We start from the raw sequence: 49037 nt of genomic DNA on the forward strand, positions 1-49037 counted from the left end.
GGCTTCAGGCGGGCGCCGGAGAGGCGTCAGGCGGGGCGGGCGCGGCCGGTCCAGCGGGCGTCAGGCGTGCATCAGGCCCGTAGCCGCCGGCCGGACGGACGGCCGCTCAGGCCGGTGCGCACGCGTCGAGCAGCCAGCGCCGGAACACGTGGGTCGCGTCCGGCTCGGGCCGCTGCGGCGGCCGCACGAGAAAGTAGCCGCGCGGCGTGACGACCGGCGCGTCGACGAGCTTCACGAGCTGCCCGGACGCGACGAGTTCGTCGACGAGCGGCGCCCAGCCGAGCGCAACGCCTTCGCCGAGCAGCGCCGCATGGATCACGAGCGCATAGCTGTTGAAGGTCACGCCGCGCGCGGCGGCTGCCGTGTCGAGGCCGTGCGCGTCGAACCAGCCGGACCACGACAGCCAGCGCTCGGGGCGCGTCGGCTGCACGTGCAGCAGCGGCAACGCGAGCAGGTGGTCGGCCCGGGCGACGTGCGGGTGCGCGTCGCGGAACGCGGGCGAGCACACGGGCGTGACCGATTCCGGAAAGAGCCGCGCGGCCGTGCACGACGGCCAGTGGCCGTCGCCGAACAGGATCGCGATGTCGCCGTGGTCGCGCTGCGCGTCGTAATCCTGCGACGTGACGACCCGCACGTCGACATCCGGCATCACGCGCTTCAGCCCGGCCAGGCGCGGCATCAACCAGTAGGTGGCGAAGCCGAAGTCGGTGACGATCGTGAGCGCGCCGTGCTCGCGGCGCGCCCGCAGGGTCGCGGTGGCGCCGCGCAGCGTGTCGAGGCTCAGCCGCACCGCTTCGTACAGGCACTCGCCGTCGGCCGTCAGCGTGACACCGCGCGGGCTGCGCTCGAACAGCGGCACGCCCAGTTCGGCCTCGAGCTGGAACACCTGCTGGCTCACGGCCGGCTGGGTGGAGCCGAGCTCGCGCGCAGCGGCCGTGAAGCTCGCGAGCCGGGCCGCCGATTCGAACGCGCGCAGCGCCTGCATCGACGGTAACGGTTCGGATTTCGACATAAGTCCCTCTAATGGCCCCATAAGGGCCGGACGCCTTCCCGCGCGAATTCGGGCAGGCGATAGTGCATCGGACGGTGCGGCACACGTGCTGCACGGGCTGCTTCACAGGCTGCTACACAGGCTGCTTCACGCCCCGCTTCGCATTCCGCGCCACGGGTGGCACGCAACGCATTCCGCGATTCTAGCCAGCGCGGCGTGCCCGCGCGGCACTTTCGTCGGGCCGCTTCCGTCATGCCGGACGTCTCGCTGCGCGAGCGGCGCGCCGTTCCATTCGAACACCGTTTTCCCCACGACTGCCGATGACGAACCCGACACCCAACATCCTGATCCTGATGGCCGACCAGCTTACGCCGTTCGCGCTGCCGGCCTACGGCAACCGCGTCGCGCGCACGCCGACGCTGGACCGTCTCGCCGCGCAAGGCGTGGTGTTCGACGCCGCCTACTGCGCGAGCCCGCTGTGCGCGCCGTCGCGTTTTTCGCTGCTGACCGGCAAGCTGCCGTCGGGGATCGGCGCCTACGATAACGCCGCCGAATTGCCGGCGCAAACGCTGACGTTCGCGCACTACCTGCGCGCGGGCGGCTACCGGACGATGCTGTCCGGCAAGATGCACTTCTGCGGGCCCGACCAGTTGCACGGCTTCGAGGAGCGGCTCACGACCGACATCTATCCGGCCGATTTCGGCTGGGTGCCCGACTGGGACAGCCCGGCGGAGCGGCCGAGCTGGTATCACAACATGAGTTCGGTACTCGACGCGGGCCCGTGCGTGCGCACCAACCAGCTCGATTTCGACGACGAGGTCACGTTTGCCGCGAAGCAGAAGCTGTACGACGTCGCGCGCGAGCGGGCGGCCGGGCACGATGCGCGGCCGTTCTGCATGGTCGTGTCGCTGACCCATCCGCACGACCCGTATGCGATCACGCGCGAATACTGGGATCTCTATCGCGACGACGAGATCGACCTGCCGGCCGTGCGCCTCGACGCGGCGGAAAGCGACCCGCATTCGCAGCGGCTGCGCTTCGTCTGCGAGAACGACCGGACGCCGCCCGCCGACGCACAGATCCGCGCCGCACGTCGCGCGTACTACGGTGCAACATCCTACGTCGACACGCAGTTCGGCAGCGTGCTGGCCGCGCTCGAACAGTGCGGATTCGCCGACGACACGATCGTGATCGTCACGTCCGACCACGGCGACATGCTCGGCGAACGCGGGCTCTGGTACAAGATGACGTTCTTCGAGGGCGGCTGCCGCGTGCCGCTGATCGTGCACGCGCCGGGCCGCTTCGGCGCCGCGCGCGTGCGCGGGCCGGTGTCGCACGTCGACCTGCTGCCGACGCTCGTCGACCTGGCCGGCGCCGCCCCCGCCGGCGGCTGGCCGGACCCCGTCGACGGGGCAAGCCTCGTGCCGCACCTGAACGGCACGCCGGCGCACGATGTTGCGCTCGGCGAATACCTCGCGGAAGGTGCGGTCGCGCCGGTCGTGATGATCCGCAGCGGCGACTGGAAGTACGTGCATTGCCCGGCCGATCCCGACCAGCTCTATCACCTCGGCGACGACCCGCGCGAGCTGACGAACCTCGCCGGCACGCCGGAAGCCGCGGACGTGCTGGCCGCGTTCCGTGCGCAAGCCGCGCAGCGCTGGAACCTGCCCGAACTGGACCGGCAGGTGCGCGCGAGCCAGCGGCGCCGGCGTTTCCATTACGCGGCGACGACGCAGGGCCGCATCCACGCCTGGGACTGGCAGCCGTTCACCGACGCGAGCCAGCGCTACATGCGCAATCACATCGAACTCGACACGCTCGAGGCGATGGCGCGCTTTCCGCGCATCGGGCGTTGAACGGACCGCATCGCGATCATTGAAGAACGACGGAGGAAGCGAACCATGAAACGGCAACGCAATGCAGCAATCCGAAGGATCGGCGCGGCGCTCGCCGCCGCCGCGTGCGTGGCGGCGACGCAGCCTGCGCGCGCGGCCGACCCGCAGACGTGCGGCGACGTGAAGATGGCGGCGCCCGGCTGGACCGACATCGATGCGACGAATGCGATGGCGGGCGTCGTGCTGAAGGCGCTCGGCTACCGGCAGGACGTGGCGAACCTGTCGGTGCCGATCACGTACCAGGGGCTCAAGAAAGGGCAGGTCGACGTGTTCCTCGGCAACTGGATGCCCGCGCAGGCGCCGCTCGTGAAGCCGTTCGTCGACGAGAAGTCGATCGACGTGCTGCACGCGAACCTGAGCGGCGCGAAGTTCACGCTCGCGGTGCCCGACTACGTGGCCGCCGCGGGCGTGCGTACGTTCGCCGATCTCGCGCGCTACGCCGACCGCTTCGGCGGCAAGATCTACGGGATCGAGCCCGGCGCGCCCGCGAACCAGAACATCAAGCGGATGCTCGCCGACCATGCGCTCGGCGCGGCAAACTGGTCGCTCGTCGAATCGAGCGAGACGGGCATGCTCACGCAGGTCGAGCGCGCGGTGCGCGACAAGCGGTGGATCGTGTTCCTCGGCTGGGAGCCGCATCTGATGAACACGAAGTTCCACCTGACCTACCTGTCGGGCGGCGATGCGTATTTCGGCCCGAACTACGGCGGCGCGACCGTCAACACGGTTACGCGCGCCGGGTTCGCCGGCCAGTGCGCGAACCTGGCGCGGCTGTTCCGGCAGATGACGTTCTCCGTCGACGTCGAGAACCGGATGATCGCCGACATGCTCGACCACAAGACGTCGCCCGCGCTCGCGGCGCAGCGTGCGCTGAAATCCGACCCGGCGCTGGTTGCCGGCTGGCTGGACGGCGTGACGACGGCGGCCGGCGCACCGGGCCTGCCGGCCGTGCGCGCGGCCCTCGACGGGCGCTGATTCCCTCCTTCCGGGCGGCCGGTTTTTACCGGGCCGCCCGTCTACGTGTTTTCCCGAGCGGGTCGCATCGTGACCATTTGGTGTCGCCTTCAGACGGGTGACGCGAAATATGGGTTTGTATTTTTCGCCAATGGCTGCGTTATTGCGGAAAACGAAATGCCGAAGCCAGCGGGCGTACCGAATTCGAATCCACCGGCGCATCGCGGCACGCGCCGGGACGAGATTCTTTCCATCGAACGGTTCAGGGAGGGTGGTCGACAATGAAGCACACCAAAGTTGCCGTAGCCGCCGCGCTTGCATGCGCGGCCTGCGTGCCCGCCATCGGGCATGCGCAGAGCAGTGTGACGCTGTACGGGATTCTCGACGCAGGCATCACGTACGTGAACAACACGGGCGGCTCGCACGTGGTCAAGTTCGACGACGGCGTCGCGTACGGGAACCGTTTCGGCCTGAAGGGCACGGAAGACCTGGGCGGCGGCCTGAAGGCCGTGTTCACGCTCGAGAGCGGCTTCCACCTCGGCAACGGGCAACTCGGCTTCGGCGGCGCGGAATTCGGCCGCCAGGCGTATGTCGGCCTGCAGAACGACTGGGGCACGCTGTCGTTCGGCAATCAGCTCGACATCACGAACGAACTCGTGTCGATCTACAACATCTCGGCGTGGGGCAGCGGCTATGCGATCCACCAGGGCGACTTCGACCGCTTCAACGGCGACCGCCTGCCGAACTCGGTGAAGTTCCTGTCGAACGACCTCAGCGGCTTCAAGTTCGGCGCGATGTACTCGTTCGGCAACGTCGCCGGCAACTTCCACCGCAACAGCGCGTGGAGCGCGGGCGCGAGCTTCACGAAGGGCGACTTCTCGATCGGCGCCGCGTACACGCGCCTGAACAACCCGAACGGCATCTATGCGTTCGACCCGTACGCGATGATCGGCACGCACACGTTCCTCGGCCAGCAGACGGTGACCGTCGACCCGGCGACCGGCGCACGCACCGACCTGTTCGCGAACACGCCGATGGACGTCGACAGCCAGGGCACGTTCGGCATCGGCTCGAGCTACACGATCGGCAAGCTGACGCTCGACGCCAACTTCTCGTACACGACGATCAAGGGTTTCGGCCAGTCGTCGCACATGCAGGTGTATGAAGGCGGCGGCCTGTACCAGTTCACGCCGGCGCTGAGCCTGATCGCGGGCTACCAGCACACGCGCTTCGAAGGCCATCACTGGAACCAGGGCACGGCGGGCCTGCATTACCTGCTGTCGAAGCGTACCGACGTGTATATCTCCGGCGATTACCTGCGCGCGTCGCAAGGCGTCGATGCGGTGGTCGGCTACAGCTTCACGCCGTCGACGACGCAGACGCAGGCCGACGTGCGGATCGGGATGCGGCATTCGTTCTGAGCGGGGTGGTGTGAGGTTGTGACGTCTTCAGCGAGGTCTCTCTTTGGCGCGAACCGAGGTTCGCGCTTTTTTTTTGCCTGACGGGAGTGAGCGGGCACGAGGGCCGTCCGGTCAAGGCCCGCTGCCGGGCCGCCGCACGGGGATCGTCGCCGGGCGACTGCCCGACGGTATTGACCGGTGCCGTCTATAGACGCTAGCATCGTCCCCATGCTTGATCGCGCCCATTTCCTCTCGTCGCTGCTCCGCGCATGTTGTCAGAACGTGCCAGGGGGAAGTTGCGTCCAGCGAACTCGCTGAACATTCAAGCAATCGCCTTCCGGCCGCCTGTGATGCAAGACAGGCGGTCTTTTTGTTTTTGGGCCGACACCTTCGGACGGAGAAACTCGATGCCGCTTGCGCTGTATGACACCTGGTCGCGTACCGTGCGCCCGTTCACGCCAATCCGGGCCGGGCAGGTCGGCATGTACTGCTGCGGCCCCACGGTCTACGACGACGCCCACATCGGCAACCTGAGAACCTACGTGTTCGAGGATCTCCTGCGCCGCGTACTGGTGCGCAACGGATACGAGGTGCGGCACGTCGTCAACATCACCGACGTCGGCCACCTGACTTCGGATGCGGACGAAGGCGAAGACAAGATGGAAAAGGGCAGCCGCCGCACCGGCGAATCGGCGTGGGCCATCGCCCGGCGCTACACCGACGCTTTCGTGCGGGACTGGCGCGCGCTCCACCTGCTCGAGCCGACGGTCTGGTGCCGCGCCACGGATCACATCGCCGAACAGATCGCGTTCATCGATACGCTCGACCGGGGCGGCTACGTCTATCGCACGGACGACGGCCTCTACTTCGACACCAGTCGGCAGGACGACTACGGTTATCTCGCGCGGCTCGACCGCGCGGGGTTGCAGGCGGGCAAGCGGGTCGCGCTGGGCGACAAGCGGAGCATCACGGATTTTGCGTTGTGGAAGTTCAGCCCGGCCGGCGTCAAGCGGCAGATGGAATGGGACAGCCCGTGGGGGCGCGGCTTTCCGGGCTGGCATATCGAATGCTCGGCGATGTCGGCGAAGTATCTCGGGACGTTGTTCGATATCCATTGCGGCGGCGAGGATCATATCGCCGTGCACCACAGCAACGAGATCGCGCAGACGCGGGCGGCCCACGGCACGAACCTCGCGAATTACTGGATGCACGGGCACTTCCTGACGCTCGATGCCGATGCGAAGATGTCGAAGTCGAGCGGCGATTTCGTTCGTCTGCAGACCTTGCAGAGCCGGAATATCGACCCGCTCGCGTACCGTTACCTGTGCCTGACGGCCCATTACCGGAGCAAGCTGCATTTCACGTGGGCGTCGCTCGACGCCGCGCACACCGCGCTGAACCGGCTTCGGCACCTGTATGCCGGCTGGCCGGACGGAGGGCGCGTCGATGCGGATTTCGCCGCGCGATTCGACGCCGAAGTGAACGAGGACCTGAATCTGCCCAGGGCGCTCGCGGTGCTCTGGGATCTGGTCAGGAGCAACCTGCCCCCCGCGACGCTGAAAGCGACCGTGGACAGCTTCGACACCGTGCTGGGCCTCGGCTTGCGCGCATGGCGGCCGGTTGCACCCGACATTCCGGAACACGTTCGCGGGCTGCTCGCCGAACGCGAGCGCGCGAGAGCGGACAAGGACTGGATGCAGGCCGACCGGATACGGGAAGCGTTGAGCGCGCAGGGTTGGCGAGTCGAGGACACCCCGGACGGTCAACGCCTGTTCGGCATCGCCGGCGGCGCGACCGATGAGGGCGTTCCGCCCCGGTGAAGCCCGCGGCCGCCTGCATCGGAAGACCCCGTGCCCGGGCCGCCATCCGGCGGCCGCGATCGACGCGGCTGCCGGATGCGTTGCCCCCCGCGTCCGCGCGATGTTGCCGCCACGCCCCCGGCCCGTTTTGCGCGCTTGGCATATCATCGCGATTTCGCCGCGTCCGTACCGTTGTCGCGCGCATGCGTCGGCGTGCGCAGTCGCTTTCCCGAACGGTGCCGGCGTGCCGCGCCGACCGCCGAGACCTCGATGACCGACTCCGTGCCCGATCCCAGTCCTTTATCCCCGTTGCCCGCCAACCTGTTCCGTCACGCACCGTTCCAGCGCTTCTGGGGCACGCGCGTGATGTCTTCCCTGGCTTTCCAGATCCTGTCGGTTGCAATCGGGTGGTACGTCTACGCGCTCACGCACAGCGCGTTCGCACTCGGTCTCGTCGGCCTCGCGCAGTTCGTGCCGATGTTCGCGCTGACGCTCGTCGTCGGGCAGGTGGCCGACCGCTACGACCGCCGGCGCATCGCGACGATCTGCCAGGCCGTCGAGGCGCTGGCCGCCGGCGTGTTCCTGCTCGGTGCCGCGCAAGGATGGCTGGCCGCGCCGGCCGTGTATGCGCTCGCGGCGATCGTCGGCACGGCTCGCGCGTTCGAGTCGCCGTCGGTGTCGTCGCTGCTGCCGGCCGTCGTGCCGCGCAGCGACCTGCCGCGCGCGACCGCGTTGTCGACCTCGGCGAACCAGGCCGCGCAGATTCTCGGGCCCGCGTTCGGCGGGCTGCTGTATGGCGTCGGCGCGCCCGTCGCGTTCGGCACGAGCGTCGTCGCGTTCGCGGTCGCGGCGGTGCTGAGCGGCACGATTCCGCTGCGCGGCGCGCCGCCCGCGCGCGAACCGGTGACGCTCCGTTCGGTGTTTTCAGGTATCGCATTCATCCGGCGCGAACCGGCGATCCTCGGCGCGCTGTCGCTCGACCTGTTCGCGGTGCTGTTCGGCGGCGCGACCGCGCTGCTGCCGATCTACGCGCGCGACATCCTGCAGGTCGGGCCGTGGGGGCTCGGCGCGTTGCGCGCGGCGCCGGCGGTCGGCGCGCTCGCGGGCACGCTGTGGCTCACGCGCTTTCCGCTCAAGGGCCGGCCTGGCCGCGCGATGTTCGGCGGCGTGATCGCATTCGGCATCGCGACGATCGTGTTCGGGCTGTCGAGGAATTTCGTGTTGTCGCTCGTCGCGCTGGCGGCGCTCGGCGCATCGGACGTGGTGAGCGTCGTCGTGCGCCTGTCGCTCGTGCAGCTGCGCACGCCCGACGACATGCTCGGCCGTGTGAGTGCCGTCAACTCGCTGTTCATCGGCACGTCGAATCAACTCGGCGAATTCGAATCGGGTGTGACGGCTGCATGGTGGGGCGCGCCGGCCGCGATCGTGGTCGGCGGCGCGGCGACGATCGCCGTTGCGCTCACGTGGATGCGGCTGTTCCCGCAGCTCACGACGATGAAGTCGCTCGAGCGCGACGCGTGACGGGCGTCACGCGTCCTGCGTCACGCGCACGGCCGTGCCGTAGCAGATGACTTCCGTGACACCCGCGCCGATCTCGGTCGAGTCGTAGCGCATCGCGACGATCGCGTTCGCGCCGAGCTTGCCCGCGTCGGCGAGCATCTTGTCGAAGGCCTGCTGGCGGGCTTTTTCGCACAGCGACGTGTACAGTGTGATGTTGCCGCCGAAGATCGTCTGCAGCGATGCGCCGAACGAACCGACGATCGAGCGCGAGCGCACGACGATGCCCTGGACGACGCCGAGCGAGCGAACGGTCGTGTGGCCGGGCAGGTCGAACGCGGTCGTGACACGGGCGGGCGACAGGTCGTCGATGGAGCGGGAGAAATCGGTCATGGCGGGAAGCGTGTAGCGAAGTGGTCGAACGGGGATTCTATCCGGACGACGCGGCGTACCGGGTTCGACGACGGGTCGGCGCCACGACCGCGGAGAACGCTTCGCGACGCAAGCGTATGCAAACCGCGAGCATACGCTTCCGTCATTTCCGGACGAACGGCCCGGCCGCACGCCGTCAGCGCTTCACGGTCGAACTGCCGTTGCCGCCGAGATCGACCGCATAAGCCAGCGCCAGCTTGCCGAACTTCAATGCATGGTTCGCCTGCCGATCCGAATTCTCCAGCGTGTCGTTCACGGTATGGATATACGGACTGTCGTTCTGATCGGCCTCGAACGGGAACGACGCCGGATACCCCTGCGCATTCCACGACGCATGATCCGAGCACGCATACCCGCACTGCGACGTGCCGATCGCGAGTTCCGGCAGGTAGGTCTTCGCCAGATTCGTCAGGTAGGTGTTCTGCGACGCGTTCGTGTAGTCGGTGATCAGGTAGATGTCCTTCGGGTCGCCCTTGTAGTTCGTCATGTCGAGCTGCAGCACACCGACCACGTTCACGTTTTGCGTACGAAACTGCTTCGCGATCGCCTTCGAGCCGAGCAGGCCGGCTTCCTCGGCCGCGTATCCGACGAACTTGATCGTCCGCTTCGGCCGATAGTTGTTCGCCAGCAGCACGCGCAGCGCTTCGGTGAGACTGGCGATGCCCGACGCATCGTCGTCCGCGCCGGGCGAGCGCGTGTTTTCCGTCGTGCGCCCGACCGTCGAATCGAGGTGGCCGCCCAGCACGACGGTGCCCGCGGCCGGATCGCTGCCGCGGATCGTCAGGATCACGGATTTCTGCGGAAAGCCCGTGTGCGTGAACTGCTCGACGGTGATGTCGGCGCGCGAACCGGCCAGCTGCTTCCACTGCAGCGCGAGCCAGTTCGACGCGGCGACGCCGTGCGACGTCGTGTAGTAGCGGTTCGTGAAGCCGGACAGCGACGTGATCGTGCCGACGATGTTGCTGGCCTGCAGCTGCTGGATCCACGTGCCGATCTGCGGTGCGTTCGAAACCTGGTACGTGGAAGCCGCGGCCTGCTTCGCGAGCGGCGTCGGCAACGGCTGCAGTGCCTGGCGCGCGTCGTCGAACGAGTCGTGCACGACGTAGCCGGGCCCGTGGCCGCGCGTATCGTGAACGGCGTGGGCCAGCTCGCCGAGCCGTGAATCGTCGATTTCGACGACGTGTACGGTCTCGCGGCGCGCCGCCCCGTCGGCCGCCTTGCCGGCGTCGAGCGTCGTGCTGTATTGCGCGGTGGCGCTCGCGTCGATGCGTTGCAACTGGCGGAACGCCGCGTCGCCGAGCGTGATCCACACCGGCGTCGCGTGCGCGGCGGCGGTCAGCAGCATGCCGCCCAGCGCGGCGCTCAGGCGGGTGAGTTTCAGAGTAGGCATGTTCGATCTCGTGAGGATGGCGATGTCGATGAAGGGGGCGCGCCGCAGGTCGTGCGACACGCTCCCGCCTGCTGCGGAATTACGACTTCTTCGGTACGGTCACGCCGTACGTGCAACTCTGGTTGTACGCATTGCCGATCGCGGTGAGCTGCGCGTTGCTGTAGCCGAGCGCGGACGCGGCCGTCAGCACCGCCTGCGCGGCGGCCTTCTGGTTGGTCGAGCTGTTGGTCATCGACAGCCCCTTCAGGAACGCCTTGTCCATCGCCTGCGCGCCGATCGCGTCGCGCGCGACGAGGTTGCACGAGGCCCAGTACTGGCCGGCCGTATGGATCTCCGCGCCGCGTGCCTGCGCATAGGTGCGCCCGACGTTCCAGTTGGTCACGCGGCCGCCCCAGAACTCGTTGTGGCCGTCCCAGTTGTAGACCCAGTGGTACTGCGCGTCCGACGGGCTCCACTGGTTGAAGTCGCGGCTGTACGCGGCGGCGAGATAGTCGCCGGTGCCTTCCGACAATCCTTCCTGCTGCGACAGGCCGCCGTTCGTCACCCAGTCGTGGATGCCGTGGCCGAGTTCGTGGATCACGACGTCCGCATCCTCCGCGTCGTCGACGCCGCCTTGCCCGAAGGTCAGCCGGCCGCTGCTCGACGAGTACGACGAGTTGTCGTCGCCCGATTCGCCGTGCGGGTCGTACTGCACGCCGCCCGTGTACTGGTACGGCAGCGCCTTGATGCCGAGCGTCTGGTTCACGTAACGCAGGAACGTGTCGATGTGGTAGTACGCGTTCACCGCCTCGAAATACAGGTTGCCGCGCGTGAATTCGAATGCGGGGGTCGACTGCACGGGACAAGCGTTGTCGCGCGGCGCGTCGAAATCGACGCATGCCGCATACGGGCCCGACAATGAATAACGCGCACCCGACTGCGCGAGATCCTTCAGCGTCACGCGCACGCGCGCGGCGGTGAGTTGCGACGAATCGGCGTCGTTGCTGTCCTTGTAGCCCGCGCTGCCGTAGCTGCTTTTGGTCGGCGACAGCGGGTCGGGCCGGAACACGAAACCCGTGCCGTCGGTCGCGTAGAACGCCTTGTCCTCGGCGCGCAGCACTTCTCCGCTGCCCGAGTCGATCAGCAGTTCCCAGTCGCCTTTCGGGCCGTCGTTCGGGCGGCCGCGCACTTTCCACGCGGTATGCGTGCCGGCCTTGTCGACGAAGGCGACGAGCTGCGCATCCTGGTTCGTGAAGCCGCTCACGCCGAGATACGCGCGTGCGCGGTCGAGCGCCTGCTGCTGGTCGACGGCCTGCGCCTTGCCCGACTTCGCGACCACGCCGTTGATCGTGTTGCTCGCGACGTACAGGATGCGGCCGTCCTTCGCGACCGTCACCGCGATATCGCTGCCGTACACGGGCAATCCGGCTGCCTGCTGCTGCAGGCGCACGACGGTGAACTCGGCGTCGCTGCGCTCCGACGTGACGACGAGGCTCGCGAGCGCGGTCGCGTCGAGCCCGAGTTGCGCGGCCTGCGACGCGACGAAGTCGCGCGCGGTGGCGGCGGGCGTCGCGGCGGCCTTCTTCGCGCGATAGGCGGGGTTGTACAACGTGACGGCGACGCCGTCCGCGCGGAACTGCCCGGCGGCCGTGTCCGCCTTGGCGGCCGGCGGCGCGACGCCGCGTGTCAGGCTTTCGCGCAGGCTCGTTGCTTGCGGATTCGAGACTTTCGTATCGGCCGCGGTGCCGCCGACGATGCCGAAACCGAGCGCGAGACCCAGGGCGAGCGGCAGTGCTTTGCGTGATGTCTGCATACGTGATCCTCATCTCAACGGTTGGACACGCCCGCGCGTTCGTGGCGCGCAGGCACGACACGGCCCGCGCGCCGGCTCGATGGAGCCGGTGCGGCGAAGCGGTGTGGGGAGCGTCGACTGACTAAGGAAACCTAAATGTCAGGTCGAAAAGAAACGGGCGGGATTGGACGGCGAGAAGCAGGAGGACGCGCGCGAGAAGCGGCGAACGAAGAATCGAACGGCAGGCAGGTGCGGCGACGGCGAATCGAGCATCGTCATGTCATACCCCTCGGATCGAATCGATATCGGTGGCAGCCTGCCGCGATGCGGCATGCAAGTCGTTAGGCTGCCTATCTAACTTTTTTTGGTATGTTACAGAATATTTTCAACGACATTCCAGTTTATTTTCGATGACCTCTTCAGTCCGTCGATCAATCGTCGGCATTGTTCAGCGAGCGGCGGGAAACGCTGCCGGAACGCGCAATTCCGCGCGGGATTGTGTTTGAAACCCGCGACGATCAGCGCGTCGCGCGACGGTCGCTGCGCGGGCTCAGGCCGAATCGCGCGCGATACGTGCGCGAGAAATGCGACGGCGATTCGAACCCGCACGCGACGCACACCGACGTGATGCTCATGTCGGTCTGCTGCAGCAGTTCACGCGCGCGATCGAGCCGCAGGTTCAGGTAGAAATGCGTCGGCGTGTCGTTCAGCGTCGCGCTGAACAGGCGTTCGAGCTGGCGCCGCGTGATCGACACCTCCTGCGCGAGCGCATCGGAGCCGAGCGGGTTTTCCATGTGCCGCTGCATCGTGCCGATCACCTGGATCAGCTTGCGGTTGTGCACGCCGTAGCGCGCGGCGATCTCGAGCCGCTGGCTGTCCGAGCGCTGCCGGATCCGGCTGACCACGAACTGCTCGGAGATCGCCGCCGCGAGATCGGCACCGTGCCGCCGCCCGATCAGGTCGAGCATCATGTCGATCGACGCGGTGCCGCCCGCGCACGTGATGCGCCGGTCGTCGATCTCGAACAGCTCCTGCGTCGCGTTCAGGCCGGGGTAGCGTTCCCGGAACGCGGCCAGTGCTTCCCAGTGCAGCGTGAGCGGCTGCGACGCGTCGAACAGCCCGGCTTCCGCGAGCACGAAGCTGCCCGTGTCGATGCCGCCGAGCGTTGCACCATGACGGTGCTGGCGGCGCAGCCAGTCGCCGATCGCGCGCGTGTAGCACACGAGCGGATCGAAGCCGGCGACGACGAACACCGTATCGACCGTTTCGACCTCCGCGCTCGCGGCTTCGGCGGCGACCGGAATGCCGTTGCTCGCGGCGACGGGCGCGCCGTCGGCGCTGATCACGTGCCAGCGATAGAGCTCCGTGCGAAAGCGGTTCGCGACGCGCAGCGGTTCGACCGCGGACATGAAGCCGAGCGCGGAAAAGCCGGGCAGCAGCAGGAAGTGGAAATCCTCGGGCATCGGGGCAGGCAATGGAATCCGGTGGTCGTCGCGTGTCGCTCGGGGCGGCGAACGGTCAGCCGGAGATTATCGCGGGTTTTGCGCGGCCTCAGCGCGTTTTTGCGCCGCGCGCGGAACGGCGCGCGGTGGTCGACGGCAACTCGCCGAACTGCGCCTTGTAGGCGTTCGCGAAATGCCCGAGATGGATGAAGCCCCAGCGTGCGGCCGCGTCGCTGATCGGCAGGTCGGCCTGCCGCGTGTCGAGCAGCATCCGCCGCACTTGCGACAGGCGCAGCGATCGCACGTAATGCAACGGGCTGGTCTGCACGACCGACTGGAAACTGTTCTGCATCGTGCGCCGGCTCACGCGCAATTGCGTGCACAGGCTCAGCACGTCGACCGGTGCTTCGGGATGGTCGATCACGTAGTCGTGCACGCGGCGCACGATGTCGGCGCGGCACGCATGCGTGAGACGGTTCGACGGCTCGGGAATCCGGTACGTGAGGAGATCGACGAGCACGTTGCCGATAGCGCCGCGCAGTTCGCGCTGCGCGCGTGCGTCGCGGAAGGTATCGGGTGCCGACAATACACGCTCGAGGTGCGTCGCGATCTGCACGCTCGCGCGCATCAGCACCGCGGTGGGCATGTCGACCACACCGCGCCGCAACGTGGCTTCGTCGAGGCGGACGTCGGCCGCATCCTCGATCTGCTGCATCAGTTCGCCATTGGCGACGACACCGATCAGCGACATGTCGTCGGGCGAGTGCAGCTCGAACGGGGTGCCGCCGCGCGCCAGCACCATCGTGCCGCGTTCGATGCGCGCACCGCCGAATGCGAACGCCCCCGAGCCGGTGAGCGGCATGCCGAACACCGTCTGGTCGTGCGGCAATCTTCCGCGCTGGATGATGCGAACGTTGGCGGCTTCCTGGAACAGCTGCACGCTGTCCAGCACCGCATGCTTGACCGCGCTGCGATACGCGCCGGAGCCGATCTGGTCGTAGCGCTGGTTCCAGCCGCGCAGCGCCTCGGCATGCCGGTCCGCGTTGTCGAACCTCTCGTGAAACACGAACACAGCGCCTCCGGGTGCGTCGATCAGGACCGCGCAAGATTAAACCGGCCGCGTGGTCGGCGCAATAAGGGGCAGCGCTATTCCGGGCGCATTTGTCGGAGGGTCGGAAGCCTTCGGCCGGCGTGCCTTTCAGGCGGTTTTCCAATATCCCGAATCGGCACGCACGCGGTGCCGGTCCGGGTGCTGACCGGATTTATTGTCGAACTACAGTCGCCCCACGTTACGTGATTCCCCAACTGGAGGCGACATGAGGACAAGGCGACGAACCGCGGTGCTCGCGGCGACGCTGGCGTTCGCGGCGGCATGGGCCGGCGGCGCGAATGCGACGGAAAAACCGGAAGAACTGGTGGTGCAGAAGATGCCGCCCTGGCATCCGCACGAGGTCTATATCGTCGACATCTCGATGCCGTCGATGACCGACGGACGCATCTACGTGTACGACGCCGATGCGAAGAAACTGCTGGGCCAGATCGACGGCGGCTTCGGCCCGGGCCTCGCGATCTCGCCGGACCGCAAGACGAGCTTCGTCGCGACGACGTACTTCTCGCGCGGCTCGCACGGCACGCGCACCGACGTCGTCGAGATCACCGACAACACGACGCTCGATCACGCGGGCGAGATCGTGATTCCGGCGAAGCATGCGCAGCACGTGCCGTCGCCGTACAACACCGCGTTCAGCGCGGACGGCAAGCGGCTGTACGTCGCGAACATCACGCCGGCCGCGTCGGTGACGGTGATCGACGCGGTCTCGAAGAAGGTGCTGTCGGAGATCGACACGGCGGCCTGCGTGCTCGCGTATCCGTCGGGCAACGACCGCTTCACGGCGCTGTGTGAAAGCGGCAAGGCGCTGACCGTCACGCTCGATGCGAACGGCAAGGAAACGAAGCGCACGATGTCGGATGCGTTCATCGACGTCGACAAGGATCCGGCGTTCGTGAACGCGTCGCGCTACAAGGGCGACTATCTGTTTACGACCTACGGCGGCAACGTGCGCAGCGCGGATTTCAGCGGCGACAAGCCCGTGTTCGGCAAGCCGTGGCCGCTGCTGACGGACGCCGAGCGCGCCGAAGGCTGGCGCCCGGGCGGCATGCAGCAGACGGCCGTGCAGGCGAAGCAGAACCGCTACTACGTGCTGATGCACAAGGGCGGCGACGGCTCGCACAAGGACCCCGGCACGCAGGTGTGGGTGGTCGACCTGAAGTCGAAGCAGCGTGTCGCGCGTTGGGATCTCGCGCAGCAGAAGATCGATCCCCTCGTGTCGATCCAGGTCAGCGAGGACGACAAGCCGCTGTTCTACGGGCTGACGGCGACCTCCGACCTCGTCGTGATGGATGCACGCACGGGCAAGCTGCAGAACGTCGAGAAGCAGATCGGCAATACGTCGTCGCTGCTCGTCAACCCGTGAGGCCGCGATGACGCTCGATCCCGTACTTGCCACCAGCGCGCAGGCCGGCGCTGCCGTCGTCGTGCTGCTCGGCGCCTTCGCGAAGATGCGCCGTCCCGCCGCGTTCAGCCAGGCACTCGCCGGCTACCGGCTGCTGCCCGACGCGCTGACCGCGCCCGTCGCGTTCGCGATTCCGCTCGCGGAAGCCGTCGGCGCGGCGGCACTGCTGTTTCCCGATACGCGCACGGCCGGCGCGATCGGCCTGATCGCGCTGCTCGTCGCCTTCGCGGCGGCAATCGCGATCAATCTGCTGCGCGGCCACACCGACATCGACTGCGGCTGTTCCGGCTTCGCGGCCGCGCGAGCGGATGCGCCGCGCGGCATCGGCTGGCTGCACGTCGGTCGCGCGCTGCTGCTCGCCGCGTTGGCCGCGACCGCGCTCGTCGAGCCGGGCGCGCGCGCGGTCGTGTGGTTCGACTACCTGACGCTGTTCTTCTCCGTGCTGCTGATCGTCTGCGCGCTGCTCACCGTCGACGTGCTGCTCGCCAACGTACCGCGCCTTTCCCATCTGAGGAATTCATGATGCAAACCGCTCTCACCGTTTCCACCGCCCTGCTGTGGGTGGCCGTCCTCGCGCTCGGCGCGATCTGTCTCGCGCTCGTGCGCCAGATCGGCATCCTGTACGAACGCATCATGCCGGCCGGCGCATTGATGATCGACAAGGGGCCGGCGGTCGGCGCGATCGCGCCGGCGTTCGAACTGACCGACATTCGCGGCTCTCAGGTGAAGGTCGGCGGCATCGATGCGTCGGGCAAGGCGACGCTGCTGTTCTTCCTGTCGCCGACGTGCCCCGTCTGCAAGAAGCTGCTGCCGCTGCTGCCGTCGCTGCAGGCGAGCGAATCGACGCCGGTGAACATCGTGCTCGCGAGCGACGGCGATATCGACGAACACACGCGCTTCGCGCGCAAGCACGACCTCGGGCGCTTCCCGTACGTGCTGTCGCAGGAGCTCGGCCTCGCGTACCAGATCGGCAAGCTGCCGTATGCGGTGCTGCTCGACGAAACCGGCACGGTGCGTGCGAAGGGCCTCGTCAATACGCGCGAGCATCTCGAGAGCCTGTTCGAAGCGAAGGAGCGCGGCGTCGCATCGCTGCAGCAGTTCGTGCACGGCGATCACAGCCACGACGCGCACGCGCAGCACGCATGACCGGCCGACCCTCTTTCAACGTCAAGGGAGAACAACGACATGGGCCTGTTTGATTCATGGTTCGAGCGGTCGGCGCGCGGCGTCGCGCAGCACAGTTCGCGGCGCAGTGCGATGGCGAAGCTCGGCAAGGTGCTGGTGGGATCGGCGATGCTGCCGCTGCTGCCCGTCGATCGCACCGCGTATGCGGCCGATGCGGCGTCGGGCGCATCCGGTGCCGCCGCCTCGGGGGCGAGCGACGACCCGATGAGCTGCGACTACTGGAAATACTGCGCGATCGACGGCTGGCTGTGCAGTTGCTGCGGCGGCACGTCGAGCAGTTGCCCGCCGGGCACGACGCCTTCGCCGATCACGTGGATCGGCACCTGCCGCAATCCGCACGATGGTTCGGACTACATCGTGTCGTACAACGACTGCTGCGGCAAGACGTCGTGCGGCAAGTGCTTCTGCAACCGCAACGAGCGCGAGAAGCCGCTGTACAAGCTGTCGTTGAACAACGACATCAACTGGTGCATGGCGAACGGCAATTCGAATTACCACTGTTCGGTTTCGGTTCTGTTGGGGGCGGCGAAGCAATGAAAGTGACGCAAGCAGGAAAGATCGCAGTCGCGTGCATGACGGCCGTGGCAGCCTTCGCGTTGCCAGGCGCCGCCGGCGCGCAGGAAGCCGTGCATTACCCGGCCGGCAAGAGCCTGTTCGACGCGCAGTGCGCGGTCTGCCACCAGGCGGGCGGGAAAGGGCAGGACGGCCTCGCGCCGCCGCTGACCGAGTATCCGGGCAAGTATGCGACGGCTGAGGCGGGGCGTGCGCAGCTGGTCGCGACACTGCTGCACGGGATGTTCGGCGAGATCAAGGTGCACGACAAGAGCTACAACTTCAAGATGCCGTCGTTTGCGAGCGCCAGCGACGACGATATCGCGCACGTGCTCAACTACGTCGTGTTCGATCTCAACGCGCAGCACGGCGATGCGAAGCCGTTCACGGCGGCCGACATCCGCGCGGCGCGCGCGAAGGCGATGGACGGCACGGCTGTTCACGCGCAACGCGACGTCGTCATCAAGGGGCTCGGCCTGTGAAGGTTGCCCGTGCATCCCGCGTTTGCGACGTCGCGCCGCGCGCGCGATGCGCGGCGGCATCGTGGCTCGGCCACCTGTCGCGCCGCCTGTCGTCGCTGCTGATGCTTGCCGGGGCGGTCGTCGGCCTGACCGTGTCACCCGCGCATGCGGAAGGCGCGGCCGACGCGGCGCTCGCGCGGCAGCACTGGGTGCTCAACTGCATGGGCTGCCACACGGCCACGGGCGGCGGTATCGCCGGCAAGGTGCCGCCGCTCGCGAACTCGCTCGGCTATTTCACGCATCTGCCGGCCGGGCGCGAGTACGTGATGCGCGTGCCCGGCGCGTCGAACTCGGCCCTGTCGGACCAGGACCTGGCCGACGTGCTCAACTGGGTACTCACGACCATGAACCGCGACGCGCTGCCGCGCGACTTCAAGCCCTATACGGCCGCCGAAGTCGCCGCGCACCGCCGTCCTGCCTATTCCGACGTCGCGACCGTGCGCGCCGGCCTCGTTCGCGCGTTGCAGGCACGCGGGGTCGACGGCGTCGTCGATCGCTACTGACCGACCGATTCAGGAAATCGAGGAAGAACGAAGATGGAGACGAACCAGAACTTTCCGCTGCTCGACGCCACACGCGCGTTTCTCGCGAAGCCGAAGAAGATGCTGATCGGCGCCGAGTGGACCGACGCTGCGTCGGGCCGCCGGCTCGACGTCGTGAATCCGGCCGACGGCACCGTGCTCGCGCGCGTGCCCGAGGCGGACGAGCACGACGTGCAACAGGCCGTCGCGGCCGCGCGGCGCGCATTCGATGCGGGGCCGTGGCGCACCGCGAAGACCACCGACCGCGAGCGTCTGCTGCTGGCGCTCGCCGACCTGATCGACGCGAATGCGCGCGAGCTGGCCGAGATCGAGTCGCTCGACAACGGCAAGCCCGTGATGGTGGCGCAGGGTCTCGATGTCGCGATGGCCGCGCAGTGCTTCCGCTACATGGCCGGCTGGGCGACGAAGATCGAAGGCAGCGTGATCGACGCGGGCATGCCGTACATGCCCGACAGCGAGATCTTCACCTACACGCGCAAGGAACCGGTCGGTGTGGTCGGCGCGATCATTCCGTGGAATTTCCCGTTGCTGATGGCGGCGTGGAAGCTCGCGCCCGCGCTGGCCACGGGCTGCACCGTGGTGTTGAAACCCGCGGAAGATACGCCGCTGAGTGCGTTGCGCCTCGGCGAGCTGATCCAGGCGGCCGGTTTCCCGGACGGCGTCGTCAATATCGTCACCGGCTACGGTCATACGGCCGGCGCCGCGCTGTCGCGCGATCCGCGCATCGACAAGATCGCGTTCACGGGCTCGACGCAGACGGGCAAGACGATCGGCCACGCGGCGCTCGACAACATGACGCGGATGTCGCTGGAACTCGGCGGAAAGTCGCCGGTGATCGTGCTGCCCGACGTCGATCCGGACAAGGCCGCGCTCGGTGTGGCGAACGCGATCTTCTTCAACCAGGGGCAGGTGTGCACGGCCGGGTCGCGCGCGTACATCCACGCGAAGGTGTTCGACGACGTGATCGGGCGCGTCGCGAAGATCGCCGCGAGCCTGAAGATCGGCCCGGGGATGGATCCGTCGACGCAGATCGGCCCGCTCGTCTCGGCGAAGCAGCGCGAGCGCGTGTGCGGCTATATCGATTCGGGATTCGGCGAGGGCGCGCGCGCCGCGGCGGGCGGCCGCGCGATCGACGGCCCGGGCTTCTTCGTCGAGCCGACCGTGCTGGTCGATACGACGCAGGCGATGCGCGTCGTGCGCGAGGAGATCTTCGGGCCGGTGCTCGTCGCGATGCCGTTCGACGACGTCGACGCGGCCGTGCAGCTCGCCAACGACACGCCATACGGCCTCGGCGCGAGCATCTGGTCGAACGACCTTTCCGCGATTCACAAGCTGATCCCGCGCATCGCCGCGGGCACGGTGTGGGTCAACTGCCACTCGCTGCTCGACAACGCGATGCCGTTCGGCGGGATGAAGCAGTCGGGTTTCGGCCGCGAACTCGGTCGCGCGGTGATCGACCAGTACACGGAAAGCAAGTCGGTGATGATGAACTACGCATGAGCGTAACGACGGGTGCGTGCGTCGCCGCCACGTCGGCCGCGCACGCATGCCGCAGGCGGGCACATCCGGATCGCGGCAACGCGGCCGGGCGCCGATCCCGTTCGGCGCAGGCGCGCTCGAACTGAAGCATCCGCTCGATGCGGCACCTGGCGGTGCGCAAGGCCAGCCGGCCGGGTCGGAGCACGACGAAGCACGACATCCCATCGCACGCGCGAACGCAACGAATGTCGCGAACGCCACGAACGCGTCACGCACGAACCAGCACCACGCCGAGAATGAGGCACGCCGCACCGGCCAGGCGGATCGGGCTGGCCGAATGCTGCTGGATGCCGAGCACACCGAAATGATCGAACACGAGCGCGCCGGTCATCTGCCCGACGACGATCAGTGCAAGCGTCGTCGCGGCGCCCAGTCGCGGCACCATCAGGATCGCGATGCCGACGAACACCGCGCCGAAGAATCCGCCGGTCCAGCTGAACCACGATCCCGCCTCGGCGACGGTGCCGCTCAGGCGAGGGTGCGGGGACAGGAGCGCGACGGCGAGCATCGCGGCCAGGCCGACGAGGTAGCTGACCGACCCGGCCCACCACGGCGAGCCGAGCTGCGCGCGGAGGTTGGCGTTGAGCACCTGCTGCAACGCCACGCTGATGCCGGCGGCGACGGCCAGCAGATACGACAGGAGAGTAGTCACGAAGAGGGCAGCTCCGACGATGTGGCCGCGACGGCGGTTCCGGCACGACAGGCTTCCATTCTGGGAAGCGCGACGGTATAACGCAAATATCAAATCTGGCGCTTGTCCATCTCGTTTCGGCATGCCTTCCCTGAGACAAATTCAGTACTTCCTGACCGTGGCCGATCTCGGCGGCTTCACGCCGGCCGCGAGCGCGCTCCACGTCGCGCAGTCGGCGCTGAGCCGGCAGATCGGTCAACTGGAAGACGAACTGGGGTTCCCGCTGTTCGACCGGGAGCCGAGGGGCGTGCGGCTCACGCCGGCCGGCGCGATCTATCGCGATCGCGTCGCGTCGATTCCGGCGACGCTGGCTGCCGCGGCCGAGGAGGGCGCACGGTTGTCGCGCGGTGAAGCCGGTGTATTGCGGCTCCTGCATTCGAGTACCGTTCCCGTCGGCAGCCTGATGCCCGTGCTCGAGCGTTTCATGGGCGCATGCCCGGGTGCGCGGATCGACCTCGACCGCGCGTCGTCCGAGGATCAGGTGCTGGAGATCGCGAACGGCAACGCCGATATCGGGATCGTCCGTGTGCCGGTGCTGCGCCGCGATCCTCGCGTGCGTTTCGTCGAGCTCGCGGCCGAGCGCTTGTGCGTGGCGGTGCCGGCCGATCACCCGCTGGCGGGCCGCCGGCGCACCGCGATCTCGCGGCTGCGGCACGAGCCGTTCGTGTCGGCCGTGCATCGGGAGCGGGGCGGGCTGGCGCGCGTCGTGATCGACCTTTGCCTGAAACGGGGATTCGTGCCCGCGACCGCCCGGATCGTGTCGCCGAAGACGTCGATGCTGAATCTCGTCGCGGCCGGGCAGGGCGTGGCGATCGTGCCGGAGCGGATGGCGAGCCTCGGTATCGACGGAGTCGTTTTCGTGCCGATCTCGGATGACGACGCAAAATCCGCGTGCTCGCTGGTGCTGCCGGTCGAGCCGACGGTGCTGGCGGACGCGTTCGTGCGCGTGATCGCAGCGGAAAGCGCACGGCACGATGCCTGAAGGGCACCCCGTGCGTCATCCCGCCGGATAAAAAAAACGCCAACCCGTCGAACGGGCTGGCGTCGTGCTTCCGGTATGGCGACGATCAGAACTGGTTCATCGTGTTGTCCTTGCCTGCCGCCTTCAGCGCTGCTTCGCCGCTGAAGTATTCCTTGTGGTCGTCGCCGATGTCCGAGCCGGACATGTTCTGGTGCTTCACGCAGGCGATGCCCTGACGGATTTCCTTGCGCTGCACGCCGGCCACGTAGCCCAGCATGCCCTGGTCGCCGAAGTATTCCTTGGCCAGGTTGTCGGTCGACAGCGCGGCGGTGTGGTACGTCGGCAGCGTGATCAGGTGGTGGAAGATACCTGCTTCGCGCGATGCGTCCGCCTGGAACGTGCGGATCTTCTCATCGGCCAGCGTGGCCAGTTCCGTCTCGTCGTACTCCACGCTCATCAGCTGCGCACGGTCGTATGCCGACACGTCCTTGCCTGCTGCCTTCATCGCGTCATACGCCTGCTGGCGGAAGTTCAGCGTCCAGTTGAACGACGGGCTGTTGTTGTACACCAGCTTCGCGTTCGGGATGACCTTGCGGATCTCGCTGACCATGCCGCCGATCTGCGCGATATGCGGTTTTTCGGTTTCGATCCACAGCAGGTCGGCGCCGTTCTGCAGCGACGTGATGCAGTCGAGCACGCAGCGCGCTTCGCCCGTGCCGGCGCGGAACTGGAACAGGTTGCTCGGCAGGCGCTTCGGACGCAGCAGCTTGCCGTCGCGCTTGATGACCACGTCACCGTTGCCCAGCTGGTCGGCCGACAGTTCTTCGCAGTCGAGGAACGCGTTGTACTGGTCGCCCAGGTCGCCCGGCGTGTTGGTCACGGCGATCTGCTTGGTCAGGCCGGCGCCCAGCGAGTCGGTACGGGCCACGATGATGCCGTCGTCCACGCCCAGTTCGAGGAACGCGTAGCGGATCGCGCGGATCTTCGCCAGGAAGTCCTCGTGCGGCACGGTGACCTTGCCGTCCTGGTGGCCGCACTGCTTCTCGTCGGACACCTGGTTTTCGATCTGGATGCAGCATGCGCCCGCTTCGATGAACTGCTTGGCCAGCAGGTACGTGGCTTCCGCGTTGCCGAAACCGGCGTCGATGTCGGCGATGATCGGCACGACGTGCGTGACGTGGTTGTCGATCTTGTCCTGGATCGCGGCCTTCGCGGCAGCGTCCTTGGCGGCATCGAGTTCGCGGAACAGGCCGCCCAGTTCACGCGCGTCGGCCTGGCGCAGGAACGTGTAGAGCTCGCGAATCAGCGCGCTGACCGAGGTCTTTTCGTGCATCGACTGGTCCGGCAGCGGGCCGAACTCGGAGCGCAGCGCGGCGACCATCCAGCCGGACAGGTACAGGTAGCGGCGTTCGGTGCTGTTGAAGTGCTTCTTGATGGAGATCATCTTCTGCTGGCCGATGAAACCGTGCCAGCAACCCAGCGACTGCGTGTACTTGGACGGGTCGGCGTCGTAGGCGGCCATGTCGGCGCGCATGATCTTCGCGGTGTACTTGGCGATGTCCAGGCCCGTCTTGAACTTGTTCTGGGCACGCATGCGGGCGGCGTACTCGGGGCTGATCGCATTCCACGCGCTGCCGTGGTTTTCCTTCAAACCGGCAACTGCCTTGATGTCGTCTTGATACTGGGCCATGTCAATCTCCTGGGAGCAAAGCGCGTTTGAGTAACTGGTTGAGCGTGCCCGCCACGTCTGTCGCAGCGAACTGCATGGGATAAATAGTAACGCCGCCCGTTGAGCTTTTGGTGATGTCTTATATAAGACATAAGACATTATTTTTTGTTGTTTTTCAACGGGTTACGTTGCTGTTTTTGCGATGCAAAACAAGTTTTCAAGCGGCGAAAACGCGGCGGGGCGGGAAATCGGTGCGGATTCCGCAATACGAAACGCGCTTTCGGCTGCTGGAGGCCGGGCCAGCTTCACATGCGTCCATGACACCCGTTCGTCGGTGCGGCGTGCGCGTGCCGGGCCAGAAGCCGCACCGGCGTTCCGTTTCGTCCCGGCGGAACCCCAGGCATCGCGCCGCACGTGGACAAACTGAATTCCCCCGCAATACGCGCAAGAACCCCGTCCAACAAGCCTCCCAAGAAACCTAGTGGTTTCCACTCATAGTCGCAAACAGTCAAGAACAGGTCGCCGCCGGTCTTCTCGCGACCAATATGGCTCGTTACTTTTACTCCCACGATGCAGGTCGGCGCACACCCCGCGCACCGGCTGCCACGAGTCCAACAGGGAGGAACCGAACCATGAAGTCGACGAAGATTGCCGCGCTTGCCGCGGCCGTGCTGGCGACCGGCGCGTTCACGCATGCGGCATGGGCCGAAACGGAGGCCGCGACCTGCCGCACCGTGCGTTTCGCGGATATCGGCTGGACCGACATCACGTCGACCACGGCGCTCGCGTCGACCGTGTTCGAGGCGCTCGGCTACAAGCCGACCACGACGATCGCGTCGGTGCCGATCTCGTTCGCCGGCCTGAAGAGCAAGCAGCTCGACGTGTCGCTCGGCTACTGGTGGCCCGTGCAGCAGAAGCAGCTCCAGCCGTTCCTCGACAGCAAGTCGATCAACGTCGTCGAACCGCCGAACCTGTCCGGCGCGAAGGCGACGCTCGCGGTGCCGAGCTACGAATACCAGGCCGGCCTGAAAACCTTCGAGGACATCGCAAAGCACCGTGCTGAACTCGACGGCAAGATCTACGGGATCGAGCCGGGCAGCAGCGCGAACGCGACGATCCAGAAGATGATCGACACGAACCAGTACGGGCTCGGCGGCTTCAAGCTCGTCGAATCGAGCGAGGCCGGGATGCTGGTGACGGTCGAGCGCGCGATCCGCGAGAAGAAGTGGGTCGTGTTCCTCGGGTGGGAACCGCATCCAATGAACATCCAGCTGAGCATGAACTACCTGTCCGGCGGCGACGCGTCGTTCGGCCCGAACTACGGCGAAGCGCGCGTGTACACGCTGACGGCGCCCGACTTCATCGCGCGCTGCCCGAACGCGGGCAAGTTCGTCACGAACCTGCGCTTCTCGACGCAGCTCGAGAACCAGCTGATGCAGTCGGTGATGAACAAGACGAAGCCGGCCGACGCCGCGAAGGCGTACCTGAAGAAGAACCCGCAGGTGCTCGATCCGTGGCTCGCGGGCGTCAAGACGTTCGACGGCAAGGACGGGCTGCCGGCCGTGAAGGCGTATCTCGGCCTGTGACGGCCCGCGCGCCGCCCGCGGCGCGCCCTGACGAAACACCCGCAATGCGACACAACCCGAGTCAAGCGAGGCAACCAGCATGAACCATGAAGTCATCATCACCTGCGCCGTCACCGGCGCGGGCGATACGGTCGGCAAGCATCCGGCGATTCCGGTCACGCCGAAGGAGATCGCGGCCGCCGCGATCGAGGCCGCGAAGGCCGGCGCGACCGTTGCGCACTGCCACGTGCGCGATCCGCAGACGGGGCGCGGCAGCCGCGACCCGAACCTGTACCGCGAAGTGGTCGACCGCATCCGCTCGGCCGACGTCGACGTGATCATCAACCTGACGGCCGGCATGGGCGGCGATCTCGAGATCGGCCCGGGCGAGGACCCGATGCGCTTCGGCAAGGGCACCGACCTGGTCGGCGGCCTCACGCGCCTCGCGCATGTCGAGGAGCTGCTGCCTGAAATCTGCACGCTCGACTGCGGCACGCTGAATTTCGGCGACGGCGACTACATCTACGTGTCGACACCCGCGCAACTGCGCGCCGGCGCGAAGCGCATCCAGGAACTCGGCGTGAAGCCGGAGCTGGAAATCTTCGACACGGGCCATCTGTGGTTCGCGAAGCAGTTGCTGAAGGAAGGGCTGCTCGACGATCCGCCGCTGTTCCAGCTGTGCCTCGGCATTCCATGGGGCGCGCCGGCCGATACGGGCACGATGAAGGCGATGGTCGACAACCTGCCGCCGGGTGCGCACTGGGCGGGCTTCGGGATCGGCCGCATGCAGATGCCGATGGTCGCGCAGGCGATGCTGCTCGGCGGCCACGTGCGCGTCGGCCTCGAAGACAACATCTGGCTCGATCGCGGCGTGCATGCGACCAACGGCACGCTCGTCGAGCGCGCGAGAGAGATCGTCGAACGGCTCGGCGCCCGGGTGCTGACGCCGGCCGAAGGCCGCCGCAAGCTCGGCTTGCCCGCACGGGGCGAGCGTCCGCTCGAACGCCGAGCGGTCGCCGAGTTCGCGTGAGCGGTTGCGCCGACTGACCGACATGACGCGGCGGCACGCCCAGCGCGGCCGCCCACCGATTTCCCCTGATTTGAAGGATGCGTTGACATGGCTGTGAAGACCGACATCAAGACGTTCGCCGCCATCGGCACCGGCGTGATCGGCAGCGGATGGATTTCCCGCGCGCTCGCGCACGGTCTCGACGTGGTCGTCTGGGACCCCGCGCCGGGCGCGGAGGAGCGGCTGCGCGCGAACGTCGCGAACGCGTGGCCCGCGCTCGAGCGCGTCGGCCTCGCGCCCGGCGCCGATCCCGCGCGGCTGCGTTTCGTGGAGACGATCGAAGCATGCGTCGCCGATGCCGATTTCATCCAGGAAAGCGCGCCCGAGCGCGAGGCGCTGAAGCTCGAACTGCATGAGCAGATCAGCCTTGCGGCGAAACCCGACGCGATCATCGCGTCGTCGACGTCGGGCCTGCTGCCGACGGATTTCTACGCGCGGGCGACGCATCCGGAGCGCTGCGTGGTCGGCCACCCGTTCAATCCCGTCTACCTGTTGCCGCTCGTCGAGGTGCTCGGCGGCGCGCGCACGTCGCCGGAAGCGGTCGAAGGTGCGATGGAGATCTATCGCAAGCTCGGCATGCGGCCGCTGCACGTGCGCAAGGAAGTGCCGGGCTTCATCGCGGACCGGCTGCTCGAGGCGTTGTGGCGCGAGGCGCTGCACCTCGTCAACGAGGGCGTCGCGACGACCGGCGAGATCGACGACGCGATCCGCTTCGGCGCGGGCATCCGCTGGTCGTTCATGGGCACCTTCCTGACCTACACGCTCGCCGGCGGCGACGCGGGCATGCGACACTTCATGCAGCAGTTCGGCCCCGCGCTCGAACTGCCGTGGACGAAGCTGGTCGCGCCCACGCTCACCGATGCGCTGATCGACAGCGTCGTCGAAGGCACGACCGAACAGCAGGGCACGCGCAGCATCAAGGAACTCGAACGCTATCGCGACGAGTGCATCACCGAGGTGCTGAAGTCGATCGCCGCGGTGAAGGCGCGGCACGGGATGCGATTCGAGGACTAAAGCACTAAAGGACTGAAGGCGATGACCGGCGATACCCCGCTGACGATATACCGCGACGTGGTGCGGCCCGAATGGGTCGACTACAACGGCCACCTGCGCGATGCGTTCTACCTGCTGATCTTCAGCTTCGCGACCGATGCGCTGCTGGATCGCATCGGCCTCGACGACGCCGCGCGCCGCGAGCGGGGCCGCTCGGTCTACACGCTCGAAGCGCACGTGAACTACCTGCACGAGATCAAGGAGGGCACGCAGGTGCGTGTCGATGCGCGCGTGCTGGCGCATGACGCGAAGCGGCTGCACCTGTATCTCGAGCTGTTCGCGGACGGGCATGACGACGCGGTATCGGCGAGCGAGCAGATGCTGCTGCACGTCGATACGCGCGACGGCGCGAAATCGGCGCCGTTCGACGACGACGTGGCCGCACGCGTGGCCGGGCTGCATGCGTTGCAGCGCGATTGCGCGGCACCCGCGCATGCGGGCCGCGTGATCGCGCTGCCGCCGCGCCGATAGCGGGCGCGAACCTTCAAGCGCGGAGCGCACACGATGCTCGAACCGGAAATCGCGGCGTTCGTCGCTGCCGTCGACGCGTGGTATCCGGCCGGCGCGGCCGAACGCGCGCCCGCCGAGCAGCGCCGCCTCTACGACCGCTTCGCGGCCGAATGGACGCCGGCCGCGCTGCCGGCCGGCATCGTGCAGCAGGACGCCGTCTGGCAGGCGCCCGACGGCCGCGCGATCGCGCTGCGGCGCTACACGTCCGCGCAGGGTGCGCCGCGCGGCACGGTGCTGTTCTTTCATGGCGGCGGCTTCGTCGTCGGCTCGCTCGACAGTCATGCGCTGATCACCGCGCAACTGGCGGCCGATACGGGGCTCGACGTGATCGCGGTCGACTACCGGCTGGCGCCCGAGCATCGCGCGCCGGCCGCGCTTGAAGATTGCCTGGCCGTCACGCGCGCCGCACGCGACGCGCGCTGGCCGTTCGGGCCGTGCGCGCATCCGCTGACGCTCGCGGGCGACAGCGCGGGCGGCATGCTCGCGGCGGCCGTGGCCACCGCGTTGCGCGATGCGGGCGAAGGCGGTGTCGACGGCCTCGCGCTCGTCTATCCGATGCTCGGGTTCGAACCGCAATCGCCGGCGCGCGAAACGGAAGCGTACGCACCGATGCTGACGCTCGACGATGTCCATCGTTATCGCGCGCTGTACTGGAACGGCGGCCTGTCCGATGCGCTGGGAGACGGCAATCCGCTGTTGCGCGCGTCGGTGCCGCTCGCGGCTGCGCGTTTCGACGGCCTGCCGCCCGTCCTCGCGATCGGCGCCGAACACGATCCGCTGCGCGACGATGCGCGCGTGTACGTCGAACGGATTCGCGCGGCCGGCGGTGCCGCGCACTACTGGATGGGAGAGGGGCTGGTGCACGGCTGCTGGCGCGCGCTCGGAACGAGCCCGCAGGCGGCGCGGATGCACCGGACGGTCGGCGGGTTTCTGCTCGCACCACACGCGTAGCGGGCGTTTCCGGGAGGCAACGATGCAGGCAGCGCAACACCGTATCGAGGACTGGCGGACGTTTTCGGTCGACGCGACCATTGCGGCGGTCGCGATTGGCGACTCAGCGGTGGACGTCGAGTGGAGCGACACGCGACGATCGCCGTTTCATTTCGACTGGCTGCGCGACAACTGCGCGTGCTCCGAATGCGTGCATGCCGTCACGCGTGAACAGGTATTCGAGATCGCCGACGCGCGCGAGGATCTTGCCGCGCGCGCGGTGCACGTCGAAGCCGACGGCGCGCTGCATGTCGAGTGGAACGACGGACATCGCAGCGCGTGGTCGCCGGGATGGTTGCGCGCGCATGCGTACGACGATGCGTCGCGCGCCGAGCGCCAGGCCGCGCACGGGCGGCACGTGTGGGCCGGCGACGATGCGACGGCCATCGGCGTGTTCGCGTGGCGCGACGTGATGGAGGACGACGGCGCATTGCTCGCATGGCTCGCCGCGTTGCAGCGCACCGGGCTGACGCTCGTCGAAGGCGTGCCGGCCGAGCGCGGGCGCGTCGACGAGATCGCGCGCCGCGTCGGCCTGATCCGCGAGAGCAATTTCGGTGTGCTGTTCGACGTCGAATCGAAGCCGCGCCCGGACAGCAATGCGTACACGTCGCTGAACCTGCCGCCGCATACCGATCTGCCGACCCGAGAGTTGCAGCCGGGCGTGCAGTTCCTGCATTGCCTGGCGAACGATGCGACCGGCGGCGACAGCGTGTTCCTCGACGGCTTCGCGCTGGCGGATGCGCTGCGGCGCGAGCATCCGGCCGATTTCGAGCAACTCGCGTCGACGCCGTTCGAGTTCTGGAACAAGAGTGCGAACAGCGACTATCGCTGCTCGGCGCCGGTGATCGGGCTCGATGCGCGCGGCAACGTGACCGAGGTGCGCGTCGCGAACTTCCTGCGCGGGCCGCTCGATGCGCCGGCCGGCTCGGTCGCGGCCGTCTATCGCGCGTACCGGCGGTTTCTCGCGCTTGCGCGCGAGCCGCGCTTTCGTGTGCAGCGCCGGCTGCGGGCGGGCGACATGTGGGCGTTCGACAACCGGCGCGTGCTGCATGCGCGCACCGAGTTCGATCCGTCGACCGGCCGCCGGCATCTGCAGGGCTGCTACGTCGATCGCGACGAATTGCTGTCGCGGTGGCGCGTGCTGTCGCGTTCGGCGCCCGCCGCGGCCGCACCGCACTGACGGGCACGCGCGGCTTCATCCTGCCTGCACACCTGCCGCGCAGGATGAAAAAGCGCCCGGACGCAAGGCGCCCGGGCGAAGCCACCCGCTGCCGGGCGGCGGAGGTATGCGTTTCATAAAAAAGGACGAGCCCCGCAAGGGGGCTCGTCCTGATGTTTCTTCATCGCGCTGCGCGCGGCGCCCGTCGGGGGCGCATCGGCTTACTGGCCGAAGAAGATCGAGTCGCGAGCGTTCGACGACGTTGCGGCCGGGGCGCCCGAGTGGACGGCCGGAGCCGGTTGCGCGCCGTAGCCGCTGGTGTCGGCACCATGAACACGCGCTTCGGCGCTCTGGATGTCGTTCGGGTAGTACGGGCTCGACAGGCCCGGCTTGTAGCCGGCTTGTTCGAGCTGAACCAGTTCGTTCTTCACTTGCGCGCGGGTCACGGTGCTTTGGGCGAATGCGCCGAACGAAGCGGACAGGGCGGCAGCGGCAACGACTGCGGAAACGAGCGATTTCATGATGACCTCCGGTGTTTTATTGAGTTCGCTCTCGACACCATGTCTTAAGCGATTGATCAAATCTTAGTCATCGGAAGGTTCAGGGTAAACGCTGATTTTGACGATAGATTGTTTCCTGGGCAGTAACAGTGGCGCGTCGACTCAGGCTTTCAACGGGCTTTCTTATCGGTTGGTGCAACAAGTATGAAGAATGTTGCGGAGGCCGGCACGCATTTCAGCGCGCCTCGGCCGCCGTGTCGAACGGCCGGCCCGGCGAACGTCCGGCCGGCGCGCCCGAGCTGAGGAAGCGCACGCCCGTCGCGGCTTCCGATGCCTCCCACAGCAACGCCGCCGATCCCACGTCGCGGGCCGCGCGTGGCACGCTCGCGGGCGCCGGCAGCCCGCGCGACTCGAACCAGCCGGACGGCCCGATATACGCGCCGCCCGCGAGATCGGGCGCGGTCGCCGCATGAATCGCGGGCAGCGCCCCCTGGTCGGCCGGCTGCGCGAGATAACGGTTCGCGGCCCGCATCAGCGCCGCACGCGCGGGCGAGCTGTCCATCGCCGGGCCCGCGAACTGCAGGTTGGTTGCCGCGTAGCCCGGGTGCGCGGCCACGCTGATCCCGGCGAACGCCGCGCGCTCGAAACGGCGCTGCAGTTCGATCGCGAACACGAGGTTCGCGAGCTTGCTGTCGCAATAGGCGAGATAACGGTTGTAGCGGCGCTCGGCGCGCAGGTCGTCGACGCGGATCCGGCCGCCGCGGTTGAGGCCGCTCGACATCGTCACGACCCGCGGCCGGCGCGCGGCGCGCAGCGCGGGCAGCAGATGGCCGGTCAGCGCGAAATGGCCGAGGTGGTTGGTGCCGAACTGCATCTCGAAGCCGTCGCGCGTATGGCGCAGCGGCAGGAACATCACGCCGGCGTTGTTGCAGAGGATATCGACGCGGCCATGGCGTTCGGCCACATCGGCGGCGAAGCGTGCGATCGAGGCGAGATCGGCGAGGTCGAGCGCGTCGACTTCGACGCGGGCATCGGGATGGAGCCGGCGGATCGCATCGGCGGCCTGCGCGGCGCGGGCCGCATCGCGGCAGCCCATCACGACGGTCGCGCCTTTCGCGGCCAGCGTTTCCGCGAGTTGCCAGCCGAGCCCGCTGTTGGCACCGGTCACGACCGCGACCTTGCCGCCCTGCGCCGGGACGTGGCGCGCGCTCCATGCATGCATGTCTGCCTCCATCGGCGCGACCGGATGGCCGCGGCACGTAATCGTTACATCGAGTGGTGTAACGATAGTGCGCGTGGTCGTGGCAGACAAGCAGGGGAATTAGACCGGCGCTTCTAGGGCTTGCGCATCGTGAGGCACCGCATGCCGCGATGCGCGGCCGGCAGGATTTACCTGCCGCCGGCCAGCGCGAGCACTTCGGCGGCGGAGATCATCGCGGCCGCGTTCGCGGGCGCCGGGCGTTCGGCCGGGCGGAAGACTTCGTCGCCGCGCTGGATGACCTGGCGCGACAGCGCGCACGTGCCGGTGCGTTGCGCGAAGCGGCGGCGCCAGCGCTGTTCACCGTAGTGACAGCGGCCGGGCTCGACCCAGCGGACGACGAGCAGCGTATCGGAGCGTTCGAGAATTTCGACGTGGACGTCGGCGGGATCGAGCACAGGCAGGGATTTGGAGGCCTTCATTTTGCCGTTTCCTAAAGCTCGTGCGGTTCGGCCGTGGCAGTGGATGTCACTACCCGATGGCGAATCCGTAGCGGTTTCCATGAGTGGTGCGCTAAATGTAAGCGTCTGTGACCGGAAAAAACATCCTGTCTGGCTCAAATTACCTTTTGCCGATTTAGAAACAATCCACGCTTATTTTCTTGGAAAACCACAGACAAAAACGCCCCGGACATGAAGTCCGGGGCGGGAAATCGGCCTGCGCGCCGTGTCTGCTCGCCCAGTCACGGAGCCCATCGCCGGGGGACGGAGGTGCCCGCAGGGATCGAACGCGGGCGGGGAGGCGATGGACCGGTAGCGCAGTCCGGTACGCCATGATGGCGCGCGCATCCCGTTGAGACCCTGACGCGAACATGACTTTTTCGCCAGTTTGGCGCGGCGCTGCGCCGGGCGTGTCTGGATAAACGGCTGGACGGCCCGCCGGTATTGGGTGTGCGCGGATCCCGGGACGGGCGCTCGCGGGCCGTCGAATGCCGGACGCTTGCTCGACCGCCGATTTCCACGCCCGGGTAAATACTGAATTCCGATTTCGTGACAAACGCAAAGTCGGCCCCTATGATTGGTTGGACCTTTAGTCCTTTGTGCCAATCGGCCGACGGGTGGCCGGTTTTTTTCGGGAGAGTCGCTCATGAGATTGCAGGGCAAACGCGCGCTGGTGACGGCGGCCGGGCAGGGTATCGGCCGCGCGACCGCGCTGCGGTTCGCGAGCGAGGGCGCCGATGTGCTGGCGACCGACATCAACGAAGCCGCGCTCGTGCGGCTCGAGGCCGACGCCGAACGCGCGGGCAGCCGGCTGGCCACGCGGCGGCTCGACGTCACCGATGCGCAGGACGTCGCGGCGCTTGCCGCGAACGGGCGCGCGTTCGACGTGCTGTTCAACTGCGCGGGCTATGTCCACCACGGCTCGATCCTCGACTGCGACGACGACGCATGGGCGTTCTCGCTGAACCTGAACGTCACGTCGATGTACCGGCTGATTCGCGCGCTGCTGCCCGCGATGCTCGAAGCGGGCGGCGCGTCGATCATCAACATGGCGTCGGCCGCGTCGAGCGTGAAGGGCGTGCCGAACCGCTTCGTCTACGGCACGACCAAGGCGGCCGTGATCGGCCTGACCAAGGCAGTGGCCGCCGATTTCGTCGAGCGCGGCATCCGCTGCAACGCGATCTGCCCGGGCACGATCGAATCGCCGTCGCTGGAGCAGCGGATCGCCGACCAGGCGCGCATGCGCGACGTGTCGGCCGACGAGGTGCGCCAGGCGTTCGTCGCGCGCCAGCCGATCGGCCGCATCGGCACCGCGGACGAAGTGGCCGCGCTCGCGCTGTACCTCGCGTCCGACGAAGCGTCGTTCACGACTGGCGCGATCCATTTGATCGACGGCGGCTGGTCGAACTGACCGCGCCTTTCTCCGTTCACTTTCCATTTCCGTTCAAGACGACATGAAACTGCTGAGATTTGGCGACAAACACCATGAAAAACCGGGCCTGCTCGATGCGCAAGGCCACATCCGCGACCTGTCGGGCGTGATCGACGATCTCGCCGGCGATGCGCTTGCGCCGGCCTCGCTCGCGCGGTTGCGCGACATTCCGCCGTCGTCGCTGCCGCGGGTCGAAGGCACGCCGCGGCTCGGCGCGTGCGTCGGGCGCGTCGGCAAGTTCATCTGCATCGGGCTCAACTATTCCGACCACGCGGCCGAATCGGGGATGGAAGTGCCGAAGGAGCCCGTCGTGTTCGGCAAGTGGACGAGCGCGATCTCGGGGCCGAACGACGACGTCGAGATTCCGCGCGGCTCGGAGAAGACCGACTGGGAGGTCGAGCTCGGCGTGGTGATCGGCCAGGGCGGTCGTTATATCGCGGAAGCCGACGCGCTGTCGCACGTGGCGGGCTACTGCGTCGTGAACGACGTGTCGGAGCGTGAATTCCAGCTCGAACGCGGCGGCACGTGGGACAAGGGCAAGGGCAACGACACGTTCGGGCCGCTCGGCCCGTGGCTCGTGACGGCCGACGAAGTGCCCGATCCGCATGCGCTGCGGCTGTGGCTCGACGTCGACGGCCATCGCTACCAGAACGGCACGACCGCGACGATGGTGTTCCGCGTGCCGCACCTGATCAGCTACCTGAGCCGCTTCATGAGCCTGCAGCCGGGCGACGTGATCTCGACCGGCACGCCGCCGGGTGTCGGCCTCGGGCAGAAGCCGCCCGTCTATCTGCGCGCCGGGCAGGTGATCACGCTCGGTATCGACGGGCTCGGCGAGCAACGCCAGCGCACCGTGCAGGCCTGATTCCCTTTCGCGGACGATTCGTCATGCCTATCATTCGATCGATGCGCGTCCTCGACGTGCGCTTTCCGACCTCGCGCCAGCTCGACGGCTCCGATGCGATGAACCCGGACCCCGATTATTCGGCCGCGTACGTCGTGCTCGAAACCGACCGCGACGGGCTCGAAGGTCACGGCCTCACGTTCACCATCGGGCGCGGCAACGAGATCTGCTGCGCGGCGATCGACGCGATGCGTCACCTCGTCGTCGGCCTCGACCTCGACTGGATTCGCGCGGACATGGGCCGTTTCTGGCGGCACGTCACGTCGGACAGCCAGTTGCGCTGGATCGGCCCCGACAAGGGGGCGATCCATCTGGCGACGGGGGCCGTCGTCAACGCGGTGTGGGATCTGTGGGCGAAAGCCGAACGCAAGCCGTTATGGCGGCTCGTTGCCGACCTGAGCCCCGAGGAACTGGTGCGCGCGATCGACTTCCGCTACCTGACGGACTGCCTGACGCCGGACGAAGCGCTCGACCTGCTGCGCAGGCAGGCGCCGGGCAAGGCCGAACGGATCGCGATTCTCGAGCGCGACGGCTACCCGTGCTACACGACGTCGGCCGGCTGGCTCGGCTACAGCGACGACAAGCTGCGGCGGCTGTGCCGCGAAGCCGTCGAAGCCGGGTTCGACCACGTGAAGCTGAAAGTCGGCGCGAACCTGGAGGACGATATCCGCCGCGTGACGATCGCGCGCGAAGTGATCGGCCCGGATCGCAAGCTGATGATCGACGCGAACCAGGTGTGGGAAGTGGACGAGGCGATCGACTGGGTGCGCGAGCTGGCGTTCGCGCGGCCGTGGTTCATCGAGGAGCCGACGAGCCCCGACGATGTCGAAGGGCATCGCACGATCCGCGAAGCAATCGCGCCCGTGCAGGTCGCGACCGGCGAGATGTGCCAGAACCGCGTCCTGTTCAAGCAGTTCATCGCGCGCGGTGCGATCGATGTCGTGCAGATCGATGCGTGCCGGCTCGGCGGCGTGAACGAGATTCTCGCGGTGATGCTGATGGCCGCGAAGTACGGGCTGCCCGTCTGCCCGCATGCGGGCGGTGTCGGGTTGTGCGAATACGTGCAGCATCTGTCGATGATCGACTACGTGTGCATTTCCGGCACGAAGGAAGCGCGCGTGACGGAGTACGTCGATCACCTGCACGAGCATTTCGTCGAACCGTGCATCGTGCGCGGCGCGGCCTACATGCCGCCGACGGCGCCCGGTTTCTCGATCGAGATGAAACCCGAATCGCTGGAGCAGTACCGGTTCCGGGGCTGAGGCGCGGCGCGCGCGACGCGCGTCGTGCGCGCCGACAACATGAACGACGGAGACGCGAAGTGGATTTGAATCTGCAACACAAGGTCGTGATCGTGACCGGCGGCGCATCGGGCATCGGTGCCGCGATCTCGATGCGGCTTGCCGAAGAAGGTGCGATTCCGGTGGTGTTCGCGCGCCACGCGCCCGACGATGCGTTCTGGCGCGCACTCGTGCAGAAGCAGCCGCAGGCCGCGTGCATGTCGGTCGAGTTGCAGGACGACGCACAGTGCCGCGACGCGGTTGCGCAGACCGTCGCGCGCTTCGGTCGTCTCGACGGCCTCGTCAACAACGCGGGCGTCAACGACGGCGTCGGGCTCGATGCCGGTCGCGATGCGTTCGTCGCGTCGCTCGAGCGCAACCTGATCCACTACTACGTGATGGCGCACTACTGCGTGCCGCACCTGAAGGCGACGCGCGGCGCGATCGTCAACGTCTCGTCGAAGACGGCCGTGACCGGCCAGGGCAACACGAGCGGCTATTGCGCGTCGAAGGGCGCGCAACTCGCGCTGACACGCGAATGGGCCGTCGCGTTGCGCGACGACGGCGTGCGCGTGAACGCGGTGATTCCGGCCGAGGTGATGACGCCGCTTTACCGCAACTGGCTCGCCGGTTTCGACGACCCCGACGCGAAGCTGGCGGGCATCGCGGGCAAGGTGCCGCTCGGCAAACGCTTCACGACGGCCGACGAGATCGCCGATACGGCCGTATTCCTGCTGTCGGCACGCGCATCGCACACGACGGGCCAGTGGCTGTTCGTCGACGGCGGTTATACGCATCTCGACCGTGCGATCAGCTGAGGGCCGCGCTCCATGCAACCCGACCCGAACCTGACTGCCGCGCCGCCGCTGATCGCCTTGACCGGCATCGGCAAGCGCTTCCCGGGCGTGCAGGCGCTCGACGATTGCCGTTTCGACCTGCGTGCCGGCGAAGTGCATGCACTGATGGGCGAGAACGGCGCCGGCAAGTCGACGTTGATGAAGATCCTCGCGGGCGTGTACCAGCGCGACGGCGGCGAGATCCGGATGGACGGCCGTGCGGTGGAGATCGCCGATCCGCGCGCCGCGCAGGCGCTCGGGATCGGCATCATCCATCAGGAACTGAACCTGATGAACCACCTGAGCGTCGCGCAGAACATCTTCATCGGCCGCGAGCCGCGCGGCCGCTTCGGCGTGTTCGTGGACGAAGACACGTTGAATCGCGATGCCGCCGCGATCTTCCGGCGGATGCGGCTCGATCTCGATCCGCGCACGCCGGTCGGCCGGCTGACGGTCGCGAAGCAGCAGATGGTCGAGATCGCGAAAGCACTGTCGTTCGACTCGCGCGTGCTGATCATGGACGAGCCGACCGCCGCGCTCAACAACGCGGAGATCGCCGAGCTGTTCCGCATCATCCGTGACCTGCGCGCGAACGGCGTCGGCATCGTCTACATCTCGCACAAGATGGACGAGCTGCGTCAGATCGCCGATCGCGTGACCGTGATGCGCGACGGCAAGTACGTCGCGACCGTGCCGATGGCGGATACGTCGATGGACGCGATCATCGCGATGATGGTCGGCCGCCAGCTCGCGACGGAATTCCGCACGCCGCCCGATACGTCCGCGAACGACGTCGCGCTCGAAGTGCGCGGGCTGTCGCGCGGCCGTGCGATCCGCGACGTCGGCTTCACGCTGCGGCGCGGCGAGATCCTCGGCTTCGCGGGGCTGATGGGCGCGGGCCGCACCGAGGTCGCGCGCGCGGTGTTCGGCGCCGACCCGATCGACGCGGGCGAGATCCGCGTGCACGGCAAGACCGTGACGATCCGCACGCCGGCCGATGCGGTGAAGCACGGCATCGGCTATCTGTCCGAGGATCGCAAGCACTTCGGGCTCGCGGTCGGGATGGACGTGCAGAACAACATCGCGCTGTCGAGCATGCGCCGTTTCGTGCGCCGTGGCGTGTTTCTCGACGCGCGCGCGATGCGCGACACCGCACACGCGTATGTGCGGCAGCTCGCGATCCGCACGCCGTCGGTCGCGCAGCCCGCACGCCTTTTGTCGGGCGGCAACCAGCAGAAGATCGTGATCGCGAAGTGGCTGCTGCGCGACTGCGACATCCTGTTCTTCGACGAGCCGACGCGCGGCATCGACGTCGGCGCGAAGAGCGAGATCTACAAGCTGCTCGACGCGCTGGCCGCCGACGGCAAGGCGATCGTGATGATCTCGTCGGAACTGCCCGAGGTGCTGCGCATGAGCCACCGGATTCTCGTGATGTGCGAGGGGCGCGTGACCGGCGAGCTGCGCGCGGCCGACGCCACGCAGGAAAAGATCATGCAGCTCGCGACGCAGCGCGAGTCGACCGTGTTGTCCTGATTCAGACGCCGATCCATACGCCTATCCGATCATGTCCAACGATACGCATCCCGTTCCGCCCCTCGCGTCCGGCGATACGCCTGCCGGCGCATCGAGCCTGAAGTCGCGCTTCTTCAACCCCGCCGCGCGCCAGAAGCTGCTCGCGTTCGCGAGCCTCGTGCTGCTGATCGTGTTCTTCAGCTTCGCGTCGCCGAACTTCCTCGAAGTCGACAACCTCGTCACGATCCTGCAGGCCACCGCCGTGAACGGCGTGCTGGCGGTCGCGTGTACCTACGTGATCATCACGTCGGGCATCGACCTGTCGGTCGGCACGCTGATGACGTTCTGCGCGGTGATGGCCGGCGTCGTGCTGACGAAGTGGGGCATGCCGCTGCCGCTCGGGATCCTGGCCGCGCTGTTTTTCGGCGCGCTGTCGGGTTGCGTATCGGGCTTCGTGATCGCGAAGATGAAGGTGCCGCCGTTCATCGCGACGCTCGGCATGATGATGCTGCTCAAGGGGCTGTCGCTCGTGATCTCGGGCACGCGGCCGATCTACTTCAACGACACGCCGGGCTTCACGTCGATCGCGCAGGATTCGCTGATCGGCAACCTCATTCCGGCGCTGCCGATCCCGAACGCGGTGCTGATCCTGTTCCTCGTCGCGATCGGCGCATCGATCGTGCTGAACCGCACGATCTTCGGCCGTTACACGTTCGCGCTCGGCAGCAACGAGGAGGCGCTGCGGCTGTCCGGCGTGAACGTCGACGCGTGGAAGATCGCGGTGTACACGTTCAGCGGCGCGGTGTGCGGGATCGCCGGGCTGCTGATCGCGTCGCGGCTGAACTCCGCGCAGCCGGCGCTCGGGCAGGGCTACGAGCTCGATGCGATCGCGGCCGTCGTGATCGGCGGCACGTCGCTGTCGGGCGGCGCGGGCAGCATCGTCGGCACCATCATCGGCGCGTTCATCATGAGCGTGCTGACCAACGGCCTGCGCATCATGTCGGTCGCGCAGGAATGGCAGACGGTCGTGACGGGCGTGATCATCATCCTGGCCGTCTACGTCGACATCCTGCGCCGGCGACGCCGCTGATGCACGCAGGCACGCACGCATCCACGCAGGCATGTGCTTCACCGCCGGTTCCGGCCGGCGTTCCAGTCGTTCCAGTCGATACGAAAAAAGGAGACGCGAAGTGATCAGGAGCAAGGTGTTGAACGCGATCGTCGGGCTGACGTTCGCCGTCGGCGTCACGGCCGGTGCGCACGCGCAGGAAGCCTACATCCCGCTGATCTCGAAGGGCTTCCAGCATCAGTTCTGGCAGGCCGTGAAATCGGGCGCGACGCAGGCCGCGAAGGACTACAAGGTGAAGGTGACGTTCGAAGGGCCGGAAACCGAGGCGATGGTCGACAAGCAGATCGACATGCTGTCGGCCGCGATCGCGAAGAAGCCGGCCGCGCTCGGCTTCGCGGCGCTCGACAGCAAGGCCGCGCTGCCGCTGCTGAAGAAGGCGCAGGCCGAGAAGATCCCGGTGATCGCATTCGACTCGGGCGTCGACAGCGACATCCCGGTGACGACGGCCGCGACCAACAACAAGGCCGCCGCCGCGCTGGCCGCCGACAAGCTCGCCGCGCTGATCGGCGACGAGGGCGAGGTAGCCGTGGTCGCGCACGACCAGACGAGCCGCACCGGCATCGACCGCCGCGACGGTTTTCTCGAGCGGATGAAAGCGGCGCACCCGAAGGTGCAGGTCGTGACCGTGCAGTACGGCGAAGGCGACCAGCTGAAGTCGACCGAGGTGACGAAGTCGATCCTGCAGGGGTACCCGAAGCTCAAGGGGCTGTTCGGCACCAACGAAGGCTCGGCGATCGGCGTGGTCAACGGCGTGCGTGAAATGAAGCGCAAGGTCGTGATCGTCGGCTACGATTCGGGCAAGCAGCAGAAGGACGCGATCCGCAGCGGGCTGATGGCCGGCGCGATCACGCAGAACCCGATCGGGATCGGCTACAAGACGGTCGAGGCGGCCGTGAAGGCGATCAAGGGCGAGAAGCTGCCGAAGGTCATCGATACCGGTTTCTACTGGTACGACAAGACCAATATCGACGATCCGAAGATCGCGGCGGTGCTGTACGACTGAACGCCGTGCCACGGCGCCGCCGCGCGCGGCGCGTAGCGTGTGCGGCGGTGCGGGCGGCCGCCTGAGCAGAACACGAGGACACCATGGGCGCAGTGCGTATCGATTCCCATCAGCACTTCTGGCGTTATCGCGCGGCCGACTATCCGTGGATCGGCCCCGGCATGGAGGTGCTCGCGCGCGACTACCTGCCCGACGCGTTGCGGCCGCTGATGCATGCGCAGGCGCTCGGCGCGTCGATCGCGGTGCAGGCGCGCGCCGGGCGCGACGAGACCGCGTTCCTGCTCGATCTCGCCCGCGACGATACGCACATCGCGGCGGTGGTCGGCTGGGAGGATCTCGCCGCGCCGCAGCTTGCCGAGCGCGTCGCCGAATGGCGCAGCCCGAAGCTGCGCGGCTTCCGGCACCAGGTGCAGGACGAAGCCGACGCCGGCGCGTTCGTCGCCGATCCCGGCTTCAACCGCGGCATCGCGTGGCTGCAGGCGAACGGTTACGTGTACGACGTGCTCGTGTTCGAGCGCCAGTTGCCGGACGTGCAGGCGTTCTGCGCACGGCACGACGCGCACTGGCTCGTGCTCGATCACGCCGGCAAGCCCGCGCTGGCCGAATTCGAGCGCGACGAATCGGCGCTCGCGCGCTGGCGCGCCGCGTTGCGCGAGCTGGGCGCGCTGCCACACGTCGCGTGCAAGCTGTCGGGGCTCGTGACGGAAGCGGACTGGAAGCGCGGCCTGCGCGGGAAGGACGTCCGGCATATCGAGCAGTGCCTCGACGCGGCGCTCGACGCGTTCGGCCCGCAGCGGCTGATGTTCGGGTCGGACTGGCCGGTGTGCCTGCTGGCCGCGTCGTATGACGAAGTCGCGTCGATCGTCGAGCGCTGGGCCGAGTCGCGGCTGTCGGCGGCCGAGCGCGGCGCGCTGTGGGGCGGGACGGCGGCGCGTTGTTATGCGGTGCCGGGCGACGCGAAGCGCGGCATATAAAATAGGCGCGAACGGCCCGTGCGCTTCGCCGGGCCGTCCGCAATGCAACCGATCACCAGCATCAACGTATGTCCATCCAGCCGATCCAGAACCGCCGCCTGTACCAGCAGATCGCCGACAAGCTCAGCGCGATGATCGAGTCCGGCGATTTTCCGCCGGGCAGTTACCTGCCGCCTGAGCGCGAACTGGCCGAACAGTTCGGCGTGTCGCGCACGTCGGTGCGTGAAGCGCTGATCGCGCTCGAAGTGAGCGGGCTCGTCAGCGTGCGCGTCGGCGACGGCGTGAAGGTGCGCCACCCCGAAACGGCCGCCGCACCCGAACCCACGCCCGGCCTGGCAGGGAAGGCCGCGCCGTTCACGGTCATCGAGATCGATCCCGAACTCGGCATCGCACTCGATCTCGATACCGAAATCCCGCCGTTCGCGCTGTTGCAGGCGCGCCGGCTGATCGAGCCGGAAGCCGCGTCGCTTGCCGCGAAGCACGGCTCCGACGAGCAGATCGAAGGTATCCACGAGGCGTTCCTGCGCAACCAGGAAGACAACCGCAGCGGCTCGCTCACGCATCCGGGCGACCGGCTGTTTCATATCCGCATCGCGGAAGCGAGCGATAACGCCGCGTATGCGCTGATGATCAAGCAGCTGCTCGCGCACAAGTACGACCTGATGTTCCAGCGGCTGCAGTCGCTGTACATGCCGAACGACATGCCGCACCGATCGGAACTGGAACACCGCGCGATCCTCGATGCGATCCGTGCGCGCGATCCGGACGCCGCGCGCCGCGCGATGGCCGAGCACCTCGACGAAGTGATCCGCATCTTCGGGCGCGCGCTCGACTGAGCGCGCGTCGATGCGCTGCGCGCTCAGAAGCGATCCGCGCGATACGGCGCCGGATCGGTGAACGGCGCTTCGCCCGTCATCATCTCGGCCAGCAGGCGGCCCGTGACGGGGCCGAGCGTCAGCCCGTGATGGTTGTGCCCGAACGCGAACCACAGCCCGCGATGCGCGGGCGCGGGGCCGATCACCGGGCGCATGTCGGGCGTGCACGGCCGGAAGCCGAGCCACGGTTGCGGGTCGAGCCGCTCGCCGAAACCGAACACGGGGCGCGCGACGCGTTCCGCGCGTTCCAGCTGCACGCCCGTTGGCGGAAGCCCGCGTCGCGCGATCTCGACGCCGGTCGTCAGCCGCAGCCCGCGCTTCATCGGTGCGATCACGTAGCCGTATTCGCGATCGACGATCGGCGCCGACGGCACGCCGCGCGCGGACGGCGCGTAATGCATGTGATAACCGCGCTTCTCGCGCAGCGGGATCTTGTAGCCGAACTTGCCGAACACCGTGTCGGACCACGGGCCGAGCGCGACGACGACAGACGGCGCGGCGGCCGTGCCGTCCTGCGTGTTCACTTGCCAGCCGGGCGAGAGTGCGTCGAGGCTCGCGGCGTCGCCGGTCAGCAGCGTGCCGCCGCCTTGCACGAACAGATGCGCATACGCTTTGACGAGTGCGGCCGGATCGACGACGCTTTTCGGATCGAGCCAGTGCAACGCGCCGCAGAAGCCGGGGGCGAGGCTCGGTTCGTGCGCGAGCAGCGCGGCGGCATCGAGCGGCGTGATGCCGAGCCCGTGGCGGCGTGCGGTGAGGCCGGCCTCGGCCACGCCGCGTTCGAATGCGGCGGGCGTGCGGAACGCTTCCAGCCAGCCGTTCGCGCGGATCAGTTCTCCGGCACCGGCCCGTGCGATCAGCGCGTCGTGCTCGACGATGCAGCGTTCGATCAGCGGCAGCATGTCGCGTGAAGCTGCCGCGTGGCGCAGCGGCGCCGATTCCCACCAGAAACGCGCGAGCCACGGCGCGAACGCGGGCAGCGACGCGCTGTGCCAGTAGAGATCGGTCGAGCGGTTCAGCGCGTAGCGCATCAGCGTGAACGGGCTGCGCGGAAACGGATACGGCTCGACCGACGAGCGCTCGATCAGCCCCGCGTTGCCGAAGCTCGTGCCTTCGCCGGGCGCGCCGCGATCGACGAGGGCGACCTTGCGTCCGCGATCCTGCAGGTGCAGTGCGACGGAGACGCCGACGATGCCGGCGCCGAGAACGATGACGTCGAAGTCCATCTGTGGTGGTGAGTGACGGTTAGCCGGGCGAGCGCGAGATCGTGGCGGTTGTTTCGCCCGAACGGGAATTCGTTCGAACTGCAAGCATACTCGCGACGGCGCGGGGCGTGTTGCGGGCTGCGAGTTGTCGGCCGCTCGCGCGTCAGATCTCGATTCCGTGTTCCAGGAGCCGGGTACGCAGCTCCTCGCGATGATCGCGTGCAACCCTCGCCAGCAGGCGTGTTGCTTGCGGCGTGTCGAGCATCGCGCGCTGCGCCGCGCCGGGGCGCGTCCACATCGAGACGGGATTGCGCAGCCACGTTTGCAGGTCGCGCGTCAGCGCGTCGTCCGGATCGTCCGGTTGCTCATTGCGTGCGGCAATCAGCACGATGCACACGAGACTGTCCCACTGATCCCGTGAGCAGATCGCACGTGCGGCATGGCGATCGCCGTATCGCTCGAGTACCTGTTCGATTTGCGCGAGCGAGACGAATGCGCCTTGCTCGCACAGGCGCACCGCGGTTTTGCGAATCCTGCGGGCGGGGTCCAGCAGCGCGCGCGCGGCCACCTCGTCCCGGATCGATGGCGACAACCGAGCCAGCAGCACGAGTGCGTGTGCACGAACCGGGCTGCGCACATCCGTCGAGAACCGCTCCATCGTCGCTATCGCGGCGGGCGCACGTAGTTCGGCGAGCAACGACAGCGCCGCGCGAACCCGAGTACCGGACAACGAGCCCGTATCGAGCAGCGCAACGCAGCGGTCCGCGACATTCCGGCCGAGTTCGGTGAGCAACCGGGCCGCCGCGGCGCGCAAGCTGCCTTGTGAATCGAGCGTTGACCGCCACAGGAACGCCTCGGCGCCGTCGTCGATGCCCTGGTCGATCACGTGAACGAGTGCGGCGCGGCGAACCGGGCCGAACGGGGAGTCGGCCGCGAGATCGATGCAGCGCATGCGATCGCTTGCCGGCACGTCGTCGAGCATCGCCACCGCACGTCGGGCGAGCACGATGTCGCCGGAGGTCAGGCCGTGCGTGACCAGTTCGGCAGCCGGCAGGATCCGGTGATCGAATGCCACGAGGCAGGCGACGCGGCGCAGCCGGAAGTCCGGGGCGTGCATCGCGTCGACGATCGTATCGACGCCGCCTGCCTGCACCAGCCGCTGTTCGAATGCGTGCAGCCATGGGCCGTGATCTTCGCGCGTGGCCGACGTGAGCTGGCGCAACGACGGAAGCAGGGCGGCGAAGTGCGCGGCCGGCACGGTCGCGAGCAGTGTGACGAGTGCGTTTGTCGCGGCGCGCCGCACTTCGGGCACCCAGTCGTTGATGCGCGCGGAGATCGGTTCGAGCAGTGCGCTGTCGCCAAGCTCGACCGCTCGGGCGATCGCCGCTTCGCGAACATAGCCCGAGTAATGACCGATCGCCTGCGTGAGCAGCGCAACGTCGCGGCTCGCGGCGACCTTCTGCAGCGCGTCGGCGAGCGGCATCGCCTGGCCTTGCTGCAAGTAGACCGTGTGCGCGGGCGCCATGGATGGTGGCCGCGCGCCGAAAATCCTGGCGATGAGGTTCATTGGAATCAGCGAGGTGAGATGACGTGCAGTTTCGTCGTAAGAATCGACGGTGCCGGCCATTCTACGTCAGTGGCTTTCTCGGCAGCGGGCCGTCACCGGATGCGACGGACCGCGTTCGAGGGAATGCGCGGCCGCGTGCATCGGGTGGTCGCCACGCCATTGCGAACGGCGCATCGCAAGACATCCTGCTGCGATCGATCCGTTCGTACCGAGGCAATCCAAGATGCAACCGGTGCGCCAATCCGCCGATCAATACTGCGGCGCCGACGCTGGATCGAAGACGATGTTCGCATTCACGCGCGGCGTCGCGAGCAGGCCGCATTCAGCGCGCTTGCCCCCCTTCCCAGCGGGTGTTTCCCACTGGTGGATCACGCGGATTTTTACCTAAGATGAAGCAATCGTGCGCGTGATACGGTGCCTGCTCGCGCACGGAGGGAGGCGGGAGGCAGCGCCGGAGCGACGCCAGCGAATGTTGCCATCATGGATGCGAAAATGTGCGCGGCGGCTGCCGGTTTTGCGACGGCAACGACGCCAACGTGTGCGGCGGCGATCGCCGCGCGGAAGACGGGCCGGCCCGGCCGTACCGCTTCACTGCGCCATGCACTTCTCGCAATCGTTTGCGTTCTGGGGGCGGCGCCGGCCGTGCTCGCGGGGGTTCCCGCCGACGCGGACGGTCCGTCCGACACCATGCACATCGCCGCCGCCGCAAGCCCTGCCGATTCCGCGGCGACACCCGATCGCGCCGTTTCGTCACACGACTCCGCCGTGCGTCAGGTCGTGCTCGGCATCGTCAGCTTCACGCGCTGGCCAACCATGCCCGTGCGCCTGCACCTGTGCGTCACCGGCCGCCCCGACTACGCGCGCGGCCTGACCGATACGCTGCAGGCCGGCTCGACGCTGCTCGACGTGCAGCATGTCCGTTTCGACGATCCGTCGCTCGGCATCGCGTGCGACGTCGTGTATCTCGGCACCTTGAACAACGACGAGAGAACGCGCGTCAGGAGCGCGCTGGCCGGCCATCCCGTCCTGACGATCGCGGAGCACGATCCGTCCTGCACCGCGGGCGGCATGTTCTGTCTCAATGTCGACGGCGATCGCGTGTCGTTCGACATCAATCTCGATGCGGTGGCGCGCAGCGGCGTGCGCGTGCATCCGAACGTGCTGAATCTCGCACGACGGCCGGGGGCGCCATGATGCGGCCCTTGCTCCACCTGCCCCCTTCGCGCATGCCGCGCCCCACGCTGCAAAGCGTGCTGCGCCGCGCGCACCTGCGCCTCGCGTTCGTCGCCGTCGCGATGGCGGCCGTGTCGTTGATCGTCGTCGCCGTGATCGCGTTGCGTGCGTATGCCGGCAACAACCTGAACCTGCTGGCCCGCTCGCTCGGTTATACGGTCGAGGCGGCGCTCGTGTTCGGCGATCGCGTCGCGGCGAACGAGGCGATCGGAATGATCGCGAGCGAGGAAGACGTCGCGCAGGTCGTCGTCACCGACAGCAACGGCCAGCCGTTCGCGACGTGGCAGTTGCCAGCCGGCAACGGGATCGCGCGGCTCGAGCGCATCGTGGCCGACGTCGCGCTGCCCGGGCCCGTCGCGGTGCCGGTCGTGCATGACGGCATCGTCGTCGGGAAGGTCGTCGTGCGCGGCCGCGGGCACCAGTTCTTCGGCTTCCTGCTCGGCGGCATCGGCGGCATTCTCGGCTGCCTGGCCGTCAGTGTGTTCGGCGCGTATGTGAGCTCGAAACGCCTGCTGCGCAACATCGTCGCACCGCTGCGTGCGCTCGCCGGCGTCGCGCACGCGGTGCGGCGCGAACGGGCATTCGCGCGGCGTGTCGAGCCGGCGGCGATCGCGGAACTGAACGAGCTCGGCGACGACTTCAATGCGCTGCTCGACGAATTCGAAGACTGGCAGAACACGCTGCGCGACGAAAACGCGTCGCTCGAACACAAGGCGACGCACGATGCGCTCACCGGGCTGCCCAATCGCGTGCAGTTCGAGTCGCGCCTGACGCGCGCGCTCGGCGACGCGAATGCGACGGGCCAGCGGGTCGCGATCCTGTATCTCGACTGCGACCGCTTCAAGGAAATCAACGATTGTCTCGGTCACGATGCCGGCGACGCGGTGCTGATCGGCGTCGCGTCGCGGCTGCGCACGCAGGTGCGCGAGACCGATCTGGTCGCCCGCCTCGGCGGCGACGAATTTGCGGTGATGCTGGCGGGCGTGCCCGAAGCGGGCAGCGTGTGCCGGATCGCCGACGAGATATTGTCCGGCATGGCGCCGTCGATCGAGCTGTCCGACGGCCGCATGGTGGCCACCATGATGAGTGCCGGCGTAGCGCTGTATCCCGACCACGCATCGGACGCGAGCGGCTTGCTGCGCGCGGCGGATGCAGCGATGTACCGGGCCAAGCGCGCCCGGCCAGGCTCGTGGCAGCTGGCCGAAGGTGTCGCGGGACCGGTTTGATCGATTGTTTCGCGCTGCGGGCGAGGCCGCAGCCGCGGATGACAACAAGCGCGCCCGGCGCGGGCGCACTCGAAGGGGATGCGAAATGAACCACTCGTTTCCTGTGGGCATCGGGCGTGCGTGCGCCTGGGGTGCGCTGCTGCTGTGCATGGCGCTGGGCGGCTGCAAGACGCCACCGCTTCATCGCGGGCTGACGCAGACGCAGGTCACGGCGCTCAAGTCGGCCGGTTTCCAGGAAACCCAGCAGGGTTTCGAATTCGGCTCGACCGGGCCGATCCTGTTCGATTTCGATCGCTACAACCTCAAGCCCGATGTGCGGCGGATCGTCGAGCGGATCGGGCGCACGCTCCATTCGGCCGGGATCAACGGGGTGCGGGTCTACGGTTATACGGACGAAGAGGGCGTGGACGACTACGACGTCGAGTTGTCGCGTCGGCGTGCCGAGGTGGTGGCGATCGAGCTCGTCGATCTCGGGCTGGACCCGAAGCGCATCGCGGTCGTCGGGAAAGGGAAGCTCGACCCGGTGGGCGACAACCGGACACCGGCGGGCCGCGCGCAGAACCGGCGGGCGGCGATCGTGGTTTCGCCGCGCTGAGGTTTCGTTTCGGCGGGGCGACGCGGCGCGCGGCGCGGAATTCCGGGCGTTCGCGCCCCGCGAGCAGCCGATCGTCATGCCCCTGACATGCTGACGTGGCGCATTACCGGGTGAAGCAGTCTTCGACGACCGGATGGCGCTGCTAGACGCATTCGAGCCGGTGCTTTCACGTGCCCGGACGAAATCGCCCCGCCGGCTCCTTGAATACTTCCTCGCCATGGGTGCGCCGAGGGCGATCCTGCCCCGGAATCCCGCTGCCAGCCTGGTTTCCCGATTTTCGGGGCGCGAGCGTAAACGTTTGCGAGTGGCTTTCGCGCTGTCGGAATTTGTCCTACATTATCGGGGCTTCGGGCCGGCCAGCCGGCCTACGGAACCTGAGATCATACGCAAGGAACAAGAATGAGTTTCGCTCCGAACGGGGGTATTCCCAATGGTTTGGGCGGCGGCGGGCTGGGCTCGTTGAGCGCGCTCGGCGGCCTGGCCGGCCCGGTTGCGTCGAGTGTCGCCGGCAGCCTCGGCCCGCTCGCGGGGCTGGCCGGGCACGTCGACACCGTCCAGCGCGCGATGCAGCTCGCGCAGACCGGCTTCTCGCTGATGGACAAGACGCCCGGCGCGATCGCCGAGGCGATCAACGGCGCCGCCAACCCGGCGCGCCTGACCCAGCTCAATCGCTACGTGACGCTCGATACGCCGCTCGGCCCGGATGTGCTGCTGGTCAGCGCCGCCGTCGTCGACGAGCACGTGAACCGGTTGCCCGAGATCCACCTCGACCTGCTGTCCCATCGCCACGACCTTCGCCCGGAAGACCTGATCGGCCAGCAGGTCAAGATCCGGTTCGACCAGCAGGCGCGCCTGTCGACGCTTGAGCGCGTCGTCGCATCGGGTACCGGCGACAACGATCGTTACTTCGACGGCTACGTGGCGTCGTTCGACCGCGCGGGCAACCCCGGGAACGTCACGCAGTATCACCTGACGGCG

At 67.7% G+C, this 49037-nt stretch carries 45 protein-coding genes; 32 read left to right on the plus strand and 13 right to left on the minus strand.

Annotated elements, in window-relative coordinates:
• Nucleotides 1-106: 106 nt before the first annotated feature.
• Nucleotides 107-1012: a choline sulfate utilization transcriptional regulator gene (locus DPV79_RS36770; protein WP_042976344.1), complete on the minus strand. Its 906-nt coding sequence runs from the start codon at nt 1010-1012 to the stop codon at nt 107-109.
• Nucleotides 1013-1311: 299 nt separating this feature from the next.
• On the opposite strand from DPV79_RS36770, the gene betC reads away from it, so the two are divergent.
• The 5 genes from betC (at nt 1312) to DPV79_RS36805 (ending at nt 8560) form a co-directional block, all read left to right on the plus strand.
• Nucleotides 1312-2847, plus strand: a complete 1536-nt coding sequence (betC, locus tag DPV79_RS36780) for a choline-sulfatase (protein ID WP_113047729.1) — start codon at nt 1312-1314, stop codon at nt 2845-2847.
• A 45-nt stretch (nt 2848-2892) separates the two neighbouring features.
• Complete coding sequence (gene choX / locus DPV79_RS36785) at nt 2893-3861, plus strand: choline ABC transporter substrate-binding protein (RefSeq protein WP_113047730.1); 969 nt, start codon at nt 2893-2895, stop codon at nt 3859-3861.
• A 260-nt stretch (nt 3862-4121) separates the two neighbouring features.
• Complete coding sequence (locus DPV79_RS36795) at nt 4122-5261, plus strand: porin (RefSeq protein ID WP_113047731.1); 1140 nt, start codon at nt 4122-4124, stop codon at nt 5259-5261.
• Nucleotides 5262-5647: 386 nt separating this feature from the next.
• Nucleotides 5648-7060: a cysteine--tRNA ligase gene (gene cysS, locus DPV79_RS36800; protein ID WP_113047732.1), complete on the plus strand. Its 1413-nt coding sequence runs from the start codon at nt 5648-5650 to the stop codon at nt 7058-7060.
• Nucleotides 7061-7309: 249 nt separating this feature from the next.
• A complete protein-coding gene (locus DPV79_RS36805) occupies nt 7310-8560 on the plus strand; it encodes an MFS transporter (RefSeq protein WP_048024876.1) in 1251 nt (416 codons plus the stop codon).
• A gap of 6 nt (nt 8561-8566) precedes the next feature.
• Here the strand turns inward: DPV79_RS36805 and DPV79_RS36810 are convergent, their stop codons facing one another.
• From DPV79_RS36810 to DPV79_RS36830, 5 genes are all read right to left on the minus strand, one after another.
• On the minus strand, nt 8567-8929 hold the full coding sequence (locus DPV79_RS36810; RefSeq protein ID WP_059489505.1) for a YbjQ family protein: 363 nt from the start codon (nt 8927-8929) through the stop codon (nt 8567-8569).
• Between the two features lie 175 nt (nt 8930-9104).
• On the minus strand, nt 9105-10358 hold the full coding sequence (locus tag DPV79_RS36815) for a M20/M25/M40 family metallo-hydrolase (protein WP_113047746.1): 1254 nt from the start codon (nt 10356-10358) through the stop codon (nt 9105-9107).
• A 79-nt stretch (nt 10359-10437) separates the two neighbouring features.
• Nucleotides 10438-12150: a M36 family metallopeptidase gene (locus DPV79_RS36820; RefSeq protein ID WP_059620282.1), complete on the minus strand. Its 1713-nt coding sequence runs from the start codon at nt 12148-12150 to the stop codon at nt 10438-10440.
• Nucleotides 12151-12647: 497 nt separating this feature from the next.
• Nucleotides 12648-13592 carry a GlxA family transcriptional regulator gene (locus DPV79_RS36825; protein ID WP_113047733.1) on the minus strand — a complete coding sequence of 315 codons (945 nt, stop codon included), beginning with the start codon at nt 13590-13592 and terminating at the stop codon, nt 12648-12650.
• An 88-nt stretch (nt 13593-13680) separates the two neighbouring features.
• The gene (locus DPV79_RS36830) at nt 13681-14643 is read right to left on the minus strand and encodes a helix-turn-helix domain-containing protein (RefSeq protein ID WP_059698414.1); all 963 of its coding nucleotides are present in this window, start codon (nt 14641-14643) and stop codon (nt 13681-13683) included.
• A gap of 244 nt (nt 14644-14887) precedes the next feature.
• Between DPV79_RS36830 and DPV79_RS36835 the strand changes: the two genes are divergently transcribed.
• From DPV79_RS36835 to DPV79_RS36865, 7 genes are all read left to right on the plus strand, one after another.
• On the plus strand, nt 14888-16045 hold the full coding sequence (locus tag DPV79_RS36835) for an amine dehydrogenase large subunit (RefSeq protein ID WP_060066932.1): 1158 nt from the start codon (nt 14888-14890) through the stop codon (nt 16043-16045).
• 7 nt (nt 16046-16052) lie between these two features.
• Complete coding sequence (locus DPV79_RS36840; protein WP_048024826.1) at nt 16053-16607, plus strand: MauE/DoxX family redox-associated membrane protein; 555 nt, start codon at nt 16053-16055, stop codon at nt 16605-16607.
• Nucleotides 16604-17230, plus strand: coding sequence for a methylamine dehydrogenase accessory protein MauD (gene mauD / locus DPV79_RS36845; RefSeq protein WP_021161465.1), 627 nt, complete (start codon nt 16604-16606; stop codon nt 17228-17230). The genes DPV79_RS36840 and mauD overlap by 4 nt, the downstream gene beginning before the upstream one ends.
• 39 nt (nt 17231-17269) lie before the next feature.
• Nucleotides 17270-17806: a methylamine dehydrogenase light chain gene (locus tag DPV79_RS36850; protein ID WP_021161464.1), complete on the plus strand. Its 537-nt coding sequence runs from the start codon at nt 17270-17272 to the stop codon at nt 17804-17806.
• Nucleotides 17803-18303, plus strand: a complete 501-nt coding sequence (locus tag DPV79_RS36855) for a c-type cytochrome (protein WP_059494882.1) — start codon at nt 17803-17805, stop codon at nt 18301-18303. The genes DPV79_RS36850 and DPV79_RS36855 overlap by 4 nt, the downstream gene beginning before the upstream one ends.
• Nucleotides 18304-18404: 101 nt before the next feature.
• Nucleotides 18405-18845, plus strand: coding sequence for a c-type cytochrome (locus DPV79_RS36860; RefSeq protein ID WP_230971970.1), 441 nt, complete (start codon nt 18405-18407; stop codon nt 18843-18845).
• A 33-nt stretch (nt 18846-18878) separates the two neighbouring features.
• Nucleotides 18879-20384 carry an aldehyde dehydrogenase family protein gene (locus DPV79_RS36865; protein WP_113047734.1) on the plus strand — a complete coding sequence of 502 codons (1506 nt, stop codon included), beginning with the start codon at nt 18879-18881 and terminating at the stop codon, nt 20382-20384.
• Between the two features lie 247 nt (nt 20385-20631).
• On the opposite strand, the gene DPV79_RS36870 is transcribed toward DPV79_RS36865, so the two are convergent.
• Nucleotides 20632-21075: a DMT family transporter gene (locus DPV79_RS36870; RefSeq protein WP_059489488.1), complete on the minus strand. Its 444-nt coding sequence runs from the start codon at nt 21073-21075 to the stop codon at nt 20632-20634.
• A gap of 121 nt (nt 21076-21196) precedes the next feature.
• Here DPV79_RS36870 and DPV79_RS36875 point away from each other — a divergent pair, with 121 nt between their 5' ends.
• A complete protein-coding gene (locus tag DPV79_RS36875; protein WP_113047735.1) occupies nt 21197-22096 on the plus strand; it encodes a LysR family transcriptional regulator in 900 nt (299 codons plus the stop codon).
• 85 nt (nt 22097-22181) lie between these two features.
• Here the strand turns inward: DPV79_RS36875 and DPV79_RS36880 are convergent, their stop codons facing one another.
• Nucleotides 22182-23765 (minus strand): isocitrate lyase, encoded by a 1584-nt coding sequence (locus tag DPV79_RS36880; protein ID WP_021161457.1) that lies wholly within the window; start codon nt 23763-23765, stop codon nt 22182-22184.
• Nucleotides 23766-24376: 611 nt separating this feature from the next.
• On the opposite strand from DPV79_RS36880, the gene DPV79_RS36885 reads away from it, so the two are divergent.
• From DPV79_RS36885 to DPV79_RS36910, 6 genes are all read left to right on the plus strand, one after another.
• Entirely contained in the window at nt 24377-25330 is a 954-nt protein-coding gene (locus tag DPV79_RS36885) for a choline ABC transporter substrate-binding protein (protein ID WP_113047736.1), read from the plus strand.
• A gap of 79 nt (nt 25331-25409) precedes the next feature.
• Nucleotides 25410-26339 carry a 3-dehydrocarnitine:acetyl-CoA trimethylamine transferase CdhC gene (cdhC, locus tag DPV79_RS36890; protein ID WP_021161454.1) on the plus strand — a complete coding sequence of 310 codons (930 nt, stop codon included), beginning with the start codon at nt 25410-25412 and terminating at the stop codon, nt 26337-26339.
• A gap of 87 nt (nt 26340-26426) precedes the next feature.
• Entirely contained in the window at nt 26427-27392 is a 966-nt protein-coding gene (locus DPV79_RS36895) for an L-carnitine dehydrogenase (protein ID WP_113047737.1), read from the plus strand.
• Nucleotides 27393-27413: 21 nt separating this feature from the next.
• Nucleotides 27414-27902 carry a thioesterase family protein gene (locus DPV79_RS36900; RefSeq protein ID WP_060218095.1) on the plus strand — a complete coding sequence of 163 codons (489 nt, stop codon included), beginning with the start codon at nt 27414-27416 and terminating at the stop codon, nt 27900-27902.
• Nucleotides 27903-27935: 33 nt separating this feature from the next.
• Nucleotides 27936-28892: an alpha/beta hydrolase gene (locus DPV79_RS36905; protein ID WP_113047738.1), complete on the plus strand. Its 957-nt coding sequence runs from the start codon at nt 27936-27938 to the stop codon at nt 28890-28892.
• A 22-nt stretch (nt 28893-28914) separates the two neighbouring features.
• Nucleotides 28915-30111, plus strand: coding sequence for a TauD/TfdA family dioxygenase (locus DPV79_RS36910; protein ID WP_113047739.1), 1197 nt, complete (start codon nt 28915-28917; stop codon nt 30109-30111).
• Between the two features lie 200 nt (nt 30112-30311).
• Here the strand turns inward: DPV79_RS36910 and DPV79_RS36915 are convergent, their stop codons facing one another.
• The 3 genes from DPV79_RS36915 to DPV79_RS36925 form a co-directional block, all read right to left on the minus strand.
• Nucleotides 30312-30611 (minus strand): DUF4148 domain-containing protein, encoded by a 300-nt coding sequence (locus tag DPV79_RS36915; RefSeq protein ID WP_021161448.1) that lies wholly within the window; start codon nt 30609-30611, stop codon nt 30312-30314.
• 214 nt (nt 30612-30825) lie between these two features.
• The gene (locus tag DPV79_RS36920) at nt 30826-31812 is read right to left on the minus strand and encodes an oxidoreductase (RefSeq protein ID WP_059552756.1); all 987 of its coding nucleotides are present in this window, start codon (nt 31810-31812) and stop codon (nt 30826-30828) included.
• A 167-nt stretch (nt 31813-31979) separates the two neighbouring features.
• Entirely contained in the window at nt 31980-32270 is a 291-nt protein-coding gene (locus DPV79_RS36925; protein ID WP_021161446.1) for a DUF3331 domain-containing protein, read from the minus strand.
• Nucleotides 32271-32934: 664 nt separating this feature from the next.
• On the opposite strand from DPV79_RS36925, the gene DPV79_RS36930 reads away from it, so the two are divergent.
• From DPV79_RS36930 to DPV79_RS36970, 9 genes are all read left to right on the plus strand, one after another.
• On the plus strand, nt 32935-33699 hold the full coding sequence (locus tag DPV79_RS36930; RefSeq protein WP_060050254.1) for an SDR family oxidoreductase: 765 nt from the start codon (nt 32935-32937) through the stop codon (nt 33697-33699).
• Nucleotides 33700-33742: 43 nt separating this feature from the next.
• Entirely contained in the window at nt 33743-34585 is an 843-nt protein-coding gene (locus DPV79_RS36935) for an ureidoglycolate lyase (RefSeq protein WP_027789693.1), read from the plus strand.
• A gap of 23 nt (nt 34586-34608) precedes the next feature.
• Nucleotides 34609-35886 carry an L-fuconate dehydratase gene (locus DPV79_RS36940; protein ID WP_113047740.1) on the plus strand — a complete coding sequence of 426 codons (1278 nt, stop codon included), beginning with the start codon at nt 34609-34611 and terminating at the stop codon, nt 35884-35886.
• A 59-nt stretch (nt 35887-35945) separates the two neighbouring features.
• Entirely contained in the window at nt 35946-36722 is a 777-nt protein-coding gene (locus tag DPV79_RS36945) for an SDR family oxidoreductase (RefSeq protein WP_021161442.1), read from the plus strand.
• 12 nt (nt 36723-36734) lie between these two features.
• Entirely contained in the window at nt 36735-38273 is a 1539-nt protein-coding gene (locus DPV79_RS36950; protein ID WP_113047741.1) for a sugar ABC transporter ATP-binding protein, read from the plus strand.
• 31 nt (nt 38274-38304) lie between these two features.
• On the plus strand, nt 38305-39342 hold the full coding sequence (locus DPV79_RS36955) for an ABC transporter permease (RefSeq protein WP_021161440.1): 1038 nt from the start codon (nt 38305-38307) through the stop codon (nt 39340-39342).
• Nucleotides 39343-39442: 100 nt separating this feature from the next.
• Nucleotides 39443-40384, plus strand: coding sequence for an ABC transporter substrate-binding protein (locus DPV79_RS36960; RefSeq protein ID WP_021161439.1), 942 nt, complete (start codon nt 39443-39445; stop codon nt 40382-40384).
• 83 nt (nt 40385-40467) lie between these two features.
• The gene (locus DPV79_RS36965) at nt 40468-41358 is read left to right on the plus strand and encodes an L-fucono-1,5-lactonase (RefSeq protein WP_059649709.1); all 891 of its coding nucleotides are present in this window, start codon (nt 40468-40470) and stop codon (nt 41356-41358) included.
• Between the two features lie 68 nt (nt 41359-41426).
• Entirely contained in the window at nt 41427-42194 is a 768-nt protein-coding gene (locus tag DPV79_RS36970) for a FadR/GntR family transcriptional regulator (protein ID WP_059552750.1), read from the plus strand.
• 23 nt (nt 42195-42217) lie between these two features.
• Here the strand turns inward: DPV79_RS36970 and DPV79_RS36975 are convergent, their stop codons facing one another.
• Both DPV79_RS36975 and DPV79_RS36980 read right to left on the minus strand, forming a co-directional pair.
• Complete coding sequence (locus tag DPV79_RS36975) at nt 42218-43459, minus strand: NAD(P)/FAD-dependent oxidoreductase (RefSeq protein WP_059589843.1); 1242 nt, start codon at nt 43457-43459, stop codon at nt 42218-42220.
• A 142-nt stretch (nt 43460-43601) separates the two neighbouring features.
• On the minus strand, nt 43602-44963 hold the full coding sequence (locus DPV79_RS36980) for a hypothetical protein (protein WP_244321868.1): 1362 nt from the start codon (nt 44961-44963) through the stop codon (nt 43602-43604).
• Between the two features lie 522 nt (nt 44964-45485).
• On the opposite strand from DPV79_RS36980, the gene yfiR reads away from it, so the two are divergent.
• The 4 genes from yfiR to DPV79_RS37000 all read left to right on the plus strand — a co-directional run.
• Entirely contained in the window at nt 45486-46199 is a 714-nt protein-coding gene (gene yfiR / locus DPV79_RS36985) for a regulatory sequestration protein YfiR (protein ID WP_113047743.1), read from the plus strand.
• Nucleotides 46200-46231: 32 nt separating this feature from the next.
• Nucleotides 46232-47464, plus strand: a complete 1233-nt coding sequence (gene dgcN / locus DPV79_RS36990) for a diguanylate cyclase DgcN/YfiN (RefSeq protein WP_244321869.1) — start codon at nt 46232-46234, stop codon at nt 47462-47464.
• 85 nt (nt 47465-47549) lie between these two features.
• On the plus strand, nt 47550-48059 hold the full coding sequence (gene yfiB, locus DPV79_RS36995) for an outer membrane lipoprotein YfiB (RefSeq protein ID WP_113047745.1): 510 nt from the start codon (nt 47550-47552) through the stop codon (nt 48057-48059).
• A gap of 399 nt (nt 48060-48458) precedes the next feature.
• On the plus strand, nt 48459-49037 hold a 579-nt coding region (locus DPV79_RS37000), incomplete at its 3' end, for a contractile injection system protein, VgrG/Pvc8 family (RefSeq protein WP_279636640.1).

Source organism: Burkholderia reimsis, assembly GCF_003294055.1.
GTDB lineage: Bacteria > Pseudomonadota > Gammaproteobacteria > Burkholderiales > Burkholderiaceae > Burkholderia > Burkholderia cepacia.

Coding starts and splice junctions, on each gene's coding strand:
- DPV79_RS36835 (WP_060066932.1), top strand. CDS start 14,888: ATGAGGACAAGGCGACGAACCGCGGTGCTCGCGGCGACGCTGGCGTTC.
- DPV79_RS36825 (WP_113047733.1), bottom strand. CDS start 13,592: ATGCCCGAGGATTTCCACTTCCTGCTGCTGCCCGGCTTTTCCGCGCTC.
- DPV79_RS36965 (WP_059649709.1), top strand. CDS start 40,468: ATGGGCGCAGTGCGTATCGATTCCCATCAGCACTTCTGGCGTTATCGC.
- dgcN (WP_244321869.1), top strand. CDS start 46,232: ATGCCGCGCCCCACGCTGCAAAGCGTGCTGCGCCGCGCGCACCTGCGC.
- DPV79_RS36795 (WP_113047731.1), top strand. CDS start 4,122: ATGAAGCACACCAAAGTTGCCGTAGCCGCCGCGCTTGCATGCGCGGCC.
- yfiB (WP_113047745.1), top strand. CDS start 47,550: ATGAACCACTCGTTTCCTGTGGGCATCGGGCGTGCGTGCGCCTGGGGT.
- DPV79_RS36860 (WP_230971970.1), top strand. CDS start 18,405: ATGCTTGCCGGGGCGGTCGTCGGCCTGACCGTGTCACCCGCGCATGCG.
- DPV79_RS36900 (WP_060218095.1), top strand. CDS start 27,414: ATGACCGGCGATACCCCGCTGACGATATACCGCGACGTGGTGCGGCCC.
- mauD (WP_021161465.1), top strand. CDS start 16,604: ATGATGCAAACCGCTCTCACCGTTTCCACCGCCCTGCTGTGGGTGGCC.
- DPV79_RS36915 (WP_021161448.1), bottom strand. CDS start 30,611: ATGAAATCGCTCGTTTCCGCAGTCGTTGCCGCTGCCGCCCTGTCCGCT.
- DPV79_RS36875 (WP_113047735.1), top strand. CDS start 21,197: ATGCCTTCCCTGAGACAAATTCAGTACTTCCTGACCGTGGCCGATCTC.
- DPV79_RS36940 (WP_113047740.1), top strand. CDS start 34,609: ATGCCTATCATTCGATCGATGCGCGTCCTCGACGTGCGCTTTCCGACC.
- DPV79_RS36925 (WP_021161446.1), bottom strand. CDS start 32,270: ATGAAGGCCTCCAAATCCCTGCCTGTGCTCGATCCCGCCGACGTCCAC.
- DPV79_RS36950 (WP_113047741.1), top strand. CDS start 36,735: ATGCAACCCGACCCGAACCTGACTGCCGCGCCGCCGCTGATCGCCTTG.
- DPV79_RS36770 (WP_042976344.1), bottom strand. CDS start 1,012: ATGTCGAAATCCGAACCGTTACCGTCGATGCAGGCGCTGCGCGCGTTC.
- DPV79_RS36820 (WP_059620282.1), bottom strand. CDS start 12,150: ATGCAGACATCACGCAAAGCACTGCCGCTCGCCCTGGGTCTCGCGCTC.
- choX (WP_113047730.1), top strand. CDS start 2,893: ATGAAACGGCAACGCAATGCAGCAATCCGAAGGATCGGCGCGGCGCTC.
- DPV79_RS36895 (WP_113047737.1), top strand. CDS start 26,427: ATGGCTGTGAAGACCGACATCAAGACGTTCGCCGCCATCGGCACCGGC.
- DPV79_RS36850 (WP_021161464.1), top strand. CDS start 17,270: ATGGGCCTGTTTGATTCATGGTTCGAGCGGTCGGCGCGCGGCGTCGCG.
- betC (WP_113047729.1), top strand. CDS start 1,312: ATGACGAACCCGACACCCAACATCCTGATCCTGATGGCCGACCAGCTT.
- DPV79_RS36880 (WP_021161457.1), bottom strand. CDS start 23,765: ATGGCCCAGTATCAAGACGACATCAAGGCAGTTGCCGGTTTGAAGGAA.
- DPV79_RS36975 (WP_059589843.1), bottom strand. CDS start 43,459: ATGGACTTCGACGTCATCGTTCTCGGCGCCGGCATCGTCGGCGTCTCC.
- DPV79_RS36805 (WP_048024876.1), top strand. CDS start 7,310: ATGACCGACTCCGTGCCCGATCCCAGTCCTTTATCCCCGTTGCCCGCC.
- DPV79_RS36810 (WP_059489505.1), bottom strand. CDS start 8,929: ATGACCGATTTCTCCCGCTCCATCGACGACCTGTCGCCCGCCCGTGTC.
- DPV79_RS36865 (WP_113047734.1), top strand. CDS start 18,879: ATGGAGACGAACCAGAACTTTCCGCTGCTCGACGCCACACGCGCGTTT.
- yfiR (WP_113047743.1), top strand. CDS start 45,486: ATGGATGCGAAAATGTGCGCGGCGGCTGCCGGTTTTGCGACGGCAACG.
- cdhC (WP_021161454.1), top strand. CDS start 25,410: ATGAACCATGAAGTCATCATCACCTGCGCCGTCACCGGCGCGGGCGAT.
- DPV79_RS36815 (WP_113047746.1), bottom strand. CDS start 10,358: ATGCCTACTCTGAAACTCACCCGCCTGAGCGCCGCGCTGGGCGGCATG.
- cysS (WP_113047732.1), top strand. CDS start 5,648: ATGCCGCTTGCGCTGTATGACACCTGGTCGCGTACCGTGCGCCCGTTC.
- DPV79_RS36935 (WP_027789693.1), top strand. CDS start 33,743: ATGAAACTGCTGAGATTTGGCGACAAACACCATGAAAAACCGGGCCTG.
- DPV79_RS36855 (WP_059494882.1), top strand. CDS start 17,803: ATGAAAGTGACGCAAGCAGGAAAGATCGCAGTCGCGTGCATGACGGCC.
- DPV79_RS36905 (WP_113047738.1), top strand. CDS start 27,936: ATGCTCGAACCGGAAATCGCGGCGTTCGTCGCTGCCGTCGACGCGTGG.
- DPV79_RS36930 (WP_060050254.1), top strand. CDS start 32,935: ATGAGATTGCAGGGCAAACGCGCGCTGGTGACGGCGGCCGGGCAGGGT.
- DPV79_RS36910 (WP_113047739.1), top strand. CDS start 28,915: ATGCAGGCAGCGCAACACCGTATCGAGGACTGGCGGACGTTTTCGGTC.
- DPV79_RS36840 (WP_048024826.1), top strand. CDS start 16,053: ATGACGCTCGATCCCGTACTTGCCACCAGCGCGCAGGCCGGCGCTGCC.
- DPV79_RS36955 (WP_021161440.1), top strand. CDS start 38,305: ATGTCCAACGATACGCATCCCGTTCCGCCCCTCGCGTCCGGCGATACG.
- DPV79_RS36920 (WP_059552756.1), bottom strand. CDS start 31,812: ATGCATGCATGGAGCGCGCGCCACGTCCCGGCGCAGGGCGGCAAGGTC.
- DPV79_RS36885 (WP_113047736.1), top strand. CDS start 24,377: ATGAAGTCGACGAAGATTGCCGCGCTTGCCGCGGCCGTGCTGGCGACC.
- DPV79_RS36980 (WP_244321868.1), bottom strand. CDS start 44,963: ATGGCGCCCGCGCACACGGTCTACTTGCAGCAAGGCCAGGCGATGCCG.
- DPV79_RS36970 (WP_059552750.1), top strand. CDS start 41,427: ATGTCCATCCAGCCGATCCAGAACCGCCGCCTGTACCAGCAGATCGCC.